A 57,671-nucleotide genomic window follows, 5' to 3' on the forward strand; every position below is an offset into this window, starting at 1 on the left:
TCCCATGCCGAACTCAGAAGTGAAACGCGGTAGCGCCGATGGTAGTGTGGCATTCGCCATGCGAGAGTAGGACACTGTCAGGCACCTATTTAGAAGAGGCCTCCCATTCGGGAGGCCTTTTGGCATTTCTGCGCTCCAAAAATCTGCACCGCCGCCGGCATTTTAGTAAAAGTGCTGGGCTATCAAGGGATTGCCCGTTACTCTTTAGCCGTTACCGATTAACACGTGATGCTGCCAGCGAGGTATTGATGGCTACGTTGAAGGAAATTGCACAGGAGGCGGGGGTTTCTCTCGCCACGGTATCCCGGGTACTGAACGAGGATCCCAGCCTGAGCGTCAAGGAAGAGACCAAGCAGCGGATCTTCGAAATTGCCGAACGGCTGGAGTACAAGACCAGTAGCGCCCGCAAGGGGGTGCACAAGAGCAAGCTGCACTTTCTGGTGGTCTATGCCTATCCCCAGAGTACCGAGGTCAACGACCCTTACTATCTCGCTATCCGTTATGGCATCGAGACCCAGAGTGCCCGCCTCAATATCGAACTGACCCATCTCTACAACTGTGGTGAAGGGCGTGAATTGAGCGCCGTGGATGGCATTCTGGTGGTCGGCACACTCACAGCCGAACGTCTCGTCCAGCTCAGGGCTTGTTCTAGCCAGCTGGTGTTTGTCGACTGCCGTTCACAGGGAGAGTTCGACTCGGTCGATGTGGATCTCGCCCTGATCAGCCAGCAGGTCGTCGATTACTTCATCGCGCAGGGGCACCAGCGTATCGGTTATATCGGTGGCCAGGATGAGAATCCTGATCTGCGCGAACTGGCCTTCCGGGATTATGGCCAGCGGCTGGGGGTGGTGCAGGAGAGCGATCTCTATCGCGGCGACTTCTCCAGCGCCTCCGGCTACCAGTTGGCGAAGGAGATGCTGGCAGGGGATTGGCCCAAGGCGCTGTTCGTCGCCTCCGACTCCATCGCCATTGGTGTGCTGCGTGCCATTCATGAGAAGGGACTGGCGATTCCCCAGCAGATCGAGCTTATCAGCGTCAACGATATTCCGACCGCCAAGTTCACCTTCCCGCCGCTCTCCACGGTGCGGATCCACTCCGAGTTGATGGGCTCCCAGGGGGTCAATTTGCTGGTTGAGCGGCTGCGAGATGAGCGGGATATTCCCCTTCGGGTGCTGGTACCGAGCAAGTTGACCCTGCGTGGCACCACCCGCTGATTTTAGTAAAATAAGTCACTTTTTAGTCGCGCCATCTTGCGGTGGTGCGACACCTCTCCCAAGCAAACCTCTTTCCCATATCATCCAGTAACTTCATATCATATTGTTTTATAGTTGATTTTATTGCTAGCCAGCCAACTCTTATCAACATCCATGCCACTCATCCATATCTTGCCCTCCTTTATCTCCCGCTTCTGATCTCGCTCACAAAACCATCTGTTCATTGTGATCAGGTTAAAACTTTACCAATCCAAAGCTGATATTTAGTAAATGTTTATCTAGAGTTTACCCAGTTAACGTTGCCTTGTTCCGGGAGGACATGTGAATAACTGGGAAAACGTCCAATTCGTTGGTGAAAACAGGCTGGCTCCGCGCGCCTACTTCTTCTCTTATGCCGACCACGCGCTGGCGGCCACTATGCAGCGCGAGCTGAGTCGCCGTTTTCTGAGCCTTGGCGGCCAGTGGCAGTTCCACTACTTCGACCACCCCCTGCAGGTGCCGGAGGCCTTCTATCACAGCCCCATGAGCGAGTGGGGCCAGATCACCGTGCCCAACATGTGGCAGATGGAAGGACATGGTCAGCTGCAGTACACCGACGAAGGTTTTCCCTTCCCCATCGACGTGCCCTTCGTGCCGACCAACAACCCCACCGGCGCTTATCAGCGCAGCTTCATGCTGAGCCCGGCCTGGGACGGCGAGCAGGTGATCATCAAGTTTGACGGGGTGGAGACCTACTTCGAGGTCTATGTGAACGGCCACTATGTCGGTTTCAGCAAGGGGAGCCGTCTCACCGCCGAGTTCGATATCAGTGCCTATGCCAAGGTTGGCGAAAACCTGCTGTCGGTGCGGGTGATGCAGTGGGCGGACTCTACCTATATCGAAGATCAGGACATGTGGTGGATGGCGGGGATCTTCCGCGACGTCTATCTGGTGGGCAAACCGGCCGCCCATGTGCAGGACTTTTTCATCCGCACCGCGCTGGCCGACGACAACCGGAGCGCGACCCTGAGCTGCGATATCCAGCTGGAGAACCTGGGGGCAGCAGCCCGTGATCACCGTCTGGTCTGGTCCCTGCTGGATCAGGGCAGCGAGATCGCCAGCGGCTCGCTCGATCATCTCGCCATCGACGGCAAGTGTGATTGCCGCTTCACGCTGGATCTGGCCAACCCCCATCTGTGGAGCGCCGAAGATCCTTACCTCTACCAGCTGCAACTCTCCCTCTACAACGGTCAGGGAGAGCTGCTGGAAGTGATCCCGCAGCGAGTCGGGGTGCGTGAAATTACCGTCAAGGATGGCCTCTTCCATGTCAACGGTCACTACCTCAAGCTGCACGGGGTGAACCGTCACGACAACGACCACCTCAAGAGCCGTGCGGTCGGCATGGATAGGGTGGAGCGCGATATCGTGTTGATGAAGCAGCACAACCTCAACTCGGTGCGCACCGCCCACTACCCGAACGACCCGCGTTTCTACGAGCTGTGCGACCAGTACGGTCTGTTCGTGATGGCGGAGACCGACGTGGAGACCCACGGTTTTGCCAACGTCGGCGATCTCAGCCGCATCACCGACGACCCCTTCTGGGAGCCGGTGTTCGTGGATCGCATTGAGCGCCACGTGCACGCCCAGAAGAACCACCCCTCCATCATCATCTGGTCCCTCGGCAACGAGTCCGGCTACGGTTGCAACATCAGAGCCATGTACCAGCGCTGCAAGGCGATCGACCCGACCCGGCTGGTGCACTACGAAGAGGATCGCGATGCCGAGGTGGTGGATGTGGTCAGCACCATGTATTCCCGCGTCTCCCAGATGAACTGCTTCGGCGAGTTCCCGATGGCGAAGCCACGCATCCTCTGCGAATACGCCCACGCCATGGGCAACGGCCCGGGTGGCCTCAGCGAATACCAGCAGGTGTTTGACCGCCATCCCCACATTCAGGGTCACTACATCTGGGAGTGGTGCGATCACGGCATCCTGGATCAGGACGAGCAGGGCCGCCCCGTCTACAAGTACGGCGGCGACTACGGCGACTACCCCAACAACTACAACTTCTGCATGGATGGCCTCATCTATCCGGATCAGACCCCGGGGCCGGGCCTGCGCGAATACAAGCAGGTGATCTGCCCGGTCAAGGTGCGGGCACTGGATCTGGCGAGTGGCCGGCTTGAGCTGGAAAACCGCTACTGGTTCTCCAGTCTCGACGACATCCGTCTGCTGGTCGAAGTGAAGGCTGAGGGCGAGCTGCTGGCCAGCCAGCAAATCCGGCTGGAAGGGATTGCCCCCGGTGCCACTACTGAGCTGCAACTCGAATTGCCCACGCTTGATGGGCGGGAAACCTTCGTCCAGCTGCGGGTCATCAAGGTCACCGCTACCCGCTACAGTGCGGCGGAGCACGAGCTGGGCCAGTACCAGTTCCGGCTGAAAGAGTCGACTCGCCAGCTGCGGCCCTTCGCCAATCCCAGCGCCACGGCGTTGCAGATCGCCGATGAGCGCCTCGCGCTGACCTTGAGCGGCAGCGGCTTTGCCCTGCGCTTCTCACGCCTCGACGGCAAGCTGGTGAGCTGGCAGCAGGATGGTATCGAGCTCATCGAGCGAGCCCCACGCCTCACCTTCTTCAAGCCGATGATCGACAACCACAAGCAGGAGTACGAGAGCCTGTGGCACCCGAACCACCTGCAGATCATGCAGGAGCACTTCCGCACCTTAAGCTGGCGCCAGCTGGGTGACGCGGTCGAGGTGACGGTGGAGAGCCTGATCGCGCCGCCGGTGTTCGACTTCGGCATGCGCTGCCGCTACGTCTACACCCTGAGCCCGAACGGCCAACTGCACGTGGCCCTATCCGGTCAGCCCTACGGCGGTTATGACGACATCATTCCCAAGATTGGCTTCGAGCTGGGCATTCGTCAGGATCTCGACCGGGTGCACTACTACGGCATGGGGCCGGGCGAAAACTATCAGGACAGCCGCCAGAGCAACTGGATCGACAGCTTCCAGAGCACAGTCGGCGAGATGTGGGAGCACTACCCCTTCCCGCAGGACAACGGCAACCGCCAGCAGGTGCGCTGGGCGACCCTGACCAACCGTCACGGTGCCGGTCTCTACGTGCGACCCGATGCCCCCATCAACCTGAGCGTCTGGCCCTACAGCTGGGAGCATATCCACGCGGCGCAGCACATCAACGAGCTGGAACCCTGCGGTTATCTCACCCTCAATCTGGATCACAAGGTGCTGGGGCTCGGCTCCAACTCCTGGGGCTCCGAGGTACTGGACTCCTGGCGGGTGCGCTTCGAGCCATTCAGCTTCGGCCTGACCCTGCTGCCCATCGCCCGTGGCAACCTCAATCCGGCTGCTCTGGCCGGGCTCGATCTCACCATCAACGGCGGGAGGAACCTCGTATGATCACCCTGGACAACCTGACCCTGTTCAAAAACATCTACCGGGAGGGCAAGAAGTGGGGCCGCTGCGTGGAGGCCATCAACAACCTGCCGAACCTCAAACCCGGCATCTGCCACTCCATCGGTGACTCCCTCACCTACCGCTTGCAGGAGGGGGCCAGCCCGGCCGCCTCGTTGTTCGAGGGGCAGCGCCGTTACTTCGACGTTCACTACTACCTGGAAGGGGCAGAGATGGTGGAGTGGGCCCTCAAGTCGGAGCTGCGGGTCGAGCAGGCCTATGACGACACCACCGACCGCGAGTGGCTGGCCGGCGAGGTGCGTGAGCGCCAGCAGGTCGGCAATGGTCAGGTGGTGATCTTCGAGAACGACGAGGCCTACCGATTCGTCGGCGACAGCCCGGTGCGCAAGGTGATCATCAAGGTCACCGTCGAAGGCGGCTACTTCAAAAACAAATAACAAGCCGCCGGTTCTGCACTGATAAAAGCCGGAAGGGCGGGGCTCACCCTACACATCATGCCCCGCCCTTTCGCTGAGATAACTACAGGTCTGGAGATGCACCATGTCTGATTCCAAACGCAATACGATAGGCAAGTTTGGTCTGCTGTCGCTCACCTTCGCGGCGGTATTCAGCTTCAACAACGTCATCAACAACAACATCGAGATCGGTCTGGCCTCGGCCCCGATGTTCTTTCTGGCCACCATTTTTTACTTCATTCCGTTTTGCCTGATCATTGCGGAGTTCGTGTCACTGAACAAAAACTCCGAAGCGGGGGTGTATGCCTGGGTGAAGAGCTCCCTCGGCGGGCGCTGGGCCTTTATCTCCGCCTATACCTACTGGTTCGTGAACCTCTTCTTCTTCACCTCGCTGCTGCCGCGGGTTATCGCCTACGCCTCCTATGCCTTTCTCGGCTACGAGTACATTCTCACTCCGGTGGCGACCACGGCATTGAGCATGGTGCTGTTTGCCTTTGCCACCTACGTCTCCACCAACGGCGCCAAGATGCTCGGTCCCATCACCTCGGTGACCTCGTCCCTGATGCTGCTGCTGACCCTCTCCTACATCCTGCTGGCGGGTGCGGCACTGGTGGGCGGCGTGCAGCCGGCCGACCCCATCACGGTAGAGGCCATGGTTCCCGATTTCAGCTGGGCCTTCCTCGGCATCACCACCTGGATCTTTATGGCAGCCGGTGGCGCCGAGTCGGTGGCGGTCTACGTCAATGACGTGAAAGGGGGCTCCAAATCCTTCGTGAAGGTGATCATCGTCGCCGGGATCTTTATCGGGGTGCTCTACTCCATCGCATCGCTTTTGATCAACGTGTTCGTCCACAGCGACACCCTTAAATATACCGGCGGCTCGGTGCAGGTGTTTGAAGGGCTGGCAGCCTACTTCGGCCTGCCGGAGATCCTGATGAACCGCTTCGTCGGGCTGGTCTCCTTCACCGCCATGTTCGGCTCCCTGCTGATGTGGACGGCGACTCCGGTGAAGATCTTCTTCTCCGAGATCCCGGCCGGCATCTTCGGCAAGAAAACCGTCGAGCTGAACGAGAACGGCGTGCCCGCCCGTGCAGCCTGGATCCAGTACCTCATCGTGCTGCCGCTGATGGTGATCCCGACTCTGGGCTCCAACACCGCGCAGGATCTGATGAACACCGTCATCAACATGACCGCCGCTGCCTCCATGCTGCCGCCGCTGTTCATCATGCTGGCCTACCTCAATCTGCGTTTGAAGCTCGACCACCTGCCGCGGGAGTTCAGGATGGGTTCGCGCACCACCGGTATCGCCGTGGTCTCGGTGCTGATCGCCATCTTCTCGGTGGGCTTCCTCGCCTCCACCTTCCCGACCGGCGCCGACATCATGACCATCATCTTCTACAACGTCGGCGGGATCGTGATCTTCCTTGGCTTCGCCTGGTGGAAGTACAACCGCTACGAAGCCTCCCTCAGCGCCGAAGCGCGTGCCAAAGAGGCCCAGCCGACAGCGCAGGTTGCCATGCAGACGCCATAGGCACTGAATTGAATCCCAATCAAACCGGGTGGCCGTTGGCCACCCGCAAACCGTTGAACCAGAAAAGGAAAAGAGCATGAGCGAGACGATCGAGTTTGCCGAATTCAAGCGGGTCGAGATGAAGGTGGGCAAGGTACTGGAGGTGGTGCGTCACCCCGGTGCCGACAAACTCTACATCGTCCAGATCGACGTGGGTGGCGAGCGGCCGCTGCAGACCGTCACCAGTCTGGTGCCCTACTACAGCGAAGAGGAACTGATGGGCAGCGAGGTGGTGGTGCTGACCAACCTCAAGCCCACTAGGATGCGCGGCGAGCGTTCCGAGTGCATGTTGCTCTGCGCCGAGACCCCGGACGAGAGCCAGAGCGTGCTGTTGCAGCCGCGGGTGCCGATGGCGCCGGGCACTCCGATCGTCTGAATGGTATTGCGAGCTGGTGCGGGAGACTGCACCGGTTCACCAACGAGGCCGTCCACGCGGCCCGATCATAACAACAGAGTAAAGCGCGGGGCCGACAGACCCTTGCCGAACACACCACAGAGTCACAGCGTTACCCGCAGGGAGCGCAAGTCCACTGGAGGACACCATGTCTGAATCCGTACGCGGCACCATAGGCAAGTTTGCCCTGTTGTCGATGACCTTTGCCGCCGTGTTCAACGTGCGCAACATCGTCAACAACAACATCGAGCTGGGGCTCAGCTCCGCCCCCATCTTCCTGCTGGCGACCATCGTCTACTTCATCCCGTTTGTTTTCATCATCGCCGAGTTCGTCTCGGCCAACAAAAACTCCGAGTCGGGGATGTACGACTGGCTGAAAAAGCCGCTCGGCACCCGGATGGCCTATCTGGGTTCGTTTCTCTACTGGTTCGTGAACCTGTTCTGGTTCGTCTCCCTGCTGCCCAACGTCATCGCCTACGCCTCCTACGCCATGCTGGGCTATGAGTACAGCTTCTCGCCCATGGTCACCTCGATCATCTCCATCGTGCTGTTTGCGGCGGCGACCCACATCTCCACCAAGGGGGCGAGCTGGCTTGGCAAGATTGCCGAGATCGTGGCCTACGGGGTGTTTGCCCTGTTCGCCATCTATGTGCTGGGCGCCCTGATGGCCCTGAGTGGCGATCATGTGCCGGCCCAGCCCATCACGCTGGAGGCGATGACTCCCACCGTCAACTGGGCGACGCTCGGCATCATGTGCTGGATCTTCCAGGCGGCGGGCGGTGCCGAAACGGCAGCGGCCTACCTCAATGATGTGAAGGGGGGCCAGAAGTCCTTTATCAAGGTGATCATCAGTGCCGGTATCGTCATCGGTGCCATGTATGCGGTCGGTTCCCTGCTGGTGAACGTGTTCGTACCGCGCGAGAGCCTCACCTATGCCGGCGGCATGGTGGAGATCTTCACCGGCATGGCGCAGTACTTCGGGCTCTCCGAGGCGCTGGTGGGCCGCTTCGTCGGCGTGGTGCTGTTTATCGCCATGTTCGGCTCCATGATGATGTGGACCTCGGCGCCGGTGAAGATCCACTTCTCCGAGATCCCGCAGGGGGTTTACGGTGAGAAGACCACCCAGCTCAACGAGCACGGCGTGCCGGTGCGCGCCGCCTGGTGGCAGTTTGTCTTCGTGTTCGCGATGCTGGTGGTCAACGGTTTCGGCTCCGAGTCGGTGCAGCAGATGATGAACACCGCCATCAACCTCACCGCCGGTACCGCCATGTTGCCGCCGATCTTCATCATGGTGGCCTACTTCGTGTTCCGCTGGAAACATGACGACACCCCCCGCGACTTCCGCATGGGGTCGCGCAAGTTCGGGATGGGCGTGGTGTCGGTGCTGATCGCCATCTTCGTGGTGAGCATGAGCGCCTCCGCCTTCCCGGCCGGGGTGGATCTGGTGCGCGCCTTCTTCATCAACGTCTTCATGACCGCGGTCTTCTCGGCGCTGGCCTACTGGTGGATCTCCCGCTTCGAGAAGCGGCAGGCCCGCAAGCTCGGTGGCAATGAGAAGAAAACCGGCAACGGCAAGCTGGCCAGCCAGCGCTGATCGGCTGGGTGAAAAAGCGTGACGGGCGGCCTTGGTCGCCCGTTTTTTTATCCATTTTTAGCCGTTTTGGAGCTGTCACAGCCGTTTTATCGTCAACTTTTGCTACTCGATATGGCGAAGGCGTTAAGCATTGATGAACAATTATTCGCCGCTCAACTTTGCGCCTCTCCGTTATCGGGGTAAGCTGGAGGTTCGTTTTAGCGGGAGGTGCCAGACATCTCCCGCTCTGTTTCTTGTCCTCCCCAATCCTGACTGTCGCCATGGCTGCAGGATGCCCTTCTGATGGAGACCTTTCGTGCGTCTGGATCCCTTTACTGTTGTGCTGATTGCGGTGGTCACCCTGGCCTCCCTCTTTCCCTGCGAGGGGCAGGTGGCCGTCTGGTTCGGTCTGCTGACCAAGCTGGCGGTGGCGCTCTTGTTCTTCATGCATGGCGCCAAGCTGTCGCGCCAGAACCTGCTGGCGGGCCTCGGCCACTGGCGGCTTCATCTGGTGGTGATGCTCAGCACCTTCGTGCTCTTTCCGCTGCTGGGGCTGCTGCTCACCCCGCTGGTGCCGAGCTGGCTGAGCCCGGCCATCTACCTTGGCTTCCTCTATCTCTGCGCTCTGCCTGCCACCGTGCAGTCGGCTATCGCCTTTACCTCCATGGCTGGCGGCAATGTGTCGGCGGCGGTGTGCAGCGCCTCGGCCTCCAGCATCCTCGGTATCTTTCTCTCGCCGGTGCTGGTGGGGATGATGATCCACGTACAGGGGGAGGGGATCGACACCTGGCACTCCATCCAGTCCATCATGATGCAGCTGATGCTGCCTTTTGTGGTGGGCCACCTGTCGCGTCCGCTCATTGGCCGCTGGGTCGACAGCCACCGGCCGCTCATCGGCAAGCTGGATCAGAGCTCCATCCTGCTGGTGGTCTATGTGGCCTTCAGCGAGGCGGTGGTGCAGGGGATTTGGCACCAAGTGGGCTGGTACGATCTGGCCAGTATCGTGCTGCTGAGTTGCGTCTTGCTGGCGCTGGTGCTCTGCTGGAACGTCTGGATCAGCCGTCGCCTCGGCTTCGACAAGGCGGACGAGATCACCATCGTATTCTGCGGCTCCAAGAAGAGCCTCGCCAACGGGGTACCCATGGCCAACGTCATGTTCCCCGCCGCCAGCGTCGGGGTGATGGTGCTGCCGCTGATGATCTTCCACCAGATCCAGCTGATGGTCTGCGCCGTGCTGGCCCGCCGCTATCATGAGCAGGGGCATTGATACTCGCGCCATTTTGACTGCCATGAAAAGAGGGAGGCCCGTTGGCCTCCCTCTTTTCATCTGCATGTCGACCGGCGTGCTAGCGTTTGCGCCAGACGGTCAGCTGCGCCACCGTGTGCTGGTATTTGCGGGCGGTCTCGCGGATGACGAAAGGCACATCCCGCGGCGGGCAGTGCTCCTCGAACTCCGCCGCCAGCAGCCGTTGCAGCGCCTGATAGGTGGTGAGCGCCTCGCCGTTTTCACGAATGCCGCCGAGCCAGTTGGCGGGCGGAGTATATTCCGCCAGCCAGGTATAGGGGCTGGTGAGCACCAGCAGGCCACCGCTGCGCAGCCGGGGAGCGATATCCCGCAGGAAGCGGGCGGGCTCCCGCAGCCGGTCGATCAGGTTGGAGGCGAGCACCAGATCGTAGTGGTCATATTTGGGCTTGAGGTTGCAGGCATCCCCCTGACTGAAGTGGATGCGCTCAGCCTGACTCGCCCCCAGCCCGTGGCTCGACAGGCGTGCCTCGCAATACTCCACCAGTTCACCCTCCAGCGGAATGGCGTAGCGGAAGCTGTCCTGGCTGGCGAGGGCCAGCGCCACATCGATGAAGCGGGCCGAGTAGTCGACCCCGTCCACATGCTGGAAGTGGCGAGCCAGTTCGAAGCTGGCGCGGCCGGTGGCACAGCCGATATCCAGTGCCCGCTGGTGGTTGCTGCACAGCTCGCCAGCAAGATCAGCAAGCGTCTTGGCGTAGTTGGCGACCCCGAAGTGGCTGGGGCCGTACTGGAAGTCGAGGTACTGAGCGACCAGCGTGTCGGTTTCATAGGGATTCACGATAACGGGTTCCTGATAACGGGAGACCAGATAGCGGAAACCCGCATGCTGGAAGAAGTGACGCCGAAAGGCGTAACGGGATGATTTGAGCGCTTCGTTACCTGTGCTGATCCAGCTGCCCCCCTTGATCAGGGTGTGCTTGCCATCAAAGGTCGGGGTGGAGAAGTCGTCGTAGAGCGGGTGGATTTTAAAGCCGTCGAAGCCATCGATGGCGGTGCTGGTCCACTGCCAGACATTGCCCACCAGATCGAAGAACTCCCCTTGCGGGCAGGCATCCACCGGGCAGGAGGAGGCAAAACGGGCCAGATTGATATTGCCGGGGGCCTCTGTCCAGTCCGGCTGATCGCCGGGTAGCTGCTCGCGCAGCAGCTGCCACTCCGCCTCGCTCGGCAGCTGGATGGGGAGTCCGGTCCGGGCCGCCTTCCAGCGGCAGAAGGCAGCCGCTTCCAGCTGATTCACCTCGACCGGCCAGTCCCAGGGCATGGCGACCTGCTCGGTCATCAGCCGCAGCTGCAATTGTTCGGGCTCGGTGGGATCACCCACCCAGAAGGTGGGCATCTGCGCCTTGGCGTACTGGCACCAGCCCCATCCCTCCTCATCCCACCACTGTTGTTGGCCATAGCCGCCCGCCTGGACGAAGGCGAGGTACTCGGCATTGCTCACCAGCATGCGGCTGGCCTGAAACGGGGCCAGCTCGATCTGGCGCTCGCCATATTCGTTGTCCCAGCCGTAGGTGGCGTCCTGCTTGCCAAGGCGCACCTTGCCGCCGGCCACCGGCAGCAGGCTGTTGGCGGGCACCTGATCAATGCGGTGGCGTGCTTCGGCGCAGGCGGGCCAATAAGGCTGCGGCCGCACCCAGGCGATCGGCAACTGGCGGATCAGCACGCTGGAGGTCTCGAGGTGGATGCGCTCGTGCTCTATCCCCATCAGGATCACCCAGGCCGGACTCTGCCAGTCGATGGGCAGGGTGAGCGGCATCTGGCGGATGAAGTCGCACACCAGCGAACGGACTTTGGCCCGATAGCTGCGCAGCTCGCTAACTTTGGGCCAGTCGTAGTGGGTCTCGTCCAGATCGTCCCAGCTCATCTCGTCCACCCCGATGGCGACCATGGCCTCGATGCGGGCATCCAGCCGCTGATCGATCAGGCGTGCCGCCAGCAGCTTGTTGATAAAGAAGGCGGCGGTGTGGCCGTAGTAGAAGATGAGCGGGTGGCGCAGCGGGATCGCCTTGTTGAACCAGGCCCGCTCATCGGCCAGACAGTCGAACAGCGAGTCGTAGAGATCGAAGGTCTGGCAGAAGTAGGCGAGCAGCTCGCGCCGTTTCTGCTCGGGATCGCTGCCGGTCAGCAACGGGGTGCGAGTCGGTTCCGGCAGACCGGTGGCGGTGGCATAGAGAGGGCTTGCTTGGGTCACGCTCTGACTCCTTGTTGGCAGTGAAGACTGACAAGACAGTGGTAATGACATTACCGCAATGGAGAGCTTGGTACGCACGAAGTACCACTATTGGCTCAACAGACCGGCAGGACAATTAAAAACTTCCACGGGCTGTCAGCATAGTGACCGGCAGGACGACCCGCCAATCAGCCACAATCATATCCGTTCGAGAATGGTTATTTTCACCAAAATATGGTCTAAATGGCTCTCTTAATTCTTCGTTCTGTTCTGGGTGAAAAAGTTATTTCCTTTTGAATCATTAGGTTAATTTTTGGCTCGCGCTTTGCATAGCATGAAAACCAATTGGCCCTGGATGGCCAACACATAAGGAGGAGAGTAGCGATGAAATGGATGATGGTTGTCATGTTGATGGCAGGGCTCAGTGGTTGTCACTGGCTGGATCAGACCAGAGTGACCGGAACGGGGGCTGTGGTCGAGCGCCAGCAGGCGCTCGGTGACGGGGTGACCCGGGTGCTGGCGGGTGTGCCTGCCACCCTCCATCTGGTAGCGGGGGAGCCGCGCGGTATCCTGATCAAGGGGCAGGAGAACCTGCTGCCCTATCTGGTGCTGACCGAGAGCGGCGACAAGCTGGAGATCGAGGTGAAGGAGGGTTACCGGCTCGAGCCTACCGAGCCGCTGGAGCTGACCATCACCTTGCCGGTGTTGAACGAACTGGCATTGGCCGGGACCGGCAACGGCGATCTGAGCGGCTTCAAGGGCGATGAGCTGGTGCTGTCGGTGGCCGGTACCGGTGACATCGTCGCCAGTCAGCTGGAGCTGCAACGGCTGGAAGGGAATATCGCTGGCACCGGCAGTCTGGAGCTGGGCAGCGGTTCGGCACAGGCTATCGAGCTGAACATTGCCGGTGCTGGCGATGTGCTCGGGAGCGAGATGCGCGGCAACGAGGTAGAGGTCAATATCGCCGGCAGTGGTGATGTGGCGGTACGGGCGCAGGAGACGCTGAAAGTCGGCATCGCCGGCTCAGGCAACATCGCCTACTGGGGCGATCCCAAGGTGGAGCAGCAGATCGCAGGCTCCGGCGGCGTGACCCGAGCGGGCAGCTGATATCAACCGATCACCACAACTGAAACAGGCCCGCAACGGGCCTGTTTTGATCAGAGGTGGCGGGCGTGAAAGCGCAGGTGCGCCTCGATAAAGCTCGCCACGAAGTAGTAGCTGTGGTCATAGCCCTCGTGGCGGTTGAGCTCCAGCGGCCACTCCTTGCTGGTGGCCACCTCGGCCAGCGCATCGATGTGCAACTGCTCGGCGAGGAAGAGATCATCCAGTCCCACATCCACCAGGGTGGGCAGCGGCGTGACCGGCTGGTGGCGCAGCAGCTGGCAGGCATCCCACTCCTGCCACAACAAGGGATTGCTGCCGAGGTAGGCGCCGAGCGCCTTCTGGCCCCAGGGGCAGCGGCTCGGGTGGCAGATCGGGCTGAACGCCGAGACCGAGCGGTAGCGACCGGGCTCGCGCAGAGCGGCGATGAGCGCACCGTGACCGCCCATGGAGTGGCCGCTGATGGCGCGTCGGGTCGAGACCGGGAAGTGGGTCTCGATCAAGTCAGGCAGTTCGCGGGTGACGTAGTCATACATCTGGTAGTGCGCCTGCCAGGGGCTCTGGCTGGCATTGACGTAAAAACCTGCGCCCATGCCGAGGTCATAACCGGGATCGTCGGCCACGCCGTCGCCGCGGGGGCTGGTGTCCGGTGCCACCAGGGCGATGCCAAGCTCGGCGGCGATGCGCTGGGCACCCGCCTTCTGCATGAAGTTCTCATCGGTGCAGGTGAGGCCGCTGAGCCAGTAGAGCACGGGCACCTTCTGGCCGGTGAGGGCCTGGGGCGGCAGATAGATGGCAAAACTCATCTCGCAGCCGAGCATGCTGGCGTGGTGGCGACAGCGCTTGTGCCAGCCGCCGAAGCTCTTGTTGCTGCTGATAATCTCCAGATTCATCGAAAGACTCCTGCACCCCGCCCACGATGGCGGGCGGGGTGATCATGCTCAGTAGTGGATGACGGTGCGAATGCTCTTGCCTTCATGCATCAGGTCGAACGCCTCGTTGATCTGTTCCAGCGGCATGGTGTGGGTGATGAAGTCATCGAGGCGGAACTCACCCTGCATATAGCGCTGCACATAGCTCGGCAGCTCGCTGCGACCGCGAACCCCGCCGAAGGCGCTGCCGCGCCAGACCCGACCGGTCACCAGCTGGAACGGACGGGTGCTGATCTCCTGACCCGCTCCGGCGACGCCGATGATGACCGACTCGCCCCAGCCCTTGTGGCAGCACTCCAGCGCCGCACGCATTACCTTGACGTTGCCGATGCACTCGAAGGAGAAGTCGACGCCGCCATCGGTCAGCTCGACGATCACCTCCTGAATCGGTTTGTCGTAATCGTTCGGATTGATGCAGTCGGTGGCGCCCAGCTTGCGGGCCAGCTCGAACTTGCTCTCGTTGATGTCGATGGCGATGATGCGACCGGCCTTGGCCAGACGGGCACCGATCACCGCCGAGAGGCCGATGCCCCCCAGCCCGAAGATGGCGACGCTCTCACCCTCCTTCACCTTGGCGGTGTTCATCACGGCGCCGATGCCGGTGGTGACGCCACAACCGAGCAGACAGACCTCTTCCAGTGGGGCGGCCGGGTCCACTTTGGCGATGGAGATCTCCGGCAGTACCGTGTATTCGCTGAAGGTGGAGGTGCCCATGTAGTGATAGATGGGCTGGCCATCTTTCGAGAAGCGGGTGGTGCCGTCCGGCATCAGCCCCTTGCCCTGAGTGGCGCGGATCTTCTGGCAGAGGTTGGTCTTGCCGGATTTGCAGAATTTGCACTCGCCGCACTCGGGGGTGTAGAGCGGGATCACATGATCCCCCACTTTGACGCTGGTGACGCCCTCGCCGACCGATTCGACGATGCCGCCCCCCTCGTGGCCGAGAATGCAGGGGAAGACCCCTTCCGGATCCTCACCGGAGAGGGTGAAGGCATCGGTGTGGCAGACGCCGGTCGCGACGATGCGCACCCGCACTTCGCCCGCTTGCGGTGGCATGACTTCCACCTCTTCGATGGAGAGGGGCTGACCCGGGCCCCAGGCGATGGCGGCTTTACACTTGATGCTTTGAACCTGTGCCATGAATGACATCCTTCTTGTTGAGCAGGGTGAACAGAGATGAGTTCGGGCACTCAGTGTAGTTTCCCGCCGATTTGGTGATAATGAGGGCAAATCTCAAATCACTTTTACACACAGGTAATAATGTTCGGCTGGGAAGGGATCTGTGAATTTGTCAGCGTGGCGGAGCAGGGGGGCTTTACCCCGGCGGCACGCAAGCTGGGAGTGTCGGTGGCGCAGGTCAGCCGTCAGGTGGCACAGCTGGAAGATCGGCTGCAGGCCAAGTTGCTGCTGCGTACCACCCGTCAGGTACGGCTCACCGAGCTTGGCGAGATCTACTATCGCCACTGCCGTCAGCTGCTGGACAACCTCTACGAGGCGGAGCTGGCGGTGGGGCGCCATCAGGCGGTGCCGCAGGGCACCCTGCGCATTACGGCCCCCGTCTCCTACGGCGAGAGCCGCATCGCCCCGCTGGTGAACGACTTCATGGTGCGCTTCCCCCAGCTGGAGGTGACCCTCAACCTCACCAACCAGCTGCTGGATCTGGTGCACGAAGGCTACGATCTGGCGCTGCGGCTCGGCCACCTCAAGGATTCGACGCTGGTGGCGCGCAAGCTGGCGCAGCGGGTGCCCTATGTCTGCGCCTCACCGGCCTACACCGCCCGCCACGGCATACCCAACAGCCTCTCCGAGCTGACTCGCCACACCTGCCTGGTGGGCAACAGCGACGAGTGGCACTTCACCCTGGATGGCCGTCCCCACAGCGTGCGGGTGCACGGCCTGCTGCACTGCAACAGCGGTCACGCCCTGCTGGATGCGGCGCTCAAGGGGATCGGCATCATCCAGCTGCCGGACTACTACGTCAGCGACCACCTGGCCCGGGGCGAGCTTATCGAGCTGCTGCCGGAGCTGCGGGCGCCGGCGGAGGGGATCTGGGCCCTCTATCCCCACAACCGCCACTTATCTCCCAAGGTGCGGCTGCTGGTGGACTATCTGGCCGAACGGCTGAGCGACCCTCACCAACCGGCGCTGGTGATGCCGATAGGCTAGGGTGTTCCCCGCCTGTTGACTCACTGGCGGCGGGCGACAGGTGCGATGGCCTGAAAATAAAAGAGCCCTTGAGGAATCAAGGGCTCTTTTGCAGGTAGCAACCGGATGGTCAGTGACCCATTACTCGATATTCTGGATCTGCTCGCGCATCTGCTCGATGAGGACTTTCAGCTCGACGGCGGACTGGGTCACTTCGGCATTGATGGACTTGGAGCCCAAGGTGTTCGACTCGCGGTTGAACTCCTGCATCATAAAGTCGAGACGACGACCGCAGGCGCCACCCTTCTTCATGATCTTGTTGGTTTCGCTGATGTGCATCTCCAGACGATCCAGCTCTTCGGCCACGTCGATCTTCTGGGCCAGCAGCACGATCTCCTGCTCGATGCGGGCCGGATCCAGCTCCACCTTGGCTTCGGCCAGACGGTCGGTGAGCTTCTGGCGCTGCCACTCGATGATCTGCGGCAGGTGGACGCGCACCTTCTTCACTTCCACCTGAATACCGGCCAGACGCTGTTCGATCAGCGCCTTGAGGTTGGCCCCTTCGCTGGCGCGGGAGGCGAGGAAATCTTCCATGGTCTGGTCAAACCCGCCGAGCAGCTCGGTGGCAACCGCGTCCATGTCCTGTTCGGCGGCAGCCATGACGCCCGGCCAACGCAGTACGTCGACCGGGTTGAGCTGGCCCTGGCCTGCTTCTTTCATTACCCAGTTGGCGCTGTCGATGATCAGCTTGGCCAGCTCTTCATTGATATGGAGTTGGCTGGCAGCGGCCTGAGCGGCTTCAAAACGCAGGTTGCACTCCACCTTGCCGCGCTGCAGCTTGGCGCGGAAACGCTCACGCAGTACCGGCTCCAGGCTGCGCAGTTGCTCCGGCAGGCGAATGTAGGTTTCCAGATAGCGCTGGTTTACCGAACGAATTTCCCAAACGGCTGTGCCCCAGTCGCCCTTGAATTCCTTGCGGGCGTAGGCGGTCATGCTGTGAATCATTGATTGTTCCGGGCTTGATGAAGTGTGGCGGGATTATACCCAGCTGGGGGCAGGGCGTCAGCCGAAGTGTTGGTTTTAGCGGCTGATATTTGGGGCGGGATCACTTATAATCCCCCGCCAATTTGAGCCAGCCCAGAGGTCCGTTCCATGTCACGTCCAAGCGATCGCAGTGCCGCGCAACTTCGCCCAGTTACCATTACCCGCAATTTCACCAAACATGCAGAAGGCTCAGTGCTGGTGGAGTTCGGTAACACTCGCGTGCTCTGCACCGCCAGCGTTGACACCAGCGTGCCGCGCTTCCTGAAAGGGAAGAATCAGGGCTGGGTAACTGCCGAATACGGCATGCTGCCGCGCTCCACCCACTCCCGGATGAACCGCGAAGCGGCCTCCGGCAAGCAGAGTGGCCGCACTCTGGAGATCTCCCGTCTGATCGCCCGCTCCCTGCGCGCGGCGGTAGACCTGACTGCGCTGGGCGAGCACTCCATCACAGTTGACTGTGACGTGCTGCAAGCCGATGGCGGCACCCGCACCGCTTCCATTACCGGTGCCTGCGTGGCGCTGGTGGATGCGCTGAACTGGATGGTCGAGAAGGGCATGATCAAGCAGAGCCCGCTCAAGCAGATGATCGCCGCCGTCTCCGTCGGTATGTATCAGGGTGAAGCCATCTGCGATCTGGAGTACATCGAAGACTCCGCCGCCGAGACCGACATGAACGTGGTGATGACCGAAGATGGTCGCATCATCGAGGTGCAGGGCACCGCGGAGGCCGAGCCCTTCACCCATGAGGAGCTGCTGGAGATGCTGGCGCTCGCCAAGGGCGGCATCGCCGACATCATTGCGCTGCAGAAGCAGTCGCTCTCCTGATACCAGGACCTGTTGATGTTTCGGCACAAGTCGCGTTGCAGTGTCAAAGGATGCCAGGCTAGGCGCAGGATGCCGCCAATGGTTATTCCCTTGGCAAGTCCTGCAACAACGCATGGCATCCTTTGCCACGCAACCCGTAGGGACGGGTCTGTTTTTGTGCATAACGTCGTTATTCGATGCCTCGTTTGGATTACCAAACTTCGCATCTCATGCCTAGTTCTGCGCAAAAACCGACTCCGTCACGGCTGTGACGAAGCGTCAACAGATCCTGCAAACGCGGCATTGACCGCGTTTTTTTATACCCCCACACAAGACAACGACAAGCCAAGCAAGGAGCCAGAATGAAAGCCTACCAGCGTCAATTTATCGAGTTCGCCCTGGAGAAACAGGTCCTCAAATTCGGTGAATTTACCCTGAAATCCGGTCGTAAAAGCCCCTACTTCTTCAACGCCGGTCTGTTCAACAGCGGCCGCGATCTGGCCCGTCTCGGCCGCTTCTATGCCGCCGCTCTGATGGATGCCGGTATCGAGTTTGATGTGCTGTTTGGCCCGGCCTACAAGGGGATCCCCATCGCCTCCGCTACCGCCGTGCAGCTGGTGGAGCAGCACGATGTGGACGTGCCCTGGTGCTTCAACCGCAAGGAGGCCAAGGATCACGGCGAGGGCGGCAATCTGGTGGGCAGCCCGCTCAAGGGGCGCGTCATGCTGGTGGACGACGTCATCACCGCCGGCACTGCCATCCGCGAATCCATGGATCTGATCCAGGCCAACGGCGCCTCGCTGGCTGGCGTACTGATCGCGCTGGACCGTCAGGAGAAGGGCAAGGGCGAACTCTCCGCCATTCAGGAAGTGGAGCGTGACTACGGCGCTCACATCATCGCCATCATCCAGATGAGCGACTTGATCCAGTATCTGGAAGAGAAGCAGGCCGAACAGCCGGAGCTGGCGGCGCAACTGGCGGCCATGAAGGCTTATCGCGCCCAGTACGGTATCTGAGCTCCGCTCGCACCGCGCAATAGCTGAATGCGGCGCCCGTTTGTTCTCTGGCAGCAAACGGGCGCCGTTTTTTTCATCTGCAAAAAGTGGATCATGTGGCTTGAGCTTGCCCTTACAGTAAAGGTTAGGGTTTGCCAGTCGGCGTTTTGTTGTGCCGACGGGTTCCGGGGAGGAACAACATGACCACTCATCTTCAATCACCCATTCATCTGCAGTTGCCGCTCAGCGGCATGAGCTGCGCCAACTGCGCAGGCCGCATCGCGACCGCCCTCAACAAGCTTGAAGGGGTCGAGGCCACCGTCAACTTCGCGCTGGAGCAGGCGGCCATCGAGCTGGCCAGCCCCGATCGCCTGCCTGCGGTGCTCGACAGCATCAAGAGTCAGGGTTACGACTACGGCAGCGAGACCTTTTTGTTCCAAATTACCGGCATGACTTGTGCCGGTTGTTCGGCTCGGTTGAACAAGATGCTGGCCGCGCTGCCCGGCGTTATCTCGGCCGAGGTCAATTTCTCTATCGAACAGGCCCGCATCGTGCTGGTCCCCGGGATGCAGACGCCCGCCGCTTTGCGCGAGCAGATCGAAGCGCTCGGCTTTGGCGCCCAGCTGGCACAAGGCTCGGCCAGCGGCCGCCGCCAGCAGTTGCTGGAGCGGGAAGCGCAGGAGGCCGCCACAGCCCGTCAGGCTCAAACCCGGGTCATCGTCTCGGCTTTGCTGACGTTGCCGCTGCTGGTGGGGATGCTGGCCATGGCCGGACTGTTCCCCTGGCATCTACCCGCCTGGCTGGAGCTGGTGTTCGCCACCCCGGTGCAGTTCTGGATCGGGGCCCGTTTCTATCGCGGCGCCTGGCTTGCCATCAAGAATCGCGCAGCCAATATGGATGTGCTGGTGGCCACCGGTACCAGCGCCGCCTACTTCTACAGCCTCTATCTGCTGCTGACGTTGGGGATGGCCGCCAGCGGCAAGCTCTATTTCGAGGCGAGCGCCATCATCATTACCCTGATTTCGTTGGGAAAACTGCTGGAGGCGAGAGCCCGCCGCAGCACCCAGTCCGCCATTCGCGAACTGATGGCGCTGCGGCCGGAAACCGCCACCGTCTGGCGTGGCGAGAACTGGCAAAGCGTCGCCATCGACGAGGTGCTGCGCGGCGATCGGCTGCGGGTGCTGGTGGGTGAGCGGGTGCCGGTGGATGGCAGAATAGTGAGCGGCGCCAGCGAGCTGGACGAGTCGATCCTCACCGGTGAGAGCCTGCCGGTGCCGCGCAGTGTGGGCGACAAGGTGCTGGGCGGCGCTATCAACCGCTCCGGCGTGCTGGAGATTGAAGCCACTACCGTGGGGGAGGACTCCAGTCTCAGCAAGATCATCGCACTGGTGGAGAGTGCCCAGATGGGCAAGGCGCCGCTGCAACAGTTGGTGGACAAGGTCTCCGCCGTGTTTGTGCCGGTGGTGATGGTCATCGCTCTGTTCACCCTGCTGGTGTGGTACGCCATCAGCAATGACTTCGGTCAGGCGCTGCTGGCAGCGGTGGCGGTGCTGGTGATCGCCTGTCCCTGCGCCCTCGGGTTGGCGACCCCGGCCGCCATCGTCACTGGCACCGGGGTAGCGGCGCGCCACGGTATTCTGATCAAGGATGTCGATACCCTGCAGAAGGCCCACGCCATCAAGGCGCTCATCTTCGACAAGACTGGTACCCTGACCCAGGGGCGGCCGGTGCTGGCCAGCTGGAGCGGCAACGACGAGCAACTGCGCCTCGCTGCCGCCCTGCAGCAGGCGAGTGAACACCCGCTGGCGCTGGCCATGCGCGAGGCGGTCGGCAAAGAGGCTACGCTGCCCCAGCCGGAGGCGGTGGAAGTGCGGGTCGGGGCCGGTATTGTCGGTCAGGTAGCGGGTCACACAGTCGCCATCGGTAATGGCTCCCTGCTGGCCCAGCTCGGGATTGAACCGCCGCAACAGGATGAACAAGCCGCCGATGGCGCGACCCGGGTTTGGGTGGCCATCGACGGCACGGTGGCTGGTATCGCCGCACTGGCCGATACCCTGCGCCCCGAGAGCCCGGAAGCCATCGCCACCCTGCGCCAGCGCGGTATCGCCAGCTGGCTGGTGAGTGGCGATGCACCGGCGCCGGTGGCCCATATTGCCGCCAAGCTGGGGCTGGACGGGGCCTTTGACTCCGTGCTGCCAGCGGGCAAGGTGGAGAAAGTGGAGGCGCTGCGGGCGCAAACCCGCGGGCTGGTGGCCATGGTGGGGGACGGGGTGAACGATGCCCCGGCGCTGGCGGCGGCGGACGTCGGCATCGCCATGGGCTCCGGCTCCGACGTGGCGATGGAGACCGCCGCCATCACCCTGATGCGATCCGACCCGCGGCTGGTGGCCGATGCCATCGATATCTCGGCGGCCACCTGGCGCACCATACAGCAGAATCTGTTCTGGGCCTTCGTATTCAACATCATCGGCATTCCGCTGGCGGCGCTGGGCTACCTGAGCCCCGAGCTGGCGGGGGCGGCCATGGCCCTGAGCAGCATCACAGTATTGAGCAATTCCCTGTTATTGAAACGCTGGCAGCCCAGGGCGGCGCACGTGCCAGCATCCAACCCGATCAGTAAGGAGGCATAAATGAACATCAGCAAGGTTGCCAAGGCCACGGGGCTGACCGCCAAGACCATCCGTTATTACGAGAGCATTGGCCTCATCACAGCCCCGGTACGCAGTGACAACGGTTATCGCAGTTACACCGAGGGGGCGCTGCGTGAGCTGCGTTTCGTCAAACGGGCGCGGGAGACCGGCTTCAATCTGGAGGAGTGTCAGGAGCTGCTGGCGCTCTATCGGGACGAACACAGAACCAGCGCCCAGGTGAAGAAGCTGGCGCAGGAGAAGATCGTCGATCTGCGCGCCCGCATTGCCGGTTTGCAGGCCATGCTTACCTCCCTGGAAGGGTTGGTTTGCTGCTGCCACGGGGATGAAAATCCCGAGTGCCCGATCCTCGACGAATTGGAGAAGGGGTGAGCAAGGACTCACCTGCCAGCGCAGAAGAAATCGTTGTTGATTGATTAACTTCTTAATAAGCGGCGCTTTATTGTTGCGGGTCAGGGGGTAATGGTAGACTGCTCGGCTCTTGTACAGGAGTACTCAGTTGACCCAGAGTGTGACACGCCAGGTTAAGCAGGCCATTATGGCCCAGCTCTATACCCATGCATCGTTCAGTCTCCCCTGTTTGGGCGTGTTGGCATTTGGCTGGAGTCTGCTGTTTCACGACTATCTACCCGCTATCGAAGCGCTCGGTTGGCTGGCAGGCACTTTTCTGTGGCTGCTTGGTCGGGGCTGGCACCTGCGCTGGCGCCGAGCCCGCCTGCACCAGACACCGTTGCCGGTGCTGGAGCGGGAGCTCTTTATCGGAGCCACCATCACCTCCATCATCTGGGCTCTCGGGGTGCTGCTCTACATGGACAAGCTGCCCGATACCTACCGGGCCGCCATGATGATGCTCTCCAGCCTCATTCTTACCGGCAGCGCCATCATGCTGTTTGGCAGCCGCCGCACCCTCTATGGTTCCGCTCTGCCACTGGGTATGGCGATGCTGTTCGAGCTGGGCAATGGCAACGAGCAGGAACGAATCGTCTCCTGCATGCTGGCGGGTTATCTGTTTGTCTTTCTGCCGACCCTGCTCCGCCGGATGCGGCGGGATCAGATCGCCTCGCTCCACCACCGTTTCTCCAACGCCGAACTGGTGGCCGAACTGAAGGCGGTCTCCGAGCATTTGCGTCTCACCTCTCGCCTCGACGGCCTGACCGGCATCGCCAACCGCGCCCATCTCGACGACTCTCTGGAGCGGGCCTGGCGGCGCTGTCACCGCGCCCGGGCGCCGTTGTCGCTGGTGCTGGTGGATGTGGATTACTTCAAGCAGTTCAACGATCTCTACGGCCATCAGCTGGGGGATGACTGCCTGCAACAGGTGGCTGGATTGCTGGCCGAAGTGGAGCGGCGCGAGGATGATCTGGCGGCCCGTTACGGGGGCGAAGAGTTCGCCTTGCTGCTGCCCTGCACCGGCATGCAGGGGGCACTGCAGGTGGCCGACAATGTGCGGCAGGCGCTCAAGGAGCTGGCCATCCCGCACCAGAAGTCACTGGTCTCCGGTCGGGTCACATGTAGTTTTGGTGTTGCGACACTGATACCGGACAACAGCATGAAAATCGCCGATTTGATCCAAAAAGCGGATGCGGCCCTGTATCAGGCCAAGCATAATGGGCGGGATCGAATCGAAGTAGCCTTGATGGGTAAGGTTGCCTGAATTTAACGTGACAGATTAAAGAGGTTGTCTATGCAATGTCATCGTATCGAAGAGCTGCTGGAGTTGTTGCAGCCTGCCTGGATCAAGGAACAGGATCTCAGCCTGGTGCAGTTTGTTGCCAAACTGGCCCAAGAAGCGGGATTTGAAGGGCCTCTGTCCGAGCTGACCGACGACATGCTGATCTATCACCTCAAGATGCGGGAATCCGACAAGCAGGCGATGATCCCGGGTCTGGCCAAGGATCATGTGCCCGATTTCAAAGAGGCGCTGCTCAAGGCGCGCGGTATCAAATAAGCCATTTAGCCGGTCGCATCAGAAAGGCCTCAATGGAATCTAAAAAAGGTGTTTCGTCAACAGGCGAAACGCCTTTTTTGTTAATGAAATTTGCGATCCAACGCCAACATTAGATACATCTAATCCACACGGTTAGCAGGTTGTTTAAGATATAATCCGCGCCATAACAATTAAGGGAGCGATGTCTTGCAATGGCCGACCACGATAAAATCGATATCAAGGACGTCACCGACAAGGGCGTAACCGGGACCTTCAACCCCAATACGTTCAAAGCCAGCGACGACAGATTCAATCCGGGCAACCGCATCTATGTGCGGGCCCAGAAAGGGTATTGGCAGCGGATGCGCAAGGCCATGGGCTGGTTCTTTGTGGCGCTGTTCGTGCTGCTGCCCTGGCTGCGTTACGACGGGCGACAGGCGGTGCTGTTCGACCTCGGTCACCAGCAGTTCCATATATTTGGCGCCACCATCTGGCCGCAGGATCTGACCCTGCTCGCCTGGCTCTTCATGATCGCCGCCTTCGGACTCTTCTTTATTACCACCTTCCTCGGTCGGGTCTGGTGTGGCTATCTCTGCCCGCAGACGGTCTGGACCTTCATGTTCATCTGGTTTGAAGAGAAGCTGGAAGGGCCCGCCAACAAGCGGCGCAAGCTGGACGAGGCGCCCTGGAGCGGCGAGAAGCTGGCCCGCAAGGGAGCCAAGCATCTGGCCTGGCTGGCGATCTCGCTGGTGACCGGCCTGACTTTCGTCGCCTACTTCCAGGATGTAACTGAACTGGTGCCGGATCTCTTCACCCTGCAGGCCAGCGGATGGGTGCTGTTCTGGGTGCTCTTCTTCACCATCATCACCTACGGCAACGCAGGCTGGATGCGTGCCATCATGTGTATCCACATGTGCCCCTATGCCCGCTTCCAGTCCGCCATGTTCGACAAGGACACCTTCATCGTCGGCTATGACACCAAGCGTGGCGAGACCCGTGGCGCCCGCTCCCGCAAGGCGGATCCCAAGGCGATGGGGCTGGGCGACTGTATCGACTGCGATCTCTGCGTGCAGGTCTGCCCGACCGGTATCGACATCCGCGACGGCCTGCAGTACGAGTGCATCAACTGCGGTGCCTGCGTCGATGCCTGCGACCAGACCATGGAGCGGATGGGCTACCCGAAAGGGCTCATCAGTTACACCACCGAGCACAAGCTGGCCAACGACTCCACCCATGTGGCGCGGCCCAAGTTGATTGGTTACGGGCTGGTGATGGCGGTGATGCTGGGGGTCTTTGTCTACAACGCCATGTCCATCATGCCGATGGGGCTCGATATCCTGCGGGATCGCAACCAGCTGTTCCGCGAAAACAGCGAGGGGCTGATTGAGAACACCTACACCCTCAAGATCCTCAACAAGACCCTGCAGTCCCAGACCTACCAGCTGGATGTGGAGGGCTTGCCCGAGTATCAGTGGTTCGGCCCCCGTGAAGTGACCCTGAAGGCGGGCGAGATCTACACCCTGCCGGTCAGTCTGGCGGTCGATCCCTACAACCTGAAACGGCCGGCGCTGGATATCCAGTTCGTGCTGAAACGGGAGGGGGCGGCGCCCGACGACAGCAAGGGCAACCTGCGCCAGGGCAGCAAGTTTATCAGCCGGTTGTAACTGCGTGTGATTGCGGGCCGGGCGTGACACCAGTCCGGTCACCAGTGAGCACGGCAATGCCGGTCAGTAGTGATAGAATGGGGCGCAACGGCGCCCCTTTCTTATGGTGGATGACATGCGTTTCAACTATTCCGACCTAAATCCCGACCTCATCATGGATGCGCTCGATCTCAGTGGCCTGCGGCTCGACTCCGGCCTTATCGAGCTCAACAGCTACGAAAACCGGGTCTACCAGTTTCAGGATGAGGATCGTCGCCGCTATGTGGTGAAGTTCTACCGTCCCGGCCGCTGGAGCCGGGCCCAGATCCTCGAGGAGCACGAGTTTGCCACCCGTCTCGCGGAGGCTGAGATCCCGGTCGCCGCACCGCTCGCCTTCGCGGGCGAGACCCTGCTGGAGCACGAGGGCTACCCCTTTGCCATCTGGCAGAGCGTCGGTGGCCGCCAGTTCGAGGTGGATAATCTCGACCAGCTTGAGTGGGTGGGGCGTTTCCTCGGTCGCATTCATCAGATCGGCGCCAGCAAGCCGTTTCACCATCGGGTGCGGCTCGATGTGGAGAGTATGCTGCACGAACCGCGTCAGCTGCTGGCGTCTGGCGAATGGCTGCCAAGCGGGCTGGCGAAGCAATTCTTCGGGGTGCTCGACGAGCTGATCAAGCATGTCAGCGACGCCATGACGCTCGATGTGGCGCAGATTTCCCTGCATGGCGATTGCCACCCGGGCAACATCCTCTGGCGCGATGGCCCCATGTTTGTCGACCTCGATGATTGCCGCACCGGCCCCGCGATTCAGGATCTCTGGATGATGCTGAGCGGCGAGCGCCACGAGCAGCAGATCCAGCTCGACACCCTGCTGGCGGGCTACGAGGAGTTTATGGAGTTCGACTCGCGGGAGTTGGCGCTGATCGAGCCGCTGCGGGCGATGCGCATCGTTCACTACATGGCGTGGCTGGCACGGCGCTGGGAAGATCCCGCCTTCCCCCGTCACTTCCCCTGGTTCAATACCGATCACTACTGGCGTCAACAGATAGCGACACTGCACGATCAGCTGGAGGCACTCAAGGCGCCACCGTTGACCCTGATGCCAAACTGGTGAAATAGAAGGGATCTTGTGCGGCAAGGGGGACTCGATCTCCGGCCCTGACCATTGACGTCAGCATGGCGAAACAATAGGCTTGGCACTGCTTCGGTTCGCCGGGCGTGCCTCACAGTGATCCCTTAACAGGAAACATCATGAAAAAAGTTCTATTTTTCCTTGCTGCCATGCTGATGATCCCCATGGTTCACGCCGCCCCCGAGTTCAAGGAAGGCGTCAACTACGATGTGGTCAAACAGACTGGCAGTGCCCAGCCGGAAGTGATGGAGTTTTTCTCCTACTACTGCCCGCACTGCGCTACCTTCGAACCGATCGTTGAACAGTTGAAGGCCGGGTTGCCAGAGGGTGTGCCCCTCAAGAAGAACCCGGTTGCTTTCCTCGGTCGCGAGATGGGCCCCGAGATGCAGCGTGCCTACGCCGTTGCCAGCCTGCTCAACGCCGAAGCCAAGCTGACTCCGGCCATCTTCAACAAGATCCACACCCAGCGTCAGCCGCCGATGAGCCGTGACGATGTGAAGAAGATCTTCGTGGACAACGGCGTACCGGCTGAAGAGTTCGACGGTGCCGTCGACAGCTTCGCCGTCTCCGGCATGGTCTCCCAGTTCGATCGCAACACCGAGAGTTACAACATTCGCGGTGTACCGGCCTTCCTGGTGAACGGAAAGTACATGGTGAAGATTGAATCCATCACCTCTCAAGAGCAGTTCAACAAGCTGGTGCAGTTCCTGCTGGCCAAGAAAGACTGATACCCCTTGAGTCGATAAAAAAGCCCGCCGGTGCGAACCGGCGGGCTTTTTGTCTTCTGGCGATCTCGAAGATCAGACCCCGACGTGGAACGCCTGTTTGAGGTTGCGGATAAACTCCGCATCCCGGCAGAGGGTCTTTCCCGGGCTGTCGGAGATCTTGGCGACCGGGCCGCCATTGCACTCGATCAGCTTGAACACGATGTTCATCGGGCTGACACCGGGCAGATCGCAGGTGAGCTTGGTGCCGATACCGAAACTGGTGTTGATGCGGCCACGGAAGTGGCGGAACAGCTGCACCGCCTTGTCGAGGTTGAGCCCGTCGGAGAAGACCAGGGTCTTGTCGGTGGGGTCGATGCCAAGGCGCTGATAGTGGCTGATCGCCTTCTCGCCCCACACCACGGGATCGCCGGAGTCGTGACGCAAGCCCTGATAGCTGCTGGCCAGCTCGAAGTCGAAGTCGCGCAGGAAGGCATCCATGGTAATGCAGTCGGTCAGGGCGATGCCGAGATGGTCGGTGAACTCGTCCAGCCAGCTGGTGAGGGCGGCGCGCTGGCTGTGCTCCAGCGGGAAGCCGAGCTGCTGGTGCGCCTGGAACCACTCATGGGCCTGGGTGCCGACAGCGGGCAGCTTGTACTTCTGGGCCAGCATGTAGTTGCTGGTGCCGCGAAACGCCGGCAGCCGCTCCTTGAGGCGACCCACTACCGCATCCTGTACCGCGTGGGAGAAGCGGCGGCGGGTGCCGAAGTCGATGAGGTTGAACTCGCTCATCTCGTCGCGGCTCAGCTCCTTCTCCAGCTTGTCGATCTTCTGATCGAGCCGCTCCAGTGCGTGGCTGACGCCGAACTGGGGGTAGCGGAAGCGGTTGCGCATCTCGCTGATGATGGCGAGCACCGGGATCTCCCACAGGATCACATCCTGCCAGGGGCCCTCGACCCGCACATTGATACGACCATCCTGCTCGAACACCTTGAGCAGGGAGGCGTCTAGCGGCTTGCGGCGCAGGTGGTCGAGGTAGTCAGGGGTGAAGAAGGGGCGCTCGGCCAGAAAATCGAGCTCGGGCTTGGTCAGTCGCAGGGATCCGGCGAGGCGCAGTTGCTCCTCGATCTGCCCCATCATGGGCAGCAGATCCTCTTCATTGCGGCTGTGAAACTCGGCCACCACCTCGGCATCCGGATAGCGATGGAACACCGCCTGCTGCATATGCAGCTTGTAGGCGTCGGTGTCGAGCAGGCTGGTAAGAATCGGTGGCATATCAGGCTCCCCGCAGGCGGGCGAACGCCAGTTGCATAGGTAAATTGCAGGCGCCGCTATCGGACAGGCTGGTGAGGATGAGGGGCATATCAGGCGTCCAGCAGGCGTTGTACATCGATCAGGGTCTGGGCCAGTTCGGCCCCTGCCTCGATCATCTGGGTGTGGGCGCTGGCAACCGTCGCGGGGGCGATGCCACGGCAGGCATCGAGATGGACGATCACCCGGAAACCGGCGCGGCGCAGTTGCAGCACGCTGGTTTTGACACAGTAGTCGGTGGCGAGGCCGCCGACCAGTACGGTATCGACCTGGCGGGCTTGCAGAAATTCGATGAGTCCGGTGCTGCGCCGTTCTGCCAGGTCGTGGAAGCAGGTGCCGTAGGGATGGAGATCCGGCTCGACCCCCTTCCAGACGAAGAAGTCATAGTCGATGGGAGCGGGCAGGCCGTCGAGCAGCTCGAAGCCCTTGCTGCCCGGTACGCAGTGCACCGGCCAGGTGAGGTCGGCGTTGGGCAGATCCAGCGGCAACAGCATACCGGCAGGGTCAGAGACGGCCCAGTCGGCATTGGCAGGGTGAGAGTCCTTGCTGCCGATCCGCAGCGTGGCGAGGGTGGCCTGAGCGTTGAGCGCAGCCACAATATCATCACCGCCCGCGACGGGCAGTTCGTTCGGGCAGAGGGGGGTAAAGCCCTTCTGCGCATCAATATCCAGGCTGGCGACGGTTCCCATGATTGGCTCCTGCACATACTATTCGTGTGATATTATCTACCAAACATTAATGGAAGGCGAGCAGGGCGATCGGCATGCTGAGAATGAGTCTGGATATGGTGGTGCTGCGGTTGCATGAGGAGCGGCTCGAGCTGCTGCTCGAGACCCGCGATCGCCCCCCCTTTGCCCACTGCTGGCAACTGCCGGCGCTGCGCATCGACGAGACCCGGGATCGGGATCTGGATGCCGCCCAGCGCCGTCTGCTGGCGGAGTGGGGGCTCGGTCACTGCTACAGCGAGCAGGTCTGCACCCTCGGCAATCTGGAGCGGGATCCCCGCGGCTGGTCCACGACCCTGGTCTATCTCTGTCTGGTCGATCCGGAAGTGGAAGCGATCCACGGTTGCTGGCATCCGCTCGCCAACCTGCCGGGGCTGAGCCTCGCCTTCGACCATGTCCAGCTCATCGCCAAGGGGTTGGAGCGGCTGCGGATCAAGAGCCGTTACAGCACCCTGCCGCTACAACTGCTGGGGCCCGAGTTCACCCTCTCCGAGGTGCAGCGCGCCTTCGAAATCATCCTGCAAACACCCATGAATACGGCGGCATTTCGCAAGCGGATTCATCGCGCCGACATTCTGGTGGATACCGGCCGCAAGCGCACCGGCAAACAGCGCCCTGCCATCCTCTACCGGCTGGAGAGCCCCTGCTGCGTGATGTTCGATCAAGTGATGCATGGAGCGGAAGCATGAGTGAGACCAGCGTGCACAAGGTGCTGGTGAGTGCCTGCCTGCTGGGTCAGCCGGTGCGTTACGACGGTCAGAGCAAGGGGATCGTCAGCGACTGGCTGAGTGAGCTGGGTGCCGAGGGGCGGGTGCTGGCCTTCTGCCCCGAAGTGGCTGGCGGTTTGCCGACCCCACGCCTTCCTGCCGAGCGGCAGGGCGAGCGCGTAGTGACGGCGAGCGGACTGGATGTGACTGCCGAGTTTGATCGCGGCGCCGAGCTGGCGCTGGAAATCTGTCAGACGCAGGGCATTCGCTTCGCCCTGCTGAAAGAGGGGAGCCCCTCATGTGGCAGCGGCCGTATCTATAACGGCCGCTTCGAAGGTGTTTCTGTGGCTGGCGAAGGCAAGACCACCGCCCTGCTGCGCCGCCACGGGATTGTGGTCTTTTCCGAAGATCAGTTGGCCGAGTTGGCTTCTGCGCTCTCTTTGGATTCCTCCCCGGATTTGGCGGCAACCGGCACCTGACCGCTCTGCCACCCCTCCAGCACCTCGTCCTTCTCCTGCCAGCGCTGGTTTAGCCACTCCTGAAAACCGCGTTTGAACTGCTTGTCGTTGAAGTAATCTCCTATCAGTTGTTCATTCACCGGCAGCTCCTCAATCCGCACCTGAATGCGTTTTACCCGTCCCATCAGGAAGTCCTTGAACGGGGTCTCGGCGTTGTCCGGATAGCGGATGGTGACGTTGATCAGGCTGTCGAATTGCTCGCCCATGGCCGCCAGTGTAAAGGCCAGTCCTGCCGCTTTGGGCGGCATCAGGTGACGATAGCGGGAGCGGGCCGCATCCCGTTTCTGCTCGGTGAAACGGGTCCCTTCCACGAAGTTGATGACGGTAGTGGGGATGTGGCGAAACTTCTCGCAGGCGTTGCGGGTGGTCTCGATATCCTTGCCGCGCAGATGCGGATTTCTTAACAGAAATTCTCGCGAATAGCGGCGCATAAAGGGCATATCGAGCCCCCAGCAGGCGAGCCCCAGCAGCGGTATGTAGATGAGCTCGTGCTTCATGAAGAACTTGGGCACCGGCAGCCTATCCCGGAACAGGTGGCCGAGCACCACGATATCGGTCCAGCTCATATGGTTGCTGATGATGAGATACCAGCCATCCTTGCGCAGCTTGGTATTGTCCTCCACCTGCCAGTCAATACGGGTGGTGAGGCGGATCACCAGCGCATTGCAGGCCAGCCACAGGCGCATGAAGCGGTTGTTGAGCCGGCTGCAGGCACGGCCAAAGGCCGGGATCGGCAGTACTAGTTTGGCCAGCGACACCAGCAGGATCAGGCTGGCGCACAAGGCGGTGAAAAGGATGGTCAGGCCCGCGCTGATGATCAGCACCAGCGGGCCGGGAAGCAGGGATAGCATGAATGTTTACTGCGCCTTGGTTGCCAGCAGTTGGCTCAGGGTCTGGTCCTTTTCGTGCCAGATCCCGTTCAACCACTGTTGAAACTCTTGTTGGAACTCGGGGTCATTGAAGTAATCCCCCACCAGCTTGCGGTCGATCGGCAAATAGCGGACCTGAACCTTGATTTGCCTGACCCGGCCACACATGAAGTCCCAGTAGCTGGGGATGCCGTCCGGATAGGCGATGGTGACATCCACCAGTTGATGCAACTGATCACCCATGGCGGCCAGAGTAAAGGCGATGCCCCCTGCTTTCGGGTGGAGCAGGTGACGATAGGGCGAACCCTGCTTCTGATGTTTGCCCTTGGTGAAGCGGGTGCCTTCGACGAAGTTCATCACACTCACCGGAATGTGGCGGAACCTGGCACAGGCTTTACGGGTTGTCTCTATGTCTTTTCCCTTCAGATGGGGATGCTTTTCCAGAAATTTCCTGGAATATCGCCGCATGAAGGGGAAGTCGAGCGCCCACCATGCCAGACCGAGAAAAGGTACCCAAATCAGCTCTTTCTTGAGGAAAAACTTCAGGAAGGGGATTTTTTGGTTAAAAACCCGCTGCAGTACCAGTATGTCGACCCAGGATTGATGGTTGGCAATCACCATATACCACTCATTCCGGCGCCCTTTGTCCACTCCGACCACCTCGAAAGGGGTTTTGATGATGGTTTTCTGGATCAGATTGTTGAAACCGATCCAGCAGCTGGCACAGCCATCGAGCAGCCAGTTGCAGAGGGTGCGCCACCCCTTGAGGGGGAGCAGGAGCTTGAGCAGACCCAGCGAGAAGATGGGGACAAACCAGAAGAGGGTGTTGAAAAAATAGAGCAGGGTGGAGAGGCTGCCGCGCAGTCGCTCTGTCAGCTTGTTGGGCATGAGTCGGGTCCGTCTTGCTGTCGATAAAGGGCCATCAAGTGGTCAGATCTGTGGCCATAATATCAGCCGATTGCCTGCGAGACCATTCAGAGCCTTTACGGGGTTGGACTCACCCTTTTCCTTCTGTCAGCTGCTGCGCAGTCGCGACAGCAGCCGGTCCATGGCGCGATAACCGAGCGCCTCGATAAGATGCTCCTTGCCGATGGCGGGTTGCCCGGCCAGATCGGCGATGGTGCGCGATACCCGCAGGATGCGATGCCAGGCCCGGATGCTGAGCCCCAGCTTCTGGATGGCATTCTCCAAAAATTCGGCATCTTGCGCCGATAAGCGGCAAATATCCTCTATCTCACGGCTATCCAGCAGGTTGTTGAGTTTGCCATTGCGGCTCAGCATCCGCTCTCGCGCTGCCAGTACCCGATCGCGGATCTGCTGGCTAGACTCCCCCCGCTCCGCCTTGCCGGTGAGGCTCCCCTTGGGTAGCAGTGGCACTTCCACAGTCAGATCGAAGCGGTCGAGAAAGGGGCCGGAGAGCTTGCCGAGGTAGCGCAAGATCTGATCCGGGCTGGAGCGGGTCTGGCCGTCACCATAGTGGCCGCAGGGGCTGGGGTTCATGGCGCCGACCAGCTGGAAGTGAGCGGGAAAATCCACCTGACGGGCGGCCCGACTGATGGTGATGTGGCCCGTCTCCAGCGGCTCGCGCAGGGAGTCGAGCACCTTGCGCTCGAATTCGGGCAGCTCGTCGAGAAACAGCACCCCGTTGTGGGCCAACGATATTTCGCCGGGCCTTGGGTGGCTGCCGCCGCCCACCAGCGCTACTGCGGAGGCACTGTGGTGGGGCGTGCGATAGGGTCTGTGGTGCCAGTGACCGGCGCGCGGAGTGAGGCCGCCGATGGAGTGGATGGCGGCGGTCTGCTGCGCCTCCTGCTCGCTCAGCGGCGGCAGAATGCCGGGCAATCGGCTCGCCAGCATGCTCTTGCCGGTGCCGGGCGGGCCGATGAACAGCAGGTTGTGGCTGCCGGCGGCGGCGATCTCCAGCGCCCGCTTGGCCTGTGACTGGCCGATCACATCCTGCAGGTCCGGCACATTGGGCAGGCTCTCCGCGCTTTGGGGATCCGGCAGCGGCAGTTCGTACTGGCCTGCCAGCCAAGCTGTGACGGCCAGCAGCTGATGGGCGGTGCGCACTTCGGCATCCTGAATGAGGGACGCTTCGGGGCCGTTCTCCCGCGGTACCAGCAGAGTGCGCCCCGCATCCCGGCAGGCGAGCACGGCGGGCAGCACCCCGAGCACGGGGCGAATTTCGCCGGTCAGGGCCAACTCCCCCAAAAATTCATGATCGAGCAGGTATTTTGCCGGTATCTGCTTGGAAGCAGCGAGAATGCCGATGGCGATGGCCAGATCGAAGCGGCCCCCCTCCTTGGGTAGATCGGCGGGAGCCAGATTGACTGTGATGTGTTTGCTCGGGAACTCGAAATTGCCGTTGAGCAGGGCGCTGCGCACCCGGTCTCGCGACTCCTTCACCGAGGTTTCCGGCAGGCCGACCATGTTGAAGGCAGGCAGGCCGTTGGAGAGGTGAACTTCCACTGTAACTTGCGGGGCCGCGATCCCGAGGCTGGCACGGCTATAAACCACAGCTAATGACATAAATCCCGTCCTTGAGTTGATATATGTTCTGACTAACTGCTTGTTGTTGGTTTTTTATTCCAGAGTTCCGGCTGAGGAATAGCCAAAATCAGTGGGTTGTCACAGAAAAAAGGCTTGCCCAATAAAAATCACCGTGCTAGTTCTAATAGCCATTCGCGGTAGAAACCGCCCCAATTTCACAGGATTTCCGGTTGTAACTATGAACATGGCCTCCCGTTTCGTCAGCATTATTGTGGTCCTAGTGGTGATTATTATCTCACCGCTCGGGGCTCGTTTAGCTGCACGGAACAAGGGATAGACCCACCACCGGACAGAACGAAACAAGCGACCCCCGAGCCTCACAGCCCGGGGGTTTTTTTTCGACCAAAGGACAGGATTTTCCACATGAACGGCGCGCAGTTTTTGGTACAGGCTCTCAAAAAACAGGGTGTGACCCAGGTGTTTGGTTACCCGGGCGGGGCCATCATGCCGGTCTACGATGCCCTGTATGACGGTGGTCTGGCCCATCAGCTCTGCCGCCACGAGCAGGGCGCTGCCATGGCGGCTGTGGGTTATGCCCGTGCCTCCGGTCAGGTGGGGGTCTGCATCGCTACTTCCGGCCCCGGCGCTACCAATCTGGTAACCGGTCTTGCGGAGGCGCTGCTCGATTCGGTGCCGCTGGTGGCCATCAGCGGTCAGGTGCCCTGTTCCGCCATCGGTACCGATGCGTTTCAGGAGGTCGACGTGCTCGGCATGTCCCTCTCCTGTACCAAGCACTCCTTTATGGTGACTGATGCCGCCGATCTGGGGCGAGTGCTGGCAGAAGCTTTCGCCATCGCCACCGAAGGGCGCCCCGGTCCTGTGCTGATCGATCTCCCCAAGGATGTGCAACTGGCCGCCGTGCCGCCCCAGAGCCCTCTGTTTGCGGTGGAGGAGCCGGAGGTGCTCAACCCCTCGGAGCTGACCGCAGCCCGCACCCTGCTGGCTGCCGCCGAGCGTCCGGTGCTTTACGTCGGTGGCGGAGTGGGCATGGCCAATGCCGAGCAGCAGTTGCGTGACTTTGCCGCCGCCACCGGCATGCCAGCGGTCACCACCCTCAAGGGGATCGGCGCGCTCGACCCCGACAGTACCGTTTATCTGGGCATGCTCGGCATGCACGGCACCAAGTCGGCCAACTATGCGGTGCAGCAGTGCGATCTGCTGCTGGTGGTGGGCGCCCGTTTCGATGATCGGGTGACCGGCAAGCTGGAGGAGTTTGCCCCCGAGGCGAAGGTGATCCATCTCGATGTGGATGCCGCCGAGTTCGGCAAGCGCCGTGCCGCTGAGGTGGGCATCACCACGGATCTCAAGCTGGTGCTGCCGCGCCTCGCCATGACTCTCGACATCGCCCCCTGGCGTGAACACTGCGCCGCCATGGCCCGCGAATATGCATTTCGCTACGACCACCCGGGTCAGGCCATCTATGCCCCAGCTCTGCTCAAACAGCTATCTGCCAAGTTGCCGGAGAGCAGCGTGGTCGCCTGCGACGTGGGTCAGCACCAGATGTGGGTCGCCCAACACATGCGCTTCACCAGCCCGCGCAACCACCTCTCCAGCGCCGGTCTCGGCACCATGGGCTTTGGTCTGCCCGCCGCCATCGGCGCCAGGATGTCGCGCCCGGAGGATGAAGTGGTGCTGGTAAGCGGTGACGGCTCTTTCATGATGAACGTGCAGGAACTCGGCACCATCCGCCGGGCCCAACTCAAGGTGAAGATGGTGTTGCTGGACAACCAGCGCCTCGGCATGGTGCGCCAGTGGCAGGAGCTGTTCTTCGACGGCCGCTACAGCGAGACCATCCTCTCCGATAACCCCGATTTCGTCGCCCTGGCTGCCGCTTTCGGCATTCCGGGTGAGACCATCACATGCAAGGAGCAGATAGCCGGTGCCCTCGATCGCCTGCTGGCAAGCGAGAGTGCCTACCTGCTGCATGTGGCTATTTCAGAGGAAGAAAACGTCTGGCCCCTGGTTCCGCCGGGAGTCGCCAACCACCAGATGATGGAGCAACGCCCATGAACCCGCACACCCTTGCCCAGCCAGCATTTGCACAGCACACCCTGCATATCCATGCCCAGCCCAGACCGGAAGTGATGGAGCGGGTGCTGCGGGTGGTGCGTCACCGCGGCTTCGCTCTCTGCGCCCTCAACATGGAGCAGGATTGCCAACAGCTGCGGATCACGGTTACTGTCGAGTCGGTGCGTCCCATCCAGCAGTTGTGGAGCCAGCTGGTGAAGCTGGTGGACGTCTCCCGGGTCGATGCACTGGAACAGCAACCCCGGATCAGAGCTTAAGGAGCCAAGCCAATGTCACAGCCTTCCCAATCCGCCACTCACCCCCAATACATCTGGTTCAACGGCAAACTGGTGCCCTGGCAGGATGCCCAGGTGCACGTGATGAGCCACGCCCTGCACTACGGCTCCTCGGTGTTCGAGGGGGTACGCGCCTACGATACCCCCAAAGGCACCTGCATTTTCCGTCTGCAGGAGCACACCCGCCGCCTGTTCGACTCCGCCAAAATCTACTGGATGGACGTTCCCTACAGCGAGGCCGACGTGAATGAAGCCTGCCGCACCGTGGTGCGCGAGAACGGCCTGAAGAGCGGCTACCTGCGCCCGCTGGCCTTTGTCGGCAACGTGGGGCTGGGGCTGCATCCGCCGCTGGATGCCAAGGCCGACCTGATGGTGGCTGCTCTGCCATGGGGCGCCTATCTCGGCGAAGAGGGGCTGAAAAACGGGGTGGATGTGTGCGTCACCTCATGGAACCGGCTCGCTCCCAACACCATTCCCACCGGCGCCAAGGCGGGCGGTAACTATTTGTCCTCCCAGCTGATCAGCCGCGAGGCCAAGCGCAACGGCTTCGCCGAGGGGTTGGCGCTGGATGTGAACGGCTACCTGAGCGAAGGGGCGGGGGAGAACCTGTTTCTGGTGAAGAACGGCGTGCTGTTCACCCCGCCCGCTACCGCCGCCATCCTGCCCGGGATCACCCGCGACACCATCATGACGCTGGCCCGCGATCTCGGTTACGAGGTGCGCGAGCAGGCGCTGCCCCGCGAGGCGCTCTATGTGGCGGACGAGATCTTTATGACCGGCACCGCTGCCGAGGTGACCCCGGTGCGCTCCGTCGATCGGATGAAGGTGGGCGCTGGCAGCCGTGGCCCGGTGACAGAGCAACTGCAGAATGCCTTCTTCGGTCTGTTCAACGGCCAGACCGAGGACAAGTGGGGTTGGCTGACGCCCGTCAACGACTGATGAGAGAGGGGAGGCGCTGTGCCTCCCCGAGTCGCTTCCGGTGAGGGCTCTGCGCGGTGCCCTCACCAGGATCGATTCCCGATCCGAGAGTCACTTTTTCATTTTCAAAGATAATGAGCCCGCTGGGCATTCAGGGAGTAGAGACATGCCGAAGTTGAGATCCGCCACCACCACCCACGGACGTAACATGGCCGGGGCCCGCGCCCTGTGGCGTGCCACCGGAATGACCGATCAGGATTTCGGCAAGCCCATCATCGCCGTGGTCAACTCCTTCACCCAGTTCGTGCCGGGCCACGTCCACCTCAAGGATCTGGGCCAGCTGGTGGCGCGCGAGATCGAGGCCGCAGGCGGCGTTGCCAAGGAGTTCAACACCATCGCCGTGGATGACGGCATCGCCATGGGCCACGGCGGCATGCTCTACTCCCTGCCCTCCCGCGAGCTGATTGCTGATTCGGTGGAGTATATGGTCAACGCCCACTGCGCCGACGCCATGGTCTGTATCTCCAACTGCGACAAGATCACCCCGGGGATGCTGATGGCCGCCCTGCGCATCAATATCCCGGTGATCTTCGTCTCCGGCGGCCCGATGGAAGCGGGCAAGACCAAGCTCTCCGACCAGATCATCAAACTGGATCTGGTGGACGCCATGATCCAGGGCGCCGATCCCAAGGTATCGGACGCCCAGAGCGAACAGGTGGAGCGCAGTGCCTGCCCCACCTGCGGCTCCTGCTCCGGCATGTTTACCGCCAACTCCATGAACTGTCTGACCGAGGCGCTCGGTCTCTCCCAGCCGGGTAATGGCTCCATGCTGGCGACCCATAGCGACCGCGAGCAGCTGTTCAAGCTGGCGGGTCAGCGCATCGTGACGCTGGCCAAGCGCTGGTATGAACAGGATGACGAGAGCGCCCTGCCGCGCAATATCGCCACCAAGGCGGCGTTCGAGAACGCCATGGCGCTCGATATCGCCATGGGCGGATCCACCAATACCGTGCTGCACCTGCTGGCAGCGGCGCAGGAGGCCGGGGTGGACTTCACCATGGCCGATATCGACCGCATGTCCCGCAAAGTGCCTCAGCTCTGCAAGGTGGCGCCCTCCACCCAGAAATATCATATGGAAGATGTGCACCGTGCCGGTGGCGTGGTCGCCATTCTGGGTCAGCTGGAAAAAGCGGGCCTGGTGCATGGGGATACCCGTACCGTGCTGGGTTGCTCCCTCGTCGAACAGCTCAATGAATATGACGTCAGCCGCCAGCCGAGTCAGGAGGTGGTGGACTTCTACCGCGCCGGGCCGGCCGGGATCCGCACCACCAAGGCGTTCAGTCAGGATTGCCGCTGGCCGGAGCTGGATCTGGACAGAGCCGAAGGGTGCATCCGCTCGCTGGATAATGCCTATAGCCAGGAGGGCGGCCTCGCCGTGCTTTCCGGCAACCTCGCGGTCAACGGCGCCATTGTCAAGACCGCCGGGGTTGATGAGGAGAACCTCACCTTCCGTGGCCCGGCACGGGTGTTCGAGAGTCAGGAGAGCGCGGTGAACGGCATCCTCGACGGTACAGTTAAAGCGGGCGAGGTAGTGGTGATCCGCTACGAAGGGCCGAAAGGCGGCCCGGGCATGCAAGAGATGCTCTACCCCACCACCTATCTGAAATCCATGGGGCTCGGCAAGGCGTGCGCCCTGATCACCGATGGTCGCTTCTCCGGCGGCACCTCGGGTCTCTCCATCGGCCACGTCTCGCCGGAGGCCGCTTCCGGCGGCACCATAGGTCTGGTGGAGGATGGCGACATCATCAGCATCAATATCCCGGCCCGCAGCATGGTGCTGGAGGTGGCCGACAGCGTGCTTGCTACCCGCCGCGTCGCCGTGGAAGCCCGTGGCTGGAAGCCGCTCGATCGTCAGCGTCAGGTCTCCTTTGCCCTGCGCGCCTATGCCATGTTCGCCACCAGCGCTGATAAAGGCGCGGTGCGCGATCGCTCGATGCTGGGGGAATAAATCATGGTTTCTGCGGCGGATTATCTACGCAAGGTGTTGCTCTCTCCCGTCTATGAGGCGGCGCGAGTCACCCCTTTGCAAACCCTGAAGAAACTCTCCGAGCGGCTCGGCAACCACGTCAGCCTGAAGCGGGAGGATCTGCAACCGGTCCACTCCTTCAAGCTGCGCGGCGCCTACCACAAGATCGCCACCCTCACCGAGGAACAGAAGGCGCGCGGCGTTATCGCCGCCTCCGCCGGCAACCACGCCCAGGGGGTCGCCCTGTCGGCCGCCAAGCTCGGCATCAAGGCGATCATCGTGATGCCCAAGACCACGCCGGACATCAAGATCGATGCGGTGCGCCGTCAGGGCGGCAACGTCATGCTGTTTGGCAACAGTTTCGATGAGGCTTATGGCGAGAGTCGCCGCCTCGCCACGCTGGAGGGCTACACCCTGATCCCGCCGTTTGACGACGTCGAGGTGATCGCCGGGCAGGGCACCATCGGCAAGGAGCTGCTGGAGCAGGATACCCACCTCACCCACGTGTTCGTGCCGGTGGGGGGCGGCGGGTTGGCCGCCGGGGTGGCGGTCTATATCAAGCAACTGCTGCCGGATGTGAAGGTGATCGGGGTGGAGGCGGAGGGCTCTGCCTGCCTCAAGGCTGCCATGGCGGCCGGTGAACCGGTCAATCTGGAGCGGGTCTCGCTGTTTGCGGACGGGGTGGCGGTCAAGCGCATCGGCGAGGAGACCTTCCGCCTGTGCAACCAGTATCTGGACGAGGTGGTGACCGTCTCCAACGACCAGATCTGCGCCGCACTGAAAGACATCTTCGACGACTGCCGCGCCATTGCCGAGCCGTCGGGGGCCCTCTCGCTGGCAGGCCTCAAGGCTTACAGCGAGCGGGAGCAGGTGAAAGGGGGGCGGATGGCGGCCATTCTGTCCGGCGCCAACGTCAACTTCCACAGCCTGCGCTACGTGTCGGAGCGCTGCGAGATCGGCGAGAAGCGCGAGGGCATGCTGGCGGTGACCATCCCCGAGCGCAAGGGGGCCTTCCTCGACTTCTGCCGTCAGCTCGGGCCGCGCATGGTGACCGAGTTTAACTACCGCTACGCCGATGCCGAGCAGGCTTCGCTGTTCGTCTCGGTGCGCCTCACCGGCGGTGACGAGGAGCTGGGCCAGATCATCGATCAGCTCGGCGGCAACGGCTATCCGGTGGTCAACATGACCGAGAGCGAGCTGGCCAAGAATCATGTGCGCTATATGATTGGCGGCCGCCCGGCCCGGCCCCTTGGTGAACGTCTCTACAGCTTCAAGTTTCCGGAGCAGCCTGGCGCCCTGATGCGTTTCCTCGAGACCCTCGGCTGTCGCTGGAACATCAGCCTGTTCCACTACCGCAACCACGGTGCCGACTACGGTCGGGTGCTCTGCGCCTTCGAGCTGCCGGACGAGGACGTGGCCGCCTTCCACGACTACCTGCGCGAGATTGGCTACGGCTGGAAAGAGGTGAGCGACGACCCCGCCTACCGGTTATTCCTGGCTAGTTGATGGCGAGATCGCTATGAAGAAGGAGGGAGGCGTTGGCCTCCCTCTGTTTTTAAGCTGCAATTGGGAACTTCTGTCTGAGCCATTGAAATCCATGGGCCAGCGCCATCAGTAGCAGAGTGCCGGGCAGCACCGTTTGCCACAGGAATGCTGGCTCTTGTCCTGTCATCAGGATCTGCAAGGGATTGGCGCCTGCCGGAGGGTGAAGAATATTCAGTCCCTGCATCAGTGCGATAGCCAGCCCGGTTGCCAGAGCCATCTGCATTTCAGCAGGGAGGGGAAGCATGCCGATGACCAGTCCGACGCAGGCCGTCAGCAGGTGACCACCCAGCACGTTTTTGGGGCGCGCCAGCGGACTATCTGGCAGGGAAAACAACAACACACAGCTGGCCCCGAAAGGTGCCATGACTAGCGCGACATGCCAGCTCAGATTGAGCCATCCCAATATGCCGATGGTGAGTGCGGCGCTCACACCTGCCCATAACGGGCCATACCATTTTGTCATCATGCTTTCCTCTTGGTTTGCCAGAACTGATTAGGCACATTAGGTAGACAGATCGGTGTACTTCAAGAGGCAAATCATGAGTGAGAAGCGTCAACAACTGGTGGCGACGGCCTACCGTCTGTTCAACCGTCATGGCTTTCATGCCACCGGCATAGATCGCATCTGGGCCGAGGCGGGGAGTACCAAGCGCACCCTCTATCGCCACTTCCCGACCAAGGATGCCTTGATTGAGGAGGTGCTGCTCGTTCGTGACCGGGAGTTCTTCGCCTTGCTTGACCAGCGGCTGGCCGGTGTGAGCGGACGTGAAGCTCGCCTGCAGGCGCTGTTTGACGGTTTTGCAGAGTGGTTTGGCCGCTCTGATTTCTATGGCTGCAACTTTATCAACGCCAGCGCCGAGTTTGCCGACCCACGCCATCCGGTGCGCAAGCTGGTGATGGCCCACAAGCAGGCGTTATTGGGCTGGGTGATAAACCAGCTCAACTGTTCTCTGGCACAGGCCACCGAGCTTTGCCTGTTGCTGGAGGGGGCGATCGTGATGGCTCACAGCTATCAGCAGCCACTGGCGCTGGAGCAGGCCAGAATGCTGGCAAAGACCATTTTGGCCGACGATGGCGCGATAATGCAGGCCGCTTCACACTCCTGAGATGCTGGTCATTTGAGGCTGCGTTCGGATGGGATACCCTGATCGGCGGAGAGGCCGCCTGACGGCTTCACACAGGGAGAGTGCGCACTCAGGCGCCCATAACGACTTATTGCAGAGGCGAAAATATGAATAAATCCATGCTTGCCGTATTGGTCAGTGGTTTGCTGGCGGCCGGAGCCGTGCAGGCCGCTGCTCAGGATAATACCTGGTATGTCGGTGGCAAGGCCGGTTGGTCCAATTACTATGGCGTTGACCACAACCAGTATGCCGAGTCGATTGCCCAGACGTTGGGTAATACCAGCGAGAACACGGATGATCTGGGTCTGGGTCTGTTCGCCGGTTACCAGCTCAACCCCAACCTGGGGTTCGAGCTGGGTTATGACTGGCTTGGCAAATACGACACCACCTCGGGCACCGGCGCCAATACCCTCAATACCGAAGCCAAGAGCCAGATGATTCAGGCCACCATGAAGATCAGCTTCCCGGCAACGAATGTGCTCGATCTTTATGGCCGGCTCGGCGGTGCCTATGCCTGGACGGATAGCGAGATCAGCTTCGCCAATAGCAGCGAGACCGGTAAAAAGCATGGCGCCGCATTTGTCGGGGCGCTGGGTGCCGAGTACGCCATCGATCGTGACTGGGCCGCCCGTCTGGAGTACCAGTACACTACGCCGCTGGGAGATGCCTCTCTCGATCGCTCAGGCATCGAGCTGGATAACGGCCTGATTTCGTTCGGCATGCTCTATCGTTTCGGTCAGCAAGGGGGTGAGGTTGCTGTGCCGGCGCCAGCTCCGGCAGCCGAGCCTGCCCCGGCTGTGGTGGTGGAGCCCAAGACCTTCAGCCTGAGTTCCGATGTGCTGTTCGAGTTCAACAAGGCGACCCTGAAACCAGCCGCCAGCCAGGCGCTCGATGCCCTGTTCAGCCAGATTGTGGCGGCCAATCCGAAGGATGGCGTCGCGACCGTGGTCGGTTATACCGACCGCATCGGCTCCGACAACTACAACCTGGCCCTCTCCGAGAAGCGGGCCCAGAGCGTGGCCAGCTATCTGGTAGCCAAAGGCTTGTATGCTGACAAGGTACGGGTCGAAGGGCGTGGCAAGGCCAATCCGGTCACTGGCAACAACTGCGCCAGCCGTTCCAAACAGGAGCTGATTGCCTGTCTGGCACCGGATCGTCGGGTTGAAATCCATCTGGAAGGGGTTTCCCAGCCGGCGCAGTGATGCTGCGGCTAGAGATGGGATTCGAGAAGAACGGGAGGCCAGGCCTCCCGTTTTCTATGGTCAGCGTGATCGGATGGTGGTGCAGACCTGATTTGCCAACATCATGAGTTATCGAATCTTTTCCTAATAGGAATAGTTATTATATTTCCAGGAAATTACAGGGTAAAAAAATAGAATTAAACTTTGCGCCTGAAGATCCTTTTGGTTAGAATCTCTGCGTGTTATCAATAGACAGGTAAATATTATGGACTGCGACAGTTGTAGCCGATTGCAAATCGCGATGCGGGTTTACCAGAGCTGAGGCCGAATATTTTATCTTCTCTCTCACTCTGATTGCTCGAATCACAAGCATAGAGTGCAGCATCTATATGAGTCAGCATCGACTCTCACAACCTCTTTATCCCGCCTTCATCAGGGATTCCGGTTGTAAATCTGGATCGTTCCGCTCATCTGCGAGCCATGCGCGCCTCGCGACCCCTGCAATTGAACGCTTCATCATGCATCCCGGTACTGCCCGTCAGGGCCGTCACAGCGTCGGAACCATGCATCCGTGCCGTGGTCGGGAAGGGATCAAGCGTAAAATAACAAGATGGATAATCTCATATTGAAAACTATTTCGTTTTCGATATGGCAGGTTGCACATTAAAATAAATGATGTGATTGATTAATATATTTCGGCGGTGGCAAGGGTCGCGCTGTAATATTTCTATAGGCGTGGTTTTCTCCGATGTTCTTACCCGCCAGATATCACTGATACTATTTCCTGCCCGCATCCAGTTATTTCAAACTGTCGTAATCCTGATTTTCTTTATGGGTGATGCCGCTCTAGTTGCGGGATCACCGGATTGGTCCGCTGATAATGCAGACTCGCGGCCATGCCTGCCAACGACAGTGTGTATCGCTGTCCATGGTTCGTCCGGCCCTCTCTCCACCCCACTCGGAGGATATCGTATGACCGAAGAGCCCAAACCTCGACCCTCGGGGTTCACGTCTCCCCACTCCTGATCCCCCCTGCGGGGACGGGATGCGGTGTTCTGACCCCTGATCTGACCCAACCATGCAGGTTAGCTCGACGGCAGACATTTGTCTGACGAGCCGCCCCGTGCGCGCCAGTTGAGCGTGCCGGCAACGAGTCGGGTTCACAGCTTTCGATATCAGTACTGACGCCTGGCCTGGCCCGCGACAGGGCCCTTCTGCAAGCGAAAATCAGGATTTAAAGTTATGAAGCAACAACATACTGCCAGCCGGCACAAGCAACAGGGGTTCGTCGCCCCGGGCCGTGCCAATGAGAAGCTCTCCTCCCGGGTGCTCGACGAGGCCGACAAGTCCCTCGAATACACCCTCACTGCCGTGCGCGGCAATATCGACGGCCTGACCGCGACCGAGGCGGCCAATCGTCTGGTCCAGTTTGGCCCCAACGAGGTGACCCACGACAAACCGCCTCATCCATTGATCCAGCTGCTGCAGGCGTTCAAAAACCCGTTTGTGATGGTCTTGATGGTGCTTGGGCTGGTCAGTTACGTGATGGACGTGCTGATGGCCGAGCCGGGTGATGAGGACTGGGTCAAGGTGATCATCCTCGGTGTCATGGTGGGCCTGAGCGGTCTGCTGCGCTTCTGGCAGGAGTACCGTTCCGCCAAGGCGGCCGAGGCGCTCAAGTCACTGGTGCGCAACACTGCCACTGTACAGCGTCGTCCCTCGCCGGGCGCTACCCCCCAGCGCAAGGAGGTGGCAATGACCGAGCTGGTGGCCGGAGACATAGTGCACTTGCAGGCGGGAGACATGATCCCCGCCGACATCAAGCTGATTGAATCCCGCGATCTCTTCATCAGCCAGGCGGTGCTGACCGGTGAAGCACTGCCGGTAGAGAAGTATGACACTCTGGGAGCTGTGGCCGAGAAGTCGGCAGACGGCAACAGCACAGGGGACGTGGGGTTGCTCGATCAGCCCAACATCTGCTTCATGGGCACCAACGTGGTGAGCGGTACAGCCAAGGCTGTGGTGGTGGCCACCGGCAGCGACACCTACTTCGGTTCGCTGGCCCGCAACGTGGTGAGCCACAAGCGCATCGAGACCAGTTTCGATCGCGGCGTCAACAGCGTCACCAGGCTGCTGATCCGCTTCATGCTGGTGATGGTGCCCATCGTCTTCATGCTCAGTGGTATCAGCAGTGGTGACTGGATGTCGGCGCTCACCTTCGCGCTGGCGGTGGCGGTAGGGCTCACCCCCGAGATGCTGCCGATGATCGTCTCCGCCAACCTGGCGCGAGGGGCGGTGGCCATGGCCAAGCGCAAGGTGGTGGTCAAACGGCTCAACTCGGTGCAGAACTTCGGTGCCATGGACGTGCTCTGCACCGACAAGACAGGTACCCTGACCCAGGACAAGATCATCCTCGAGCACCACTACGACGTGCGTGGCAACCGGGACGACCGGATCCTGCAGCTGGCCTGGCTCAACAGTTATCATCAGAGCGGCATGAAGAACCTGATGGACATCGCGGTGATCGAGCATGCCGATGTGCTGGGAGCTGGCTGCAAGCCGGCTGGTTACAGCAAGGTGGATGAGTTGCCATTCGACTTCGTGCGCCGCCGTCTGTCGGTGATCGTACAGGATGAGCGTGGCCAGCAGCTGATGGTCTCCAAGGGGGCGGTGGAAGAGATGCTGGCCGTCTCCAGCCAGATCGCCGATGGCCAGGAGGTGCGGGATCTGACCGACGCCGATCGCCTTGCCCTGCTGCGCCAGAGCGAGGAGTTCAATGCCGAGGGCTATCGGGTACTGATCGTGGCGACCCGCGAGATCCCGGCAGGCGAGTGCAAGCAGAGCTATCGTACCAGTGATGAGGTCAATCTGGTGGTGCGCGGCTTCCTCACCTTCTTCGATCCGCCCAAGGATTCGGCCGCACCGGCCATCCGTGCGCTGAACGACTATGGTGTGGCGGTCAAGGTGCTGACCGGTGACAATCCCATCATCACCAGCAAGGTGTGTCGTGACGTAGGGCTGGAGCCCGGCTTACCGCTGCTCGGCAAGGATATCGAAGGAATGGATGACGTGGCGTTGTGCGAGGTGGTCAAGCAGACCACCATCTTCGCCAAGCTCACCCCGCTGCAGAAGTCGCGGGTGGTGAAGGCGCTGCAGGCCAACGGCAACACCGTCGGTTTCCTCGGTGACGGCATCAACGATGCGCCGGCGCTGCGGGATGCGGACGTAGGGATCTCGGTGGACAGCGGTGCCGACATCGCCAAGGAGACCGCCGACATCATCCTGCTGGAGAAGAGTCTGATGGTGCTGGAGGAGGGGGTGATCAAGGGGCGCGAGACCTTTGGCAACATCCTCAAGTACCTCAACATGACCGCCAGTTCCAACTTCGGCAACGTCTTCTCGGTGCTGGTGGCTTCCGCCTGGCTGCCATGGGCACCCATGCTGGCGATGCAGATGCTGATCCAGAACCTGGTGTATGACGTCTCCCAGATGCTGCTGCCGTGGGACAAGATGGATCCCGAGTTCCTCAAGCGGCCGCGCAAGTGGGAGGCGAGCAACATCAAGCGCTTCATGCTCTGGCTCGGCCCGACCTCGTCGGTGTTCGATATCAGCACCTACTGCCTGATGTGGTTCGTGTTCGGTGCTGGCGCCCTCTATGCCACCGCCAACGGCAGTATGGATCCGCTGGTCAACGGTCAGGCCATCATGAACTCCGGCTGGTTTATCGAGGGGCTGGTGTCGCAGACGCTGGTGGTACATATGCTGCGTACCCGCAAGATCCCGTTCCTGCAGAGTACCGCTACCCTGCCGGTGCTGCTCTCCACCTCGATCGCCATTGCCATCGGCTGTTACCTGCCCTTCTCGCCTGTGGCTGAGCACTTCGGCTTCATCACTCTGGATGGGCCCAAGTACTTCATGTGGCTGGTGATCACCATGCTGGCCTACATGGGGCTGACCCAGACCGTCAAGACCATCTACATCAAGCGCCACGGCCAGTGGTTCTGATGACGTGCTAGCTGACGGGCCGGTGTGATCCCGGCGCGACAGAAAAAAGAGAGCCAGCCCACGCAAGCGGACTGGCTCTCTTTATTTGGTGTGACCCGACTCCCTTGTTGGCGAGTACCGGCCTGTGGCTTAGAGCTTGAACAGCGGGCGCAGGCGAATACCGATCAGGCTGCCGGCGAGGGCCATCAGCATCCAGACCCAGCCGTGCAGGCTGCCGGAGGCGGTGCCGTCGAAGAAGCCGCCGAGGTTGCAGGCGCTGTACATGGCGCCCATCCCCATCAGCAGGCCGCCGAGGATGGATGCCAGACTGTTGCCGATCCGCATCGGGGCGAAGTTTCCGCCACCGCTGATGCAGCGCGCCAGCATGGCCCCCAGAATGCCGAGCCAGAACATGCCGACCATGGGATTGATGAAGAGTGGCTGGGCCAGCTTGGGGTTGCCCTCGAACAGGCCGAACAGAGAGGCGCCGCGCAGCGCCATGTCATAGACGGCGCCTGTGATGGTCCAGGCCGAGCCGTGCAGGGCGACGACAGTGGAGTTGAGTATGGCGATGATGATGCCGCCGGTCAGCACGGTGAAGCGGCCATCGCGCCAGAACAGGTTGCCGCCGCTGAAGAGGGGCTTGAGTTCGCCGGTACGCTTGAGTTCGCTGTTGCGAAACAGCAGGAACAGCGCGGCGACCAGCGCCAGGTTGAGCAGCATGCCGCTCCAGATATTGCCGGTCAAATCCTTGGCCAGCACCACATGGCTGGAGAAGGTGGCCTCCAGTTCGGGGCGGAACTGGTTGCTGATGAGGGTGCCGATTCCGTAGCAGATCAGCACCAGCCAGAAGCGGGGTTGTCCCTCGCCGCAGCAATAAAGAGTGCCGGTGGCACAGACGCCTGCCAGCTGCATGCCGATGCCGAACAGGAAGGCACCGACGATGAAGGGAATGCCGATAGCCATCACGTTGCCCACCATGGCATCGCCAAACAGGGCGTGACTAAAGGAGAGGAAGGTGGTGAACAGCAGAATTTCGATGGCGATGGTGAGCAGGTGAACCCGCACATAGTAACTGTTGCGCTTGGTCAGCATTTCGCGCCAACCGAACACGATGCCGAAGCGGCTGAAGGAGAGGGTGAAGCCAAAGCCGAATCCGATCAGGGCCATCAGGGCCCATTTCATACCAAAGGTGTTGCCAAGCCAGAGTAACGCTCCCCCCGCGATTGCCACGATGGGGAGCGACCATTTTCGAGTCATAGCTGTAATTCCTTATAGCTGGATGGAGAATAGGGAGTGCGGATCCTATTCCCACATTGAGTCCAAGGCTACCGGTTTAACAGGTCAGGGGGCGAGAAAATGGCATATCGCTTCTGATGACTTTGTTAGCTACTGATTTGATTTTGAAGGCTTTATATTGCTCGTTGCAGCAGGACGCTTGCCGTTGCGCAGCCCATCCAGCGTGAAGATCAGCAGCGCGCTCCAGATACAGGCGAAAGTAAGAGCCTTGTCCATTGCCAGCTCCTCGCCGTAGAGAGTGACAGCGAGGATGAACATCAGGCTGGGGCCTATGTACTGGAAGAAGCCCAGGGTGGAGAGCTTGAGCCGTGTCGCGGCGGCGGTGAAGCAGAGCAGAGGGGCTGTGGTGACGGCGCCAGCAGCGATCAGCAGCAGGTTGAGGTGCCAGTCGTTCTGGGTGAGATGGCTGGTGGGGCTGTCGGCAATGCCCCACAGATAGATTGCTGCCGGTGGCAGCATGATCATGGTTTCGATCAGCAGACCGGTAAGTGCATCGAGGGCCAGTTTTTTGCGCACCAGGCCATAGATGGCGAAGCTCGATGCCAACACCAGTGCAATCCAGGGCAGGGAGCCAAAGGCGATAAGCTGGATCGCCACCCCGGCAAAGGCCAGCGCCACCGCCCACCACTGCAGGCGGCGCAGTTTCTCGCTCAGAAACACCATCCCCAGCAGCACGTTGAACAGCGGGTTGATGTAGTAGCCGAGGCTGGCATCCAGCATGTGGCCGTTGTTGATGGCCCAGATAAACAGCAGCCAGTTGCCGCCAACGGTGACCGAGGTAAAAGCTAGGGTGAGCAGCACTTTTGGCTGACGCAGCACTGCCTGCACCTTGTGCCACTGGCGGCCAGCCAGGGTGAGCACCATCAGCAGCACGCAGGACCAGATCATCCTGTGGGTCAGAATTTCAGCGGCCGGGACGGCAGAGATGGTCTTGAAATAGATGGGGGCTATGCCCCAAAGGGTATAGGCGCACAGGGCGTAGATGACGCCCTGACGCTGGATCTGTTGCGGCATGCGGATGACCTTTACTGAAGCGTTGGATGCGGGAAAACATCGCAAAAAATCAGTGTAGCGATCCTTTTGCGGGGAAAGAAGCGAATAAACGAAGTTTGAGGGATAGGAGGAGTGTGGCTGGCAGGTCAGCCTTTACCGCGACGGATCTTGTCGACGTCCATCAACAGCCACAACATCAGGGCGATGGCGGAGATCCAGGGGCCCCAGGTCACGTAGGCCTCGCCGTGCCCCAGCACGAAAAACAGCAGGGGCAACCCGATCACCAGAAAAAGTACGCTTCCCAGAAAAAATAGCATTTTTGTCTTTATATTTAATGGTTTGCTTATTTGATGATTATATCGATTGTGCCGCCTGATGGAAGACCAAAATGCAAAAGGGGGGATTTCTCCCCCATTGCTGATGATGATGGCTATATATACCTTTATTCGAGCTGGATCCAGGTACTTTTCAGCTCGGTGTACTTCTCCAGCGCGTGCAGCGACTTGTCACGACCGTTACCAGACTGCTTGAAGCCACCAAACGGCATGGTCATGTCGCCGCCATCCCAGTTGTTGACGAATACGGTGCCAGCACGCAGGGCGCGGGAACCCTTCACCGCCTTGTTGAGATCCGCGGTCCAGATCGCCGCCGCCAGCCCGTAGTCGGTGTCGTTGCCCAGAGCAATGGCCTCTTCGAGCGTGTCGAAACCGGTCACTGCCAGCACAGGGCCGAAAATCTCCTCGCGGAAGATCCGCATCTCGGGTGTCACCTCGTCGAAGATGGTGGGCTCGATATAGAAGCCGCCGCTCTCAAGATTGGTGCGTTTGCCTCCCAGCAGTAGCTTGGCTCCCTCCTGCTTGCCAATCTCGACATAGCGCAGCACCTGCTCCATCTGGATGTGATCCACCATGGCGCCGATGCGGGTCGCAGGGTCGAGCGGGTTGGCTGAGATCCACTCGCGGGCATGGGCCAGCAGTCGCTCCATAAATTGCGGCTTGATGCTGTTTTGCACCAGCAGGCGAGAGGCGGCGGTACACACCTCGCCCTGGTTGTAGAAGATGGCGCCAGCGGCGCTCTTGGCCGCGGCGTCCAGGTCCGGCGCATCTGCCAGTATGATGTTGGGGCTCTTGCCGCCGCACTCCATAAAGGCGCGCTTGAGGTTCGACTTGCCGGAGCACTCCACCAGATGCTTGCCGATTTTGGTGGATCCGGTGAAGGTGATGCAATCCACATCCATGTGCATGGCCAGCGCCTCGCCCACGGTATGGCCAAAGCCCGGCAGCACGTTGAACACGCCGTCAGGAATGCCTGCCTCCTTGGCCAGACCTGCGATACGCAAGGCGGTCAGGGGGGACTTTTCGGAAGGTTTGAGAATGACCGAGTTGCCGGTAGCGAGCGCCGGCCCCAGCTTCCAGCAGGCCATCACCAGCGGGAAGTTCCACGGCACGATGGCGGCAACGACCCCGAGCGGTTCCCGGGTCACCAGCGCCAGGGCGGATTCCTCGACCGGCGCGACCTGATCGTAGATCTTGTCGATCGCTTCGGCGTTCCAGGCGATGCAGTTGGCGGCGGCAGGGGCATCGTAGCCCATGGCATCGCCGATGGGTTTGCCCATGTCCAGCGACTCCAGCAGTGCCAGCTCCACCTTGTTGAGACGCATCAGTTCGGCGAAGCGCTGCATGATCAGCTTGCGCTGTTTCGGCGGCAGGCCGCTCCAGCGCTTGTCGTTGAAGGCATCACGCGCGGCCTGTACCGCCAGCTCGGCATCGGCGGCATTGCAGGCTGCTACCTTGGTCAGCAGCTTGCCGTTGGCCGGGTTGATACAGTCGAAGGTGGCACCATTGACGGCATCCCGATAGCTACCGTTGATAAAGGCTTGTGAGGGCAGGGTCAGATGGGCGGCCTTGTGTTGCCACTGGGCCAGGGTCAGGTCACTCATGTTCACTCCTTGAACCGGCAAAAGTCATTGTCCGCGTATCAATATGCTAAACATCCTGCCACTTGTAAATCCATTTTGTAACAATTCATTAAACATTGGCGGCTGGCTGACCCCTTATCACCCTGTTAGAAACTGGCGGGGGTATTGGCCGAAATCAATACGCACTCCTGCTCGCCCACATTGCGAAAACGGTGAGGAGTGCGGCTGTCGAAGTAGTAGCCGTCCCCCGGTGTCAGCAGGTAGATCTGCTCACCCACGGTCACTTCAACCTCGCCCTTGATAACGATGCCGCACTCTTCACCCTCGTGGCTCAGCATGTCGTCGCCAGTGTCGGCGCCCGGTGGCAGCACCTCCTGCAACATGCCGATGGCACGGTTGGCACGGCTGTGGCCCACCAGCCGGTAGCTGATGGGGTGAGTGCCGAGATCCGGCATATCGGCGGCGCGAAAGATCACTTCGGAGTCCATTTCGGTCTCGTCAGTAAAGAAGCTGGCCAGTGACATGGGGATCCCTTCCAGCACCTTGCGCAGGGAGGCAACTGACGGGCTCACCTGATTCTTTTCGATCTGGGAGATGAATCCGTTGGTCACGCCCGAGCGTTTGGCCAGCTCGCGCTGGGAGAGGGCCGCCTTGGTGCGAACCGCCTTGAGACGGTGACCGATATCCATCGATAGACACTCCTTGACTGTTTACTATTATTAAATTTGTGTTAAATATCTTATACCACCCTGTAGAGTCATCTAGCTAGGGGTGGCATCAGACAGGGCGATAATGAGCCCTTTTTTATGGATTCAGGTGTTTAATTTAATAGGCAATGGCCAATAGTTGCTAAACACCTTAAGGATGAGGTGACCATGAAACCGATCAGCGACATCAATACTCCCTCCGACATGTCCGCCTTCTGGATGCCGTTCACCGCCAACCAGCAGTTCAAGGCGGCGCCGCGCATCCTGAAGTCGGCGGAGGGGATGTATTATCACTCAGAGGATGGCCGCAAGATACTGGATGGCACTGCCGGACTCTGGTGTTGCAACGCGGGCCATGGTCGGCGCGAGATTGCCGAGGCGGTCTCCCAGCAGATTTCCCACCTCGATTTCGCCCCCACTTTCCAGATGGGCCACCCGTTGCCGTTCGAGCTGGCCAACCGGCTGGTGGAGATCGCTCCCCAGGGCTTTGGCCATGTCTTCTATACCAACTCCGGCTCAGAGTCGGTTGATACCGCGCTCAAAATCGCACTGGCCTGGCAGCGGGCTCGCGGTCAGGGCACCCGCACCCGGCTGATTGGTCGCGAGCGGGGTTATCACGGGGTTGGCTTTGGCGGCATCTCGGTGGGGGGCATTCCTGGCAATCGCAAGTGGTTTGGCTCCCTGCTGACCGGGGTGGATCATTTGCCCCATACCCTCAACATCGCCAAAAATGCCTTCACCAAAGGGTTGCCTGAGGAGGATGTGGCGCTGGCCGACGAGCTGGAGAAGATCGTTTTTCTGCACGATGCCAGCAACATAGCGGCGGTGATCGTCGAACCCATCGCCGGCAGTACCGGCGTGCTGATGCCGCCCAAAGGCTACCTCAAGCGGCTGCGGGAGATCTGCACCAAACACGGCATCCTGCTGATTTTTGACGAGGTGATCACTGGTTTCGGTCGCCTTGGCTCTCCCTTCGCCGCGCAGGAGTTCGATGTCATCCCCGACATGATCACCTGCGCCAAGGGGCTCACCAACGGCGCTATCCCCATGGGAGCTGTGCTGGTGCAAAAGCATATTTATGACGACATGATGGCGGCAGGTAAGGGGGCTATCGAGCTGTTCCACGGCTACACCTATTCCGGTCATCCGGTGGCTGCTGCTGCGGGTCTGGCGACCCTCGAGATCTATCGCAACGAGAACCTGCTTAGCCGCGCCGCGGATCTGGCGGGCTACTGGGAGGAGGCGGCCCATTCGCTGAAGGGCTGCAAGCATGTGAAGGATGTGCGCAACTACGGGCTGGTGGCCGGTATCGAACTTGAATCCATGCCGGATGCGCCGGGCAAGCGCGCCTATGAGGTGTTTGTCCGCTGCTTCGAGAAGGGGGCGCTGATCAGGGTGACCGGCGACATCATCGCCCTGTCGCCACCCCTCATCATCGAGCGCAGCCAGATCGATGATCTCTTCACCCTGCTGCAGGATGCCCTGCAGGCACAACCCTAACCCATTTGATGGCCCCGCGCTGGCGGGGCCTTGCGTTGTCTTGTTCAGCGCAATCACCACATCAATTATCACGGAGGATACATGACATACAGGGTCAGCAACTTCATCAACGGCCAGCCGCAGGAGAGTCGTAGCGAGCGCCAGGGCGCCATCTTCAACCCAGCCTGCGGCAAGCAGCAGGGGAGCGTTGGGCTTTCCAGCGCCGCCGAGTGTCAGGAGGCGATCGCCATCGCCGAGCGCGCCTTTGCCGACTGGTCGCAAACCCCGCCGCTGGTGCGGGCTCGGGTCTTTTTCCGCTTCAAAGAGTTGATGGAGCAGCACAGGGACGAGCTGGCCGAGCTCATCAGCCGCGAGCACGGCAAAGTCTTCTCCGATGCGCAGGGTGAGCTGACCCGCGGGCTGGAGGTAGTGGAGTTTGCCTGCGGCATTCCCCATCTGCTCAAGGGGGAGCACTCCCTCAACGTCGGTCGCGGGGTAGACAGCTACTCCATGATGCAGCCGGTCGGGGTTTGCGCCGGCATCACCCCGTTCAACTTCCCGGCCATGGTGCCGCTCTGGATGTTCCCGGTCGCGATTGCCTGCGGCAACACCTTCATTCTCAAACCCTCCGAGAAGGATCCCTCTCTCTCGCTGCGGATGGCCGAGCTGCTCAAGGAGGCCGGTCTGCCGGACGGCGTGCTCAACGTGGTGAACGGTGACAAGGAGGTGGTGGACGTGCTGCTGACCGACCCGCGGGTCGGCGCCGTGTCGTTTGTCGGCTCCACCCCCATCGCCCAGTACATCTATGCCACCGCCTCGGCCCACGGCAAGCGAGTGCAGGCGCTGGGCGGCGCCAAGAACCATATGGTGGTGATGCCGGATGCTGATCTCGATCAGGCGGTCTCAGCTCTGATGGGGGCTGCTTATGGGGCGGCGGGCGAGCGCTGCATGGCCATTTCGGTAGCCGTGGTAGTGGGTGACGAGACCGCCGATACCTTGGTTGCCAAACTGAAACCGCTCGTTGAGAAGCTGCGGGTGGGCCCGGGGCTGGGCCAGAGCCCGGAAAACGAGATGGGGCCGCTCATCAGCAAGGAGCATCTGGCCAAGGTGCGCGGTTATGTGGATCAGGGGGTGGCCGAAGGGGCCGCGCTGCGAGTCGATGGTCGCACGCTGAGCCACGACGAGGGTTACTTTATCGGTGGCTGCCTGTTTGACGAGGTGACCCCCGAGATGCGCATCTATCGCGAGGAGATCTTCGGCCCCGTGCTCTCCATTGTGCGGGTGCCGGACTACGAGACGGCGCTGCGACTCATCAATGAACATGAGTACGGCAATGGCACCGCCATCTTTACCTGCGACGGCGACACCGCGCGGGACTTCACGGCGCGGGTACAGGTCGGTATGGTAGGGGTGAACGTTCCCATTCCGGTGCCGATGGCGTTTCACAGCTTTGGCGGCTGGAAGCGCTCCATCTTCGGGCCGCTCAACATGCACGGGCCGGATGGGGTTCGCTTTTATACCCGGATGAAGACGGTGACGGCGCGCTGGCCCCAGAGCCTGCGCAGTGGTGCCGAATTCTCCATGCCAACCATGAAGTGATGAGCCCAGGGCTCACCACCATGATTTAGTTCTCTTGCCCCCGCAGATCGCTGGTCTGCGGGGGCACTTCTGTAAAGGAGCAACAGATGCGATTGGGAATTCTCGATTGTGACCGGCTGGATCCCGATCTGGCGGATCGTTTTGGCCCCGTCTACTCCGAGATGTTTATCAGGGGGTTTCAGCCGCTGGCACCCGAGCTGGAGTTTCGGGTCTGGTCAGCCATCGATGGGGAGCTGCCGGAGGATCTGCACGAGTGCGATGCCTGGCTCATCACCGGCTCGCGCCACGATGCCTATAGCGATATTCCCTGGATCAAGGCGTTGCGTGGCTGGATCCGTCGGGCCCATGATGCCGACGTCAAGCTGGCCGGGATTTGTTTTGGTCATCAGGTGATCGCCCAGGCGCTGGGGGGCGAGGTGGTGAAGTCTACCAAGGGGTGGGGGCTGGGAGTGTCGGTGCACCCCATGTTGGCTGATGAGCCCTGGATGGCGCCGTCTCGTGATCAGATCCGTATTCTGGCCAGTCATCAGGATCAGGTGGCCCTGCTGCCCCCCGGAGCGACCCGGCTGGCGGGCAACGATTTTTGCCCCAACTTCATGTTCCTGCAGGGGAACAACATAGTTGCCATTCAGGGACATCCGGAATTTTCGGTGGAGTACAACCGGGCGCTGATCGAGCGGCGCCGAGGCCTGTTACCCGACGAGCGTTACCAGAGCAGCCTCTCCTCGCTGGAGGGAGAGGTGGATTCGACCACCATGATGCAGTGGTTGCTGCAGTTTTTGGGGATCCTGCCGCTGCGGGCCGGCGCAGCCTGAGCCCGGTTTGTCAGCGACCCCCTTCGGGTGCTAGATTTTGTAGCAAAATGAAGGATCAAGCGCTGCGATGTCGGGATCGGATGATACACTGGCCGCCCTTTGTGGCGGCCTGTTTGTCTGGCGTGATCGCCGTACCAGCTTGAGAGGGTGAAGCCTTGAAACTACAGCAATTGAAGTACTTGATCGCGATCCGGGACCACAACCTCAACGTCTCGGTGGCGTCCGATGCGCTCTATACCAGCCAGCCCGGGGTCAGCAAGCAGATCGGCCTGCTGGAGAGCGAGCTGGGAGTGCGGATCTTCGAGCGCCGTGGCAAGCATCTGCACCGCATCACCCCGGTGGGCGAGGAGATCATCAAGTGTGCCGAGGCGATGCTCAACATCGAGAGCAAGATAAAGGCGATCTCCCGTGAGTATCTGGATCCGACCGTGGGCACCCTCAACATTCACACTACCCACACTATCGCCCGCTATCTGCTGCCCAAGTCGGTTACCTACTTCACCAAGAAGTACCCCAAAATCTCGTTCCACCTCCATCCGGTGATGTCGGCGAGCAAGGAGCAGATCAGCAAGGGTTACTCCGATTTTTCCATCGTTGCCCACGAAATTGGCTTCGACAAGGAGCTGATCGCGCTGCCCGCCTACCTCTGGACCCTCTCGCTGGTGGTGCCGCAGGATCACCCGCTGGCCAAGGTGAAGAAGCCGACCCTGGAGCAGCTCTGCCACTACCCCATCCTCAGTTACGAGAGCGGTGCCACCGGTCGGCAGGTGCAGGATGAGGTGTTTCAGGCGGCGGGGCTGACCCCGAGCTACTACATGACGGTAATGGATGCCGGAGTGATCAAGCGCTATGTGGAGCTGGGCTTTGGCATCGGCATCATCTCCTCGCTGGTGGCCAACGACACCGACAGCCCCGGGCTGGTCTCCATCAATCTGGAGCACCTGTTCAAGCCCTGTCCGGCCCAAATCTGCTTCAGCAAGAGCATTCTGCTGCAGAACTACATGTATGACTTCATCAGCTCTTTCTCGCCTCACCTCACCAAGGAGGTGATCCAGAGCGTGATGCAACAACCGACCCAGGCGCGCATCGACGAGCTGCTGGCCGGGGTGGAACTGCCCATCTATTGATCCCGATCGGATTACCGATCGCTTACGGTTGTCTCTTCAGTCAGGCTGGGCTCTACTCGGGGTTCAGCCTGTCTCTTTTGGGCTATCTCCATCGTCCGAGGTCTCTATGTCACGTATTCTGCTGCTTGCCAATCTCAACTGTGATCATGTGCTCTCCCTCTCCGAACCGCTGGTGGCGGGGGCCCGGCTGCAATACGTGGATCAGGGACGCAGGCTGGGAGGTGGTGCCGCCAATACCGGCATCGGGCTGGTGTGGGCGGGTCACGAGGTGACCATTGCCTCACGCATCGGGCTGGACGAGACCGGCGACTGGCTGCTGGAGCAGGCGGCCGGTTACGGGCTGGATTGCAGCCATGTGGAGCGCTTTGGCGGCGAGACCGGCGAGTTGCTGATCCTGGTGGACTCCACCGGCGAGCGCACCATACTTCGCCGTCCCCGTCGTCCCGATCTGCCCGGTGATCTGCCACAGGAGGGGATCGACTGCCTCTACGTGAACTATCCCGGCACCGCCATCATCAGTTATATGCGCCAGATGCTCGGCAAGAGCTTTGTGTTGGCCCAGTATCCCAAGGGCGGCCAAGCGCGCCGTCCCTGCCATGTGCTGGTGGCCTCCCGCTCCGATCTCGGCGAGGTAAGTGACCCCTGGCAACATGCCCGCCAGTTGGCGGGTGAGCAGCTTGAATGGCTTGTGTTGACCGAAGGGAAGGCGGGGGCGGTGGCCATCCATGGCGACGAGCAGATTAGGGTCGCCGCGCGGCCAGTCTCGGTGGTCGATACCACGGGAGCAGGGGATGCTTTCGCTGGCGGA

The 57,671-nt window shown here is 60.9% G+C and carries 48 protein-coding genes and 1 rRNA gene (1 of these 49 running past the window's edge); 34 read left to right on the top strand and 15 right to left on the bottom strand.

The window, feature by feature from the left end; translation table 11 throughout:
- The 8 genes from rrf to G5533_RS13180 form a co-directional block, all read left to right on the top strand.
- A 5S ribosomal RNA gene (rrf, locus tag G5533_RS13145) occupies positions 1–83 on the top strand; the annotation flags it as partial.
- A gap of 165 nt (positions 84–248) precedes the next feature.
- Positions 249–1,214: a transcriptional regulator EbgR gene (gene ebgR / locus G5533_RS13150; protein ID WP_005342046.1), complete on the top strand. Its 966-nt coding sequence runs from the start codon at positions 249–251 to the stop codon at positions 1,212–1,214.
- 321 nt (positions 1,215–1,535) lie between these two features.
- Positions 1,536–4,610: a beta-galactosidase subunit alpha gene (gene ebgA / locus G5533_RS13155; protein WP_441254883.1), complete on the top strand. Its 3,075-nt coding sequence runs from the start codon at positions 1,536–1,538 to the stop codon at positions 4,608–4,610.
- Complete coding sequence (locus tag G5533_RS13160) at positions 4,607–5,062, top strand: beta-galactosidase subunit beta (RefSeq protein WP_263309290.1); 456 nt, start codon at positions 4,607–4,609, stop codon at positions 5,060–5,062. Before ebgA ends, G5533_RS13160 begins: the two co-directional genes overlap by 4 nt.
- Before the next feature lie 103 nt (positions 5,063–5,165).
- Complete coding sequence (locus tag G5533_RS13165; RefSeq protein ID WP_042055383.1) at positions 5,166–6,611, top strand: amino acid permease; 1,446 nt, start codon at positions 5,166–5,168, stop codon at positions 6,609–6,611.
- A gap of 76 nt (positions 6,612–6,687) precedes the next feature.
- A complete protein-coding gene (locus G5533_RS13170) occupies positions 6,688–7,026 on the top strand; it encodes a tRNA-binding protein (RefSeq protein ID WP_026080427.1) in 339 nt (112 codons plus the stop codon).
- A 166-nt stretch (positions 7,027–7,192) separates the two neighbouring features.
- Positions 7,193–8,638: an amino acid permease gene (locus G5533_RS13175; protein ID WP_184236769.1), complete on the top strand. Its 1,446-nt coding sequence runs from the start codon at positions 7,193–7,195 to the stop codon at positions 8,636–8,638.
- A gap of 295 nt (positions 8,639–8,933) precedes the next feature.
- Complete coding sequence (locus G5533_RS13180) at positions 8,934–9,884, top strand: bile acid:sodium symporter family protein (RefSeq protein WP_058056266.1); 951 nt, start codon at positions 8,934–8,936, stop codon at positions 9,882–9,884.
- 79 nt (positions 9,885–9,963) lie between these two features.
- On the opposite strand, the gene ovoA is transcribed toward G5533_RS13180, so the two are convergent.
- Positions 9,964–12,114, bottom strand: coding sequence for a 5-histidylcysteine sulfoxide synthase (gene ovoA, locus G5533_RS13185; protein ID WP_441254884.1), 2,151 nt, complete (start codon positions 12,112–12,114; stop codon positions 9,964–9,966).
- A 363-nt stretch (positions 12,115–12,477) separates the two neighbouring features.
- On the opposite strand from ovoA, the gene G5533_RS13190 reads away from it, so the two are divergent.
- Positions 12,478–13,200, top strand: a complete 723-nt coding sequence (locus tag G5533_RS13190) for a head GIN domain-containing protein (protein WP_421231128.1) — start codon at positions 12,478–12,480, stop codon at positions 13,198–13,200.
- A gap of 50 nt (positions 13,201–13,250) precedes the next feature.
- Here G5533_RS13190 and fghA read toward each other — a convergent pair whose 3' ends face one another.
- Positions 13,251–14,087 (bottom strand): S-formylglutathione hydrolase, encoded by an 837-nt coding sequence (gene fghA / locus G5533_RS13195; RefSeq protein ID WP_441254885.1) that lies wholly within the window; start codon positions 14,085–14,087, stop codon positions 13,251–13,253.
- Between the two features lie 48 nt (positions 14,088–14,135).
- A complete protein-coding gene (locus G5533_RS13200) occupies positions 14,136–15,263 on the bottom strand; it encodes an S-(hydroxymethyl)glutathione dehydrogenase/class III alcohol dehydrogenase (protein WP_058056263.1) in 1,128 nt (375 codons plus the stop codon).
- A gap of 120 nt (positions 15,264–15,383) precedes the next feature.
- Here G5533_RS13200 and G5533_RS13205 point away from each other — a divergent pair, with 120 nt between their 5' ends.
- On the top strand, positions 15,384–16,289 hold the full coding sequence (locus tag G5533_RS13205; protein ID WP_421255727.1) for a LysR substrate-binding domain-containing protein: 906 nt from the start codon (positions 15,384–15,386) through the stop codon (positions 16,287–16,289).
- 120 nt (positions 16,290–16,409) lie between these two features.
- Here the strand turns inward: G5533_RS13205 and G5533_RS13210 are convergent, their stop codons facing one another.
- On the bottom strand, positions 16,410–17,273 hold the full coding sequence (locus G5533_RS13210; RefSeq protein ID WP_042055361.1) for a YicC/YloC family endoribonuclease: 864 nt from the start codon (positions 17,271–17,273) through the stop codon (positions 16,410–16,412).
- A gap of 147 nt (positions 17,274–17,420) precedes the next feature.
- Here G5533_RS13210 and rph point away from each other — a divergent pair, with 147 nt between their 5' ends.
- From rph to G5533_RS13255, 9 genes are all read left to right on the top strand, one after another.
- Positions 17,421–18,137 (top strand): ribonuclease PH, encoded by a 717-nt coding sequence (gene rph / locus G5533_RS13215; RefSeq protein ID WP_005339589.1) that lies wholly within the window; start codon positions 17,421–17,423, stop codon positions 18,135–18,137.
- A 341-nt stretch (positions 18,138–18,478) separates the two neighbouring features.
- Positions 18,479–19,132 carry an orotate phosphoribosyltransferase gene (gene pyrE / locus G5533_RS13220; protein ID WP_139460235.1) on the top strand — a complete coding sequence of 218 codons (654 nt, stop codon included), beginning with the start codon at positions 18,479–18,481 and terminating at the stop codon, positions 19,130–19,132.
- Positions 19,133–19,311: 179 nt separating this feature from the next.
- Positions 19,312–21,741: a heavy metal translocating P-type ATPase gene (locus G5533_RS13225; protein ID WP_421223238.1), complete on the top strand. Its 2,430-nt coding sequence runs from the start codon at positions 19,312–19,314 to the stop codon at positions 21,739–21,741.
- Positions 21,742–22,131 carry a Cu(I)-responsive transcriptional regulator gene (cueR, locus tag G5533_RS13230; RefSeq protein ID WP_005356117.1) on the top strand — a complete coding sequence of 130 codons (390 nt, stop codon included), beginning with the start codon at positions 21,742–21,744 and terminating at the stop codon, positions 22,129–22,131.
- A 127-nt stretch (positions 22,132–22,258) separates the two neighbouring features.
- Positions 22,259–23,413: a GGDEF domain-containing protein gene (locus tag G5533_RS13235; protein WP_005339596.1), complete on the top strand. Its 1,155-nt coding sequence runs from the start codon at positions 22,259–22,261 to the stop codon at positions 23,411–23,413.
- A 30-nt stretch (positions 23,414–23,443) separates the two neighbouring features.
- On the top strand, positions 23,444–23,707 hold the full coding sequence (locus G5533_RS13240; protein WP_005339598.1) for a YihD family protein: 264 nt from the start codon (positions 23,444–23,446) through the stop codon (positions 23,705–23,707).
- Positions 23,708–23,898: 191 nt separating this feature from the next.
- On the top strand, positions 23,899–25,350 hold the full coding sequence (gene ccoG / locus G5533_RS13245) for a cytochrome c oxidase accessory protein CcoG (protein ID WP_005356121.1): 1,452 nt from the start codon (positions 23,899–23,901) through the stop codon (positions 25,348–25,350).
- A gap of 103 nt (positions 25,351–25,453) precedes the next feature.
- Positions 25,454–26,443, top strand: a complete 990-nt coding sequence (locus G5533_RS13250; protein ID WP_058058952.1) for a serine/threonine protein kinase — start codon at positions 25,454–25,456, stop codon at positions 26,441–26,443.
- A 137-nt stretch (positions 26,444–26,580) separates the two neighbouring features.
- Positions 26,581–27,189, top strand: a complete 609-nt coding sequence (locus tag G5533_RS13255; protein ID WP_005356138.1) for a thiol:disulfide interchange protein DsbA/DsbL — start codon at positions 26,581–26,583, stop codon at positions 27,187–27,189.
- Between the two features lie 72 nt (positions 27,190–27,261).
- Here the strand turns inward: G5533_RS13255 and pncB are convergent, their stop codons facing one another.
- Together pncB and G5533_RS13265 are read right to left on the bottom strand one after the other, a co-directional pair.
- A complete protein-coding gene (gene pncB / locus G5533_RS13260; RefSeq protein ID WP_042062464.1) occupies positions 27,262–28,440 on the bottom strand; it encodes a nicotinate phosphoribosyltransferase in 1,179 nt (392 codons plus the stop codon).
- Between the two features lie 89 nt (positions 28,441–28,529).
- Positions 28,530–29,165, bottom strand: a complete 636-nt coding sequence (locus G5533_RS13265) for a nicotinamidase (RefSeq protein WP_005356142.1) — start codon at positions 29,163–29,165, stop codon at positions 28,530–28,532.
- Positions 29,166–29,239: 74 nt separating this feature from the next.
- Between G5533_RS13265 and G5533_RS13270 the strand changes: the two genes are divergently transcribed.
- Both G5533_RS13270 and G5533_RS13275 read left to right on the top strand, forming a co-directional pair.
- A complete protein-coding gene (locus tag G5533_RS13270) occupies positions 29,240–29,890 on the top strand; it encodes an NUDIX hydrolase (RefSeq protein ID WP_005339607.1) in 651 nt (216 codons plus the stop codon).
- Positions 29,887–30,387 carry a DUF523 domain-containing protein gene (locus tag G5533_RS13275; RefSeq protein WP_421223241.1) on the top strand — a complete coding sequence of 167 codons (501 nt, stop codon included), beginning with the start codon at positions 29,887–29,889 and terminating at the stop codon, positions 30,385–30,387. The genes G5533_RS13270 and G5533_RS13275 overlap by 4 nt, the downstream gene beginning before the upstream one ends.
- Here G5533_RS13275 and G5533_RS13280 read toward each other — a convergent pair.
- From G5533_RS13280 to G5533_RS13290, 3 genes are all read right to left on the bottom strand, one after another.
- The gene (locus tag G5533_RS13280; protein ID WP_421223243.1) at positions 30,318–31,277 is read right to left on the bottom strand and encodes an acyltransferase; all 960 of its coding nucleotides are present in this window, start codon (positions 31,275–31,277) and stop codon (positions 30,318–30,320) included. The genes G5533_RS13275 and G5533_RS13280 overlap by 70 nt on opposite strands.
- A gap of 6 nt (positions 31,278–31,283) precedes the next feature.
- Entirely contained in the window at positions 31,284–32,183 is a 900-nt protein-coding gene (locus G5533_RS13285) for an acyltransferase (protein ID WP_441254886.1), read from the bottom strand.
- A 126-nt stretch (positions 32,184–32,309) separates the two neighbouring features.
- Positions 32,310–33,824, bottom strand: a complete 1,515-nt coding sequence (locus G5533_RS13290) for a YifB family Mg chelatase-like AAA ATPase (protein WP_441254887.1) — start codon at positions 33,822–33,824, stop codon at positions 32,310–32,312.
- A gap of 384 nt (positions 33,825–34,208) precedes the next feature.
- Here G5533_RS13290 and ilvG point away from each other — a divergent pair, with 384 nt between their 5' ends.
- The 5 genes from ilvG (at position 34,209) to ilvA (ending at position 40,598) form a co-directional block, all read left to right on the top strand.
- Positions 34,209–35,855 carry an acetolactate synthase 2 catalytic subunit gene (gene ilvG, locus G5533_RS13295; protein WP_441254888.1) on the top strand — a complete coding sequence of 549 codons (1,647 nt, stop codon included), beginning with the start codon at positions 34,209–34,211 and terminating at the stop codon, positions 35,853–35,855.
- Positions 35,852–36,130 carry an acetolactate synthase 2 small subunit gene (gene ilvM, locus G5533_RS13300; protein WP_005339613.1) on the top strand — a complete coding sequence of 93 codons (279 nt, stop codon included), beginning with the start codon at positions 35,852–35,854 and terminating at the stop codon, positions 36,128–36,130. Before ilvG ends, ilvM begins: the two co-directional genes overlap by 4 nt.
- Before the next feature lie 12 nt (positions 36,131–36,142).
- The gene (locus G5533_RS13305) at positions 36,143–37,087 is read left to right on the top strand and encodes a branched-chain amino acid transaminase (RefSeq protein ID WP_128834710.1); all 945 of its coding nucleotides are present in this window, start codon (positions 36,143–36,145) and stop codon (positions 37,085–37,087) included.
- 145 nt (positions 37,088–37,232) lie between these two features.
- Entirely contained in the window at positions 37,233–39,074 is a 1,842-nt protein-coding gene (ilvD, locus tag G5533_RS13310; protein ID WP_266135669.1) for a dihydroxy-acid dehydratase, read from the top strand.
- Between the two features lie 3 nt (positions 39,075–39,077).
- Complete coding sequence (gene ilvA / locus G5533_RS13315) at positions 39,078–40,598, top strand: threonine ammonia-lyase, biosynthetic (protein WP_106844317.1); 1,521 nt, start codon at positions 39,078–39,080, stop codon at positions 40,596–40,598.
- 49 nt (positions 40,599–40,647) lie between these two features.
- Here ilvA and G5533_RS13320 read toward each other — a convergent pair whose 3' ends face one another.
- Complete coding sequence (locus tag G5533_RS13320; RefSeq protein WP_266135676.1) at positions 40,648–41,100, bottom strand: HPP family protein; 453 nt, start codon at positions 41,098–41,100, stop codon at positions 40,648–40,650.
- Positions 41,101–41,176: 76 nt separating this feature from the next.
- Between G5533_RS13320 and G5533_RS13325 the strand changes: the two genes are divergently transcribed.
- From G5533_RS13325 to mgtA, 3 genes are all read left to right on the top strand, one after another.
- A complete protein-coding gene (locus G5533_RS13325) occupies positions 41,177–41,743 on the top strand; it encodes a TetR/AcrR family transcriptional regulator (RefSeq protein WP_266135668.1) in 567 nt (188 codons plus the stop codon).
- 125 nt (positions 41,744–41,868) lie between these two features.
- Entirely contained in the window at positions 41,869–42,963 is a 1,095-nt protein-coding gene (gene ompA, locus G5533_RS13330; protein ID WP_216952325.1) for a porin OmpA, read from the top strand.
- 1,221 nt (positions 42,964–44,184) lie between these two features.
- Entirely contained in the window at positions 44,185–46,947 is a 2,763-nt protein-coding gene (gene mgtA, locus G5533_RS13335; RefSeq protein ID WP_421352820.1) for a magnesium-translocating P-type ATPase, read from the top strand.
- A 129-nt stretch (positions 46,948–47,076) separates the two neighbouring features.
- Here the strand turns inward: mgtA and G5533_RS13340 are convergent, their stop codons facing one another.
- The 5 genes from G5533_RS13340 to G5533_RS13360 form a co-directional block, all read right to left on the bottom strand.
- Positions 47,077–48,186, bottom strand: a complete 1,110-nt coding sequence (locus G5533_RS13340) for a YeeE/YedE thiosulfate transporter family protein (protein WP_216952316.1) — start codon at positions 48,184–48,186, stop codon at positions 47,077–47,079.
- A gap of 129 nt (positions 48,187–48,315) precedes the next feature.
- Entirely contained in the window at positions 48,316–49,239 is a 924-nt protein-coding gene (gene rarD, locus G5533_RS13345) for an EamA family transporter RarD (protein WP_421209102.1), read from the bottom strand.
- Positions 49,240–49,364: 125 nt separating this feature from the next.
- The gene (locus G5533_RS13350; protein ID WP_265324673.1) at positions 49,365–49,493 is read right to left on the bottom strand and encodes a hypothetical protein; all 129 of its coding nucleotides are present in this window, start codon (positions 49,491–49,493) and stop codon (positions 49,365–49,367) included.
- 167 nt (positions 49,494–49,660) lie between these two features.
- Positions 49,661–51,157: an aldehyde dehydrogenase gene (locus G5533_RS13355; RefSeq protein WP_421236320.1), complete on the bottom strand. Its 1,497-nt coding sequence runs from the start codon at positions 51,155–51,157 to the stop codon at positions 49,661–49,663.
- A gap of 125 nt (positions 51,158–51,282) precedes the next feature.
- Entirely contained in the window at positions 51,283–51,825 is a 543-nt protein-coding gene (locus G5533_RS13360; protein ID WP_042012327.1) for a cupin domain-containing protein, read from the bottom strand.
- Between the two features lie 186 nt (positions 51,826–52,011).
- Between G5533_RS13360 and G5533_RS13365 the strand changes: the two genes are divergently transcribed.
- From G5533_RS13365 to G5533_RS13385, 5 genes are all read left to right on the top strand, one after another.
- Positions 52,012–53,343: an aspartate aminotransferase family protein gene (locus G5533_RS13365; protein WP_216952313.1), complete on the top strand. Its 1,332-nt coding sequence runs from the start codon at positions 52,012–52,014 to the stop codon at positions 53,341–53,343.
- A gap of 81 nt (positions 53,344–53,424) precedes the next feature.
- Positions 53,425–54,921 carry a CoA-acylating methylmalonate-semialdehyde dehydrogenase gene (locus tag G5533_RS13370; protein WP_216952311.1) on the top strand — a complete coding sequence of 499 codons (1,497 nt, stop codon included), beginning with the start codon at positions 53,425–53,427 and terminating at the stop codon, positions 54,919–54,921.
- 86 nt (positions 54,922–55,007) lie between these two features.
- Entirely contained in the window at positions 55,008–55,736 is a 729-nt protein-coding gene (locus tag G5533_RS13375; protein WP_216952309.1) for a glutamine amidotransferase-related protein, read from the top strand.
- Between the two features lie 155 nt (positions 55,737–55,891).
- Positions 55,892–56,863, top strand: coding sequence for a LysR substrate-binding domain-containing protein (locus G5533_RS13380; protein WP_033114758.1), 972 nt, complete (start codon positions 55,892–55,894; stop codon positions 56,861–56,863).
- Between the two features lie 106 nt (positions 56,864–56,969).
- Positions 56,970–57,671: the 5' portion of a PfkB family carbohydrate kinase gene (locus tag G5533_RS13385; protein ID WP_216979891.1), read on the top strand. The gene runs 138 nt beyond the window's last position; only the first 702 of its 840 coding nucleotides appear in the window; its start codon is at positions 56,970–56,972; its stop codon lies off the right edge, out of view.

Source organism: Aeromonas sp. A600620 (assembly GCF_029479985.1).
GTDB lineage: Bacteria > Pseudomonadota > Gammaproteobacteria > Enterobacterales > Aeromonadaceae > Aeromonas > Aeromonas veronii_A.

What these genes read in the sequence shown, in the direction of transcription:
- ebgR (WP_005342046.1), top strand. Translation starts at nt 249, where the DNA reads ATGGCTACGTTGAAGGAAATTGCACAGGAGGCGGGGGTTTCTCTCGCC.
- G5533_RS13160 (WP_263309290.1), top strand. Translation starts at nt 4,607, where the DNA reads ATGATCACCCTGGACAACCTGACCCTGTTCAAAAACATCTACCGGGAG.
- G5533_RS13165 (WP_042055383.1), top strand. Translation starts at nt 5,166, where the DNA reads ATGTCTGATTCCAAACGCAATACGATAGGCAAGTTTGGTCTGCTGTCG.
- G5533_RS13170 (WP_026080427.1), top strand. Translation starts at nt 6,688, where the DNA reads ATGAGCGAGACGATCGAGTTTGCCGAATTCAAGCGGGTCGAGATGAAG.
- G5533_RS13175 (WP_184236769.1), top strand. Translation starts at nt 7,193, where the DNA reads ATGTCTGAATCCGTACGCGGCACCATAGGCAAGTTTGCCCTGTTGTCG.
- G5533_RS13190 (WP_421231128.1), top strand. Translation starts at nt 12,478, where the DNA reads ATGAAATGGATGATGGTTGTCATGTTGATGGCAGGGCTCAGTGGTTGT.
- fghA (WP_441254885.1), bottom strand. Translation starts at nt 14,087, where the DNA reads ATGAATCTGGAGATTATCAGCAGCAACAAGAGCTTCGGCGGCTGGCAC.
- G5533_RS13200 (WP_058056263.1), bottom strand. Translation starts at nt 15,263, where the DNA reads ATGGCACAGGTTCAAAGCATCAAGTGTAAAGCCGCCATCGCCTGGGGC.
- G5533_RS13205 (WP_421255727.1), top strand. Translation starts at nt 15,384, where the DNA reads ATGTTCGGCTGGGAAGGGATCTGTGAATTTGTCAGCGTGGCGGAGCAG.
- G5533_RS13210 (WP_042055361.1), bottom strand. Translation starts at nt 17,273, where the DNA reads ATGATTCACAGCATGACCGCCTACGCCCGCAAGGAATTCAAGGGCGAC.
- rph (WP_005339589.1), top strand. Translation starts at nt 17,421, where the DNA reads ATGTCACGTCCAAGCGATCGCAGTGCCGCGCAACTTCGCCCAGTTACC.
- pyrE (WP_139460235.1), top strand. Translation starts at nt 18,479, where the DNA reads ATGAAAGCCTACCAGCGTCAATTTATCGAGTTCGCCCTGGAGAAACAG.
- G5533_RS13225 (WP_421223238.1), top strand. Translation starts at nt 19,312, where the DNA reads ATGACCACTCATCTTCAATCACCCATTCATCTGCAGTTGCCGCTCAGC.
- cueR (WP_005356117.1), top strand. Translation starts at nt 21,742, where the DNA reads ATGAACATCAGCAAGGTTGCCAAGGCCACGGGGCTGACCGCCAAGACC.
- G5533_RS13240 (WP_005339598.1), top strand. Translation starts at nt 23,444, where the DNA reads ATGCAATGTCATCGTATCGAAGAGCTGCTGGAGTTGTTGCAGCCTGCC.
- ccoG (WP_005356121.1), top strand. Translation starts at nt 23,899, where the DNA reads ATGGCCGACCACGATAAAATCGATATCAAGGACGTCACCGACAAGGGC.
- G5533_RS13250 (WP_058058952.1), top strand. Translation starts at nt 25,454, where the DNA reads ATGGTGGATGACATGCGTTTCAACTATTCCGACCTAAATCCCGACCTC.
- G5533_RS13255 (WP_005356138.1), top strand. Translation starts at nt 26,581, where the DNA reads ATGAAAAAAGTTCTATTTTTCCTTGCTGCCATGCTGATGATCCCCATG.
- pncB (WP_042062464.1), bottom strand. Translation starts at nt 28,440, where the DNA reads ATGCCACCGATTCTTACCAGCCTGCTCGACACCGACGCCTACAAGCTG.
- G5533_RS13265 (WP_005356142.1), bottom strand. Translation starts at nt 29,165, where the DNA reads ATGGGAACCGTCGCCAGCCTGGATATTGATGCGCAGAAGGGCTTTACC.
- G5533_RS13270 (WP_005339607.1), top strand. Translation starts at nt 29,240, where the DNA reads ATGCTGAGAATGAGTCTGGATATGGTGGTGCTGCGGTTGCATGAGGAG.
- G5533_RS13275 (WP_421223241.1), top strand. Translation starts at nt 29,887, where the DNA reads ATGAGTGAGACCAGCGTGCACAAGGTGCTGGTGAGTGCCTGCCTGCTG.
- G5533_RS13280 (WP_421223243.1), bottom strand. Translation starts at nt 31,277, where the DNA reads ATGCTATCCCTGCTTCCCGGCCCGCTGGTGCTGATCATCAGCGCGGGC.
- G5533_RS13285 (WP_441254886.1), bottom strand. Translation starts at nt 32,183, where the DNA reads ATGCCCAACAAGCTGACAGAGCGACTGCGCGGCAGCCTCTCCACCCTG.
- G5533_RS13290 (WP_441254887.1), bottom strand. Translation starts at nt 33,824, where the DNA reads ATGTCATTAGCTGTGGTTTATAGCCGTGCCAGCCTCGGGATCGCGGCC.
- ilvG (WP_441254888.1), top strand. Translation starts at nt 34,209, where the DNA reads ATGAACGGCGCGCAGTTTTTGGTACAGGCTCTCAAAAAACAGGGTGTG.
- ilvM (WP_005339613.1), top strand. Translation starts at nt 35,852, where the DNA reads ATGAACCCGCACACCCTTGCCCAGCCAGCATTTGCACAGCACACCCTG.
- G5533_RS13305 (WP_128834710.1), top strand. Translation starts at nt 36,143, where the DNA reads ATGTCACAGCCTTCCCAATCCGCCACTCACCCCCAATACATCTGGTTC.
- ilvD (WP_266135669.1), top strand. Translation starts at nt 37,233, where the DNA reads ATGCCGAAGTTGAGATCCGCCACCACCACCCACGGACGTAACATGGCC.
- ilvA (WP_106844317.1), top strand. Translation starts at nt 39,078, where the DNA reads ATGGTTTCTGCGGCGGATTATCTACGCAAGGTGTTGCTCTCTCCCGTC.
- G5533_RS13320 (WP_266135676.1), bottom strand. Translation starts at nt 41,100, where the DNA reads ATGACAAAATGGTATGGCCCGTTATGGGCAGGTGTGAGCGCCGCACTC.
- G5533_RS13325 (WP_266135668.1), top strand. Translation starts at nt 41,177, where the DNA reads ATGAGTGAGAAGCGTCAACAACTGGTGGCGACGGCCTACCGTCTGTTC.
- ompA (WP_216952325.1), top strand. Translation starts at nt 41,869, where the DNA reads ATGAATAAATCCATGCTTGCCGTATTGGTCAGTGGTTTGCTGGCGGCC.
- mgtA (WP_421352820.1), top strand. Translation starts at nt 44,185, where the DNA reads ATGAAGCAACAACATACTGCCAGCCGGCACAAGCAACAGGGGTTCGTC.
- G5533_RS13340 (WP_216952316.1), bottom strand. Translation starts at nt 48,186, where the DNA reads ATGACTCGAAAATGGTCGCTCCCCATCGTGGCAATCGCGGGGGGAGCG.
- rarD (WP_421209102.1), bottom strand. Translation starts at nt 49,239, where the DNA reads ATGCCGCAACAGATCCAGCGTCAGGGCGTCATCTACGCCCTGTGCGCC.
- G5533_RS13355 (WP_421236320.1), bottom strand. Translation starts at nt 51,157, where the DNA reads ATGAGTGACCTGACCCTGGCCCAGTGGCAACACAAGGCCGCCCATCTG.
- G5533_RS13360 (WP_042012327.1), bottom strand. Translation starts at nt 51,825, where the DNA reads ATGGATATCGGTCACCGTCTCAAGGCGGTTCGCACCAAGGCGGCCCTC.
- G5533_RS13365 (WP_216952313.1), top strand. Translation starts at nt 52,012, where the DNA reads ATGAAACCGATCAGCGACATCAATACTCCCTCCGACATGTCCGCCTTC.
- G5533_RS13370 (WP_216952311.1), top strand. Translation starts at nt 53,425, where the DNA reads ATGACATACAGGGTCAGCAACTTCATCAACGGCCAGCCGCAGGAGAGT.
- G5533_RS13375 (WP_216952309.1), top strand. Translation starts at nt 55,008, where the DNA reads ATGCGATTGGGAATTCTCGATTGTGACCGGCTGGATCCCGATCTGGCG.